A 57,671-nucleotide genomic window follows, 5' to 3' on the forward strand; every position below is an offset into this window, starting at 1 on the left:
TTTCGAAGAGTATAAATCTTCCTAGGATAAAGCAAAACGCATAGTATCAAGGGTTTTCAACACTTGATACTATGCGTTTTCTGATGTTAAAGACTTTCTACCAGGTTTTTTAAAGCATAATTGTTAGTTGTAGTCATTTATTATTCTTCAAAGAAAAATGGTGGGGCGAATTTTTTCAGTTCTTCAAAGCACTTTTGAGCAGCATCTGTATCTTCACAGATGATAAGGCAAACATCATCACCACAAAGGGTTGCGATAATATATTGGAAATCAAGAGCATCAATAATTGTAGCGAACGATTGTGCTAGACCAGGAAGAGTTTTGAGTAGGACTTGGTGCTGAATAGGTCGCAACATGATGAGGGCATCTTCCATATAGTTTTCCAAACGTTTTTCCCATTTTGAGATGGAACCATTATTAAGAACATAATAAGCGTTATCTTCTTCGCGGACTTTTGATAGGTTCATATTTTTGATGTCGCGTGAGAGGGTTGCCTGGGTCACTTGAATGTCGTTCTCAGCAAGAAGGGACTGCAATTCAGCCTGTGTATGAATCTTGTTTTTTGCGACAAGAGCGCGTATAAGTTGGTGTCGGTGTTCTGATTTATTCATAATAATTTAACTCCTTTTTTAGTAAGGTATTGTAAGTGTGGACTGAGTGAGGTCGACAGTCAAGTGGTAGTCGGTATTGTCACGGATTGTGATTTCAAAGTCAGTAGTATAGAGGACTAAACGAAGAGTATCTCCTTCTTTTAGCTTATAAATAGTTGGTTGCAGTTCAAATTGCACATCCATCCATTCATCTGCAGTAATATCCTCTACTAACAGTAGATCAGTTCTATTTTGTAAATTAAGGTAGCCTTTTGTCACGACTCGTTGTGCATCTGGCCTAAATGGTAATTCACAGAGATTTTCCAACATGTGGTAGCGTCCATTATCAATGGTTTTAGCACTTAAAATAGCTGGATAAGGTTGTAGGTATTTCTTTTGACCAAGTTCCAGTAGTTGAGCAGATAAGAACCCCTTGTTTGTGCTGGATTTGATACGAAGATTAAGCTGAGCGCGACCGTTCAGGTGGAGATCTTTAGTCACAGGCAGGTCAATAGTAATCTGATTGGCTTTCCCTTGATAGAGTTCCGTATTGAAGGTCTGGTAGGTCTTACCATAACGCTCAAAATCCTTATCTGGGTACTGGTTTTGAATAGCTTGCTCTTCTTGCCCAAGTGAGAAGGTTTCAAAGTTTTCTTGCCCACCGAAGTTATCAAGTGATAGCCAAGTCTGTGGAGCTGTATTGTCCTGCCAGATAAGAGTAGGAAGTTGGAAATCTGTATCTTGTCCCAGTAATTTTTTAGTCAATAAGGCATTCATGGCTTCACGGAAATCAATGGACTGCCAGTTATTCATATAAACATGGGCACCATTATGGAAAAAGAGGTGCTTGTTTATATGATTAGGAAGGGCATGGAACATCTGGTAAACATGAAGTGGTTTGACATTCCAATCCTGTGAACCGTGGGTAAAGACAACCTCTGCTTTTACATTATGGGCATTGAGCAGATAGTTGCGATCATGCCAAAACTGGTTATAGTCGCCGGTCTTGCGATCTAGTTGTTCCTTTACTTTTTCTAAGTCAGCTTGGTGAGCTTCATTGCCACGGATATAGTCGCCAGCCAAGAGATTACGAGAATAGGTTAACTCAGCAAGGGAGTCAAAGTCCTCACCGGGATAACCGCCTGGACTAGTTACCAGACCGTTTTCACGGTAGTAGTTGTACCATGAAGAAATGCCAGCCTCAGCAATGATTACTTCTAAACCATCGACGCCTGTAGTCGCAAGCCCATTGGACATAGTTCCAAGATAGGAAAGTCCAGTTGTGGCAACTTTTCCGTTTGACCAGTCAGCTTTGACTTGACGTTGGCGCGTGTGGTCAGTAAAGGCACGGCAACGGCCATTAAGCCAATCGATGACATTTTTATAAGCCTCGATTTGCTGGTAGTCTCCATTAGTCATGAAACCAGTAGAGTCTTTGGTACCAATACCTGACACATAGAGATTGGCAAAACCTCGTGGAAGGAAATAGTCATTAAGAGTATAGCTAGAGTTGATGTGGCTTAGCTTTTCCTCAGCTTCCGACACAAGCTCAGCTTGGCCTTGGGGTTGGACGAGATTGAGTTGAGGTTCCTCTAGTTCAATCTTATGAGCAGGCTTTACCTCAAGCTCGCCCTCCATCTTGTAGAGAGCCTTATCGCTTGCCTTGTCATTTGTTCCCTGATGATAAGGGCTGGCTGTCATGATGGCAGGGATTTTTCCATCAAAACGAGGACGAATAATGCTGACCTTGACTAAGTCTGGAAGACCTTTTTGGTCAGTATCGACACGAGACTCAACGTAAACGACTTCACGAATGACATCATGGCTGGAAAAAGTTGCTAAACTTTTGCCGTTAAAGTAGTGATAGTCATTATCCTCAGAGATAAGACCGTCGCTTACCAGTTGATGAATCAGGGTATTCCCTTTTTTGGTGCGAGTATTGAGTAACTGATAGAGATTTTCAATCAAGTCATCGTATACAATAGGAAATCCAGTCTCTTTACGAAAAGCTTCACTGTCTTCGAAGTCAACCAAATAAGAAAAGCCTAAAAGTTGAAAAGTAACAGTATAAAAAATATCTGCTGTCAAGTCTTTATCAGATTTGAAAAAAGTTAATATGTTAGTTTCTTTGTCTATAGCCAAGCAGGAGAGTGGATAGTCGGTGTTCTCATAAGTGAAAAAGAAGCGACGTAAAAAAGTTTCCAGTAATTCCTTGGGATTGGCTGTGTTTTGTAAATCAAAGCCACATTTTTTTAGTTCAGATAAGATATTTTCTTTTGGAAAAGTGATATAACTATATTGATTAAAACGCATAGAACCTCCATATAGAATGATAGTTAAGGTTATTATATCAAAAAAAAAGCAGAAAGGGAATTGTTAACTGCAAAAGGAAATAATCCAATAAAAATGAATAAAGTGCTAAATTCAATATAGAGAACAGTGTAATAATAGACGTAATGGGTATAATATAAAAATTCTAGGAGATTTATATTGTATGTTTTCTATTTTATATATAATATAGTATAAATATAAAAAATAATGACAAAAACACAAATGAATAAAAAGTAAATTAGTACGCTGATGAAATGTTTCTCAAGAGAAGCCTTTTATAGGTGAAAATGGTATAATATAGTGAGAAGGATAGAGGAGAAGTGTAAATTGATCGCACAACTAGATACAAAAACAGTCTATAGTTTTATGGAGAGTGTCATTTCAATCACCAAGTATGTGAGAGCAGCTAAAGAATTCGGCTACACTCATCTGGCTATAATGGATATTGATAATCTTTATGGTGCTTTTGACTTTCTAGAGGTTACAAAAAAATATGGCATTCATCCTTTATTAGGGCTTGAAATGACTGTATTTGTGGATGCTCAGGAAGTGAATCTGCGCTTTTTAGCTCTATCTAGTGTGGGCTATCAGCAGTTGATGAAGCTTTCAACAGCCAAGATGCAGGGGGAGAAAACTTGGTCAGTCCTGTCTCAGTACCTAGAGGATATCGCGGTAATTGTGCCTTATTTTGAAGAGCTTGAATCACTAAATCTAGGCTGTGATTACTATATAGGGGTTTATCCGGAAACACTGGTAAGCGAATTTTATCGTCCTATCTTACCCCTCTATCGGGTCAATGTCTTTGAAAGTAGGGATAGAGAAGTTCTGCAAGTCTTAACAGCAATTAAAGAAAACCTACCGCTCAGAGAAGTTCCCTTGCGTTCACGACAAGATGTCTTTATATCAGCAAATTCTTTAGAGAAATTATTCCTAGAACGATTTCCGCAAGCCTTGGAAAACTTAGAAAAGCTTATTTCAGGTATTTCTTACGATTTGGATACTAGTTTGAAACTGCCTCGTTTTAACCCAGCTAGACCAGCAGTAGAAGAGTTGAGAGAACGTGCTGAGCTTGGGCTTGCCCAGAAGGGATTGTCTAGTAAAGAATATCAAGATCGACTAGACCAAGAATTGGCTGTTATTCATGATATGGGTTTTGATGATTATTTCTTGGTTGTCTGGGATTTGCTGCGTTTTGGACGCTTGAATGGTTATTATATGGGCATGGGACGGGGTTCCGCAGTTGGTAGCTTGGTTTCCTATGCCTTGGACATTACAGGAATTGACCCAGTAGAGAAAAATCTGATTTTTGAACGTTTCCTCAATCGTGAACGCTATACCATGCCTGATATTGATATTGATATTCCTGATATTTATCGTCCAGATTTTATCAGGTATGTTGGCAATAAATACGGTAGTAAACATGCGGCGCAAATCGTTACTTTTTCTACCTTTGGCGCCAAGCAGGCCTTGCGAGATGTTTTGAAACGCTATGGTGTGCCAGAGTATGAATTATCTGCAATTACTAAGAAAATCAGTTTCCGGGACAATCTTAAGTCGGCTTATGAGGGTAACCTCCAGTTTCGTCAGCAAATCAATAGTAAGTTAGAATACCAAAAAGCCTTTGAAATTGCTTGCAAGATTGAGGGCTATCCAAGACAAACTTCTGTCCATGCGGCTGGTGTTGTGATTAGCGACCAAGATTTGACCAACTACATCCCTCTAAAGCATGGTGACGAAATTCCATTGACTCAGTATGATGCTCATGGAGTTGAAGCTAGTGGGCTTTTGAAGATGGATTTTCTGGGACTACGAAATTTGACCTTTGTCCAGAAAATGCAAGAGTTGCTTGCTGAAACAGAAGATATTCACCTTAAAATTGAAGAAATAGATTTGGAAGACAAAGAAACGTTAGCTTTATTTGCTTCTGGCAATACAAAAGGTATCTTTCAATTTGAGCAACCAGGTGCCATTCGTCTGCTTAAGCGTGTGCAACCAGTCTGTTTTGAGGATGTCGTAGCAACTACTTCTCTAAATCGACCAGGCGCTAGTGACTATATCAATAATTTTGTGGCAAGAAAGCATGGGCAGGAAGAAGTGACTGTTCTGGATCCAGTACTGGAGGATATTTTGGCTCCAACTTACGGAATTATGCTCTATCAGGAGCAGGTTATGCAGGTTGCTCAGCGTTTTGCTGGATTTAGTCTTGGGAAAGCCGATATTTTGCGCCGAGCTATGGGGAAAAAGGATGCCTCTGCCATGCATGAGATGAGGGCTTCTTTTATTCAAGGTTCATTAGAAGCTGGACATACTGCGGAAAAGGCAGAGCAGGTCTTTGATGTCATGGAGAAGTTTGCAGGTTATGGTTTTAACAGGTCACATGCCTATGCATACTCAGCCTTGGCCTTTCAGTTGGCTTATTTCAAAACGCATTATCCAGCCATTTTTTATCAGGTCATGTTGAATTCTGCCAACAGTGATTACTTAACAGATGCCTTAGAAGCAGGCTTTGAAGTGGCGCCTCTGTCCATCAACACCATTCCCTATCACGATAAAATTGCCAACAAGTCCATCTATCTAGGATTGAAATCGATTAAGGGAGTCAGCAAGGATTTGGCGCTTTGGATTATTGAAAATAGACCTTATTCTAGCATTGAAGATTTTGTAGCTAAATTACCTGAGAATTATCTGAAACTTCCTCTGCTAGAACCTTTGGTAAAAGTTGGTCTTTTTGATTCATTTGAAAGAAATCGTCAAAAAGTATTCAATAATTTAGTTAATCTATTTGAATTTGTAAAAGAGTTAGGAAGTTTGTTTGGAGATACTATTTATAGTTGGCAGGAATCGGAAGATTGGACGGAACAAGAAAAATTCTATATGGAACAAGAGCTTTTAGGGATAGGTGTCAGCAAACATCCCCTACAAGCTATTGCAAATAAGGCTATTTACCCGATTACTCCAATTGGGAATTTGTCAGAAAATAGCTACGCTATTATTTTGGTTGAAGTTCAGAAAATAAAAGTAATTCGTACCAAAAAGGGCGAAAACATGGCTTTCTTACAGGTAGATGACAGTAAGAAAAAATTGGATGTCACTCTCTTTTCAGACTTATATCGTCAGGTTGGGCAGGAAATAAAAGAGGGAGCCTTCTACTATATAAAAGGAAAAATCCAGTCACGTGATGGCCGTCTGCAAATGATTGCACAAGAAATAAGAGAAGCAGTTGCTGAACGCTTTTGGATACAGGTAAAAAATTATGATTCGGATCAAGAAATTTCACGTATTTTAGACCAGTATAAGGGCCCAATCCCAGTCATTATCAGGTATGAAGAAGAACAGAAAACAATCGTTTCCCCTCATCATTTTGTAGCTAAATCCAATGAATTAGAGGAGAAATTGAATGAAATCGCTATGAAAACGATTTATCGCTAAAAATACGGAAAATAGAAGAATTTTAAAATCAAATGTGGTATAATCAAGAAGAATGTTAAAAGAAAAAGGAGCATAAACCAATATGAAACGTATTGCTGTTTTAACTAGTGGTGGAGACGCCCCTGGTATGAACGCTGCTATCCGTGCAGTTGTTCGTCAAGCAATTTCAGAAGGAATGGAAGTGTTTGGTATCTATGACGGATATGCTGGTATGGTTGCCGGTGAAATTCATCCCTTAAATGCGGCTTCAGTAGGAAACATCATTTCTCGTGGTGGTACTTTCCTTCACTCAGCTCGTTACCCAGAGTTCGCTCAACTTGAAGGGCAACTAAAAGGGATTGAGCAATTAAAAAAACACGGCATTGAAGGTGTAGTTGTTATCGGTGGAGACGGATCTTACCACGGTGCTATGCGTTTGACTGAGCATGGTTTCCCAGCTATCGGTCTTCCAGGTACAATTGATAACGATATCGTTGGTACTGACTTCACAATCGGTTTTGACACAGCGGTTACGACTGCTATGGACGCTATCGATAAGATTCGTGATACATCATTAAGTCACCGTCGTACTTTTGTCATCGAAGTTATGGGGCGTAACGCTGGTGATATCGCTCTTTGGGCTGGTATCGCAACTGGTGCTGATGAAATTATCATCCCTGAAGAAGACTTCAAAATTGAAGATATCGTAGCAAGCATCAGAGCTGGCTATGAATGTGGTAAAAGACACAATATCATCGTTTTGGCAGAGGGTGTTATGTCAGCAGATGAATTTGCTCAAAAACTAAAAGAAGCTGGAGATACGACCGATCTTCGTGTGACAGAACTTGGACATATTCAACGTGGTGGTTCTCCAACTGCGCGTGACCGTGTATTGGCGTCACGTATGGGTGCCCATGCCGTTAAACTTCTTAAAAAAGGTATCGGTGGTGTTGCGGTAGGTATTCGTAACGAAAAAATGGTTGAAAATCCAATTCTTGGTACTGCAGAAGAAGGAGCATTGTTTAGTTTGGCAGCAGACGGTAAGATTATTGTAAATAATCCACACAAAGCTGATCTTGACCTGTCACAATTGAACAATTGCTTGTCATAATTCATAATTTAGTTAATAAGACCAAAAGGTCATATATATAAAGGAGTCACAAAAAATCATGAACAAACGTGTAAAAATCGTTGCAACTTTGGGTCCTGCGGTAGAAATCCGTGGTGGTAAAAAATTCGGTGATGACGGATACTGGGGTGAAAAACTTGATGTTGAAGCTTCAGCTAAAAACATTGCTAAATTGATTGAAGCTGGTGCTAACACATTCCGTTTCAACTTCTCACACGGTGACCACCAAGAACAAGGTGAGCGTATGGCAACTGTTAAACTTGCTGAAAAACTTGCAGGTAAAAAAGTTGGTTTCCTTCTTGATACAAAAGGACCAGAAATCCGTACAGAATTGTTCGAAGGTGAAGCTAAAGAATATTCATACAAAACTGGTGAAAAAATCCGTGTTGCAACTAAACAAGGAATCAAATCAACTCGTGAAGTGATTGCATTGAACGTTGCTGGTGCTCTTGATATTTATGATGATGTTGAAGTTGGTCGTCAAGTTTTGGTTGACGATGGTAAACTTGGTCTTCGTGTTGTTGCTAAAGATGACGCAACTCGTGAGTTTGAAGTTGAAGTTGAAAATGATGGCGTAATTGCTAAACAAAAAGGTGTGAACATCCCTAACACTAAAATTCCTTTCCCAGCTCTTGCTGAACGCGATAACGACGATATCCGTTTCGGTCTTGAACAAGGTATCAACTTCATCGCGATTTCATTCGTACGTACTGCAAAAGATGTGAACGAAGTTCGTGCAATCTGTGAAGAAACTGGAAACGGACATGTTCAATTGTTCGCTAAAATCGAAAACCAACAAGGTATCGATAACTTGGATGAAATCATCGAAGCAGCTGATGGTATCATGATCGCTCGTGGTGACATGGGTATCGAAGTACCATTCGAAATGGTTCCAGTTTACCAAAAAATGATTATCAAGAAAGTCAATGCTGCAGGTAAAGTTGTTATCACTGCAACAAACATGCTTGAAACAATGACTGAAAAACCACGTGCAACTCGTTCAGAAGTATCAGACGTATTTAATGCTGTTATCGACGGTACTGACGCTACAATGCTATCAGGCGAGTCTGCAAACGGTAAATACCCACTCGAGTCAGTAACTACAATGGCTACAATCGACAAGAATGCTCAAACTCTTCTTAATGAATACGGACGTTTGGATTCAGATTCATTCGAACGTAACTCTAAGACAGAAGTAATGGCTTCAGCTGTTAAAGATGCGACTAACTCAATGGACATTAAATTGGTTGTAACTCTTACTAAGACAGGTCACACTGCACGTTTGATTTCTAAATACCGTCCAAATGCTGACATCTTAGCATTGACATTTGACGAATTGACAGAACGTGGTTTGATGTTGAACTGGGGTGTTATCCCAATGTTAACAGATGCTCCATCTTCAACTGACGATATGTTCGAAATTGCTGAACGTAAAGCAGTTGAAGCAGGTCTTGTAGAATCTGGTGACGATATTGTTATCGTTGCTGGTGTACCAGTAGGAGAAGCTGTTCGCACAAACACAATGCGTATCCGCACAGTACGTTAAGAAAAATATAAAAACCTATCATATCCAGCTTTAGAGCTTGTGTGATAGGCTTTTTTTGTATAGAGGGTAAGAAAGAGGCAAAACTTTCATAATGGATTGATACTCTTCGAAAATCTCTTCAAACCACGTCAGCGTCGCCTTACCGTATATATGGTTACTGACTTCGTCAGTTCTATCTGCAACCTCAAAACAGTGTTTTGAGCTGACTTCGTCAGTTCTATCTACAACCTCAAAGCAGTGCTTTGAGCAACCTGCGGCTAGCTTCCTAGTTTGCTCTTTGATTTTCATTGAGTATGAAATAAGATATGCACAAAGTGCTTAGGAAATTCAAATGAATTTCTACAAATATTTTAGCAATCGGAATCTACTTGTCTAGATTCGATCTGATATATTTTCGATTTAATGATATGGTATTTAAAACCTCCAAAGCAGCTTGCTCCATTATTTTACTTACGTGAGTGTAGATGTTATTTATTGTTTTAGCGTCTTTGTGTTCCACTCTAACCATTATAGCATTCTTCTCAGCTAGTGTACTAAGGAGTGTGTGCCTGAAAATATGGGAACTAAGGGGCTGATTTATCGGTTTCGCTAGTTTAGTATTTGCCTTTTGCAAAGTGATCTTAAATCCCTTTCTCTAAATTGACATATCACTAGTGTTTAACAAAATCTAATCTGCTTTAGGTCACTTATTCTTTTTTTGAAATGTAGAATGAACTTTTTCAAAGTTTTTCGAATCCTTTAAAATCTGTTTGTTTTATATCGCCATTCTCCCCCTTTTTTAATTCTCCCTATACAGCCTGGCAATTTTTCCGATGGTACGAATATGGTTGCTTTCGTTTAGGTGGATGTCGGGATTGAGTTTTTTTGAGGTAGCCTTGGCGGAGTTTCTTGACATAGTTAGCGCCGTCTACTTGGAAGATGCCGATGGTATTATAGTCAATCTGTGGGGGATTCTTGATAAATAGGTAGTCGCCGTTTCTTATCTTTGGCTCCATGGCCCTGCTGACGACATAAGCGATTGCGTCTTAGTCGTCTGGGATTTCATCCTCATAGAATGGGAATTCCATATCTAAATCGTCGTCCTGCATCAAGCGGCTACCTGCAGAGATAAACTACCTAAAACGAGAGTAAGTAGTCTGTCTGTAGTCGTCCAGTCTGATGATTTTTACGATACTTCGTTTATCTTCGTTTTTCTGCTCATACAGTTGCCTCTCGGCATAGGTCAGGATTTTACCTTGTCTGGATGGTGTCCGTTGGTCGTAGATAGATTGGATATCGCTAGGAGAATCCTTTTGAACTGGAGGAAAGAGGCATCAATCAAGCTACTGAATACTTTAGCTAAGTCAAATATAGTATTTTTCTTAGTAGTCCTAACCCTTTTTTCATAATTTCCAATGGTGTTTTTACTTATACCTATCTTAGTACCCAATTTTTATTGAGTCCAACCATTTACTAGTCTATATTGTTTTATTTTTAGACTGTAACAATCGCAATCTCTTCTTTATCCACAAATGAAATCGCTTTCTATTTTTATAAGTAAAGCATAACACGAAATCCACGAAAATGAAAACTTTGTTGTGTTTTCATAAAAAATTTGTTGACAGAGCACGAAACGCCTACTATAATTAAATCAAGTTTAAGGAAATAACAAAAAAACAAATCAGAGAGAAAGACGATGAACACATTAAATGAGAAAGTAATCAATATCTGTAAAGCAGTAGTTAAAGAAACTTTAATCCAAGACATTTAGGAGAAAAAGATGAAGAAATCAAGAAAATTAGCTACACTAGGAATCTGTTCTGCCTTGTTTTTAGGCTTGGCTGCTTGTCAACAACAAAATACTACTTCTGATGGGACGAGTCAAAGGCAAAGTAGTTCAACGAAAGTTCCATGGAAAGCTTCATACACCAACCTAAACAATCAGGTAAGTACAGAAGAGGTCAAATCTCTCTTATCAGCTCACTTGGATCCAAATAGTGTTGATGCCTTTTTTAATCTCGTTAATGATTACAATACCATTGTCGGGTCAACTGGCTTATCAGGAGATTTCACTTCCTTTACTCATACAGAATACGATGTTGAAAAAATTAGCAACCTTTGGAATCAAAAGAAGGGCGATTTTGTTGGAACCAACTGCCGTATCAATAGTTATTGTCTTTTGAAAAATTCGGTCACCATTCCAAAACTTGATAAGAATGATCAAATGCTTTTCCTAGATAACGATGCGATTGATAAGGGAAAGGTCTTTGATTCACAAGATAAGGAAGAGTTTGATATTCTATTTTCGAGAGTTCCAACTGAAGCAACTACAGATGTCAATGTTCACGCTGAAAAGATGGAAACATTCTTCTCCCAGTTTCAATTTAACGACAAAGCTCGAATGCTGTCTGTAGTCTTGCACGACAATCTGGATGGTGAGTATCTGTTTGTAGGCCACGTTGGCGTCTTAGTGCCTGCTGATGATGGCTTCTTATTTGTAGAGAAATTGACTTTCGAAGAGCCCTACCAAGCGATTAAATTTGCCAGCAAGGAAGATTGTTACAAGTATTTAGGCACCAAGTATGCGGATTATACAGGCGAGGGACTGGCTCAGCCTTTTATCATGGATAATGATAAGTGGGTTAAACTTTAATGGTGGTATGATATGACAATAATCTTAGGATTTTTATTTCTATTTTTGATGACTTGGTGGGTTATTTCAATCGTTAATAGCCAGAAACCAAGAAAAAATGAAAAATTTAGTGGCTATATCCAAAGATACGATATTGATGGGAATGGCTATCAATCAGAAGTATGGGAAGTGACTGAGGAGGAAGATTTATAATTAAAGAACAGACTCGTCCTTACAGTATTGCACCTATTTCCAAACAGTCCATTTGTAGTTTTATCTGGATTGGTTTATAATTTAACTTAGAGAAAATAGGAGGATCAATCAGATGGAATTAAAAGATTTTACAGAAAAAGAACAGGAAATGATAAAGAATGGGCTGACTACGTCTAAGATTAGTGACAAGGAAACTGCTGAGAAGATTCTTGCTCTAGTACCACAAGACTTGATTAAGCGAATCCCATTTTTCGTCAGAAAACATGCTACAACACGCACGATTAAACGCATTTCAATCGAACACCCTGAGCTTTACGCTGCAGCTCAAACAAGTGGTGAGATTCCAGAAAAAGAACGCGAAGACTTGCGTCAGATTATCACGACTATCTTTGAACAAAAGATGAATAAGCATAGTATTAAGTAGAGAATGAAAATGTATTTGATTTGTGAATTGTTCACTAGTTATAAATTATATTAAGAATCGCAATTTATATTCTACTATACAATACTCAACAAAAAACGAACAGGCTCTTTTTCTGTTATTCAGAAGAGAACTTGTTCGTTTTTATCTTGATTTTCTTAAAAAGCTCGATAAACATAGGGATTTTCTGGTTTATCGACTTTGGTAAAGCTTTCGATTTCCAAGGTTGGGAGGTTTTGTTTGAGTTCTTTATGATAGTGATTGACCAGTTTTCCTTTGGCTGTTATCCAGGTATTGTTTTCGTACTGACGGGTATTTCCCTTGGTCAACAAACCATAGACACCAGAATCTGCGATACAGTGAATAATGCCGAAGCGGAACAGAAATTGGCTATTGGCATGACTGGGGTCATTATAGACAAAGCCTGTAAACTGGACCGTCTTGCCCTCAAACTCATCTGGATAGTCATAGATAGCTTCCATGACCTCCATATAGTTTTCATTAGTGATCTGAATACTATCTTGGGATAAGTATTTATCCGCCGCCGTTCGCATTTCCTTTTCATAGGCTGATTTTGAAAAATAAGAACTGGTATCTGGTTTCAAATATTGGCTTGTTGTCCCTTCGCTTGTCTGAATGGCCAGATCCGTTCCTTCCGATAGGGGGAAATGATAGCCTTTGGCAGAAACGGTCTGAGAATCCAAGCTAACAGTTGGGAAAGTTAAGCCGATGACAAGTGGAATAGCCAGAAGAGAAATACTCGTCATCTTGGCCAATCGGCTGTTCAGATGACTGTGGGTTTTGACTTGCTTCATCCAGATATACAGTTGAACAATTGCCAAAATAAAGGAAAGCACCATGGAGATATAGGCCAGATAGGAATAGTGCATGTTGATGTACTGGTTTAATTTGCCCGACAGATGGAGGTAAATAGTCAGTTCAAAATAGCCAGCTAAAACTAAAAATCGAATCATAGGATGACTCCAATCAAGAGAGAATAGACTAAGACGACAAGAGTCACAATAGTGATAAAGTGACTGATAAATCGTACTTTCAAGTAATTTTTCATCATGAGAATATTTTTGATATCCAGCATTGGACCAATGACGAGAAAGGCCAGAACTGGTGCCAAACCGAAACTCGAGAGAAGAGAAGCACCGATAAAGGCATCCGCCTCACTACAGAGCGAAAGAAGAAAGGCCAAAAGCATCAGGAGCAGAATGGCAAAAAGAGGGGTCGCACTGATAGAGGTCAGAATCCGAGTTGGAACGTAGACCTGTATAACAGAGGCAAAGAGACAGCCAAATACCAAATAACGCCCCGTATCAAAAAATTCATCAATGGCTTGCACAAAGACCTGAAAAACTTTTTTTGCAGGGGTCAAGTGAGAAAAATCATGTTCATGACAGGCCAACCGATTTTCTTTTTGAATCGGTTCTTGCCAGAAAAATCCTAGAACAATCCCAAGTATCACAGCCACAAGAATGGAACCCAGAGCTCGTAATAGGGCGATATGGAAGGAGTTGCCAAAGGCAGAATAGGTCGCAAAGAGAACAATGGGATTGATAACAGGTGCTGTCACAAGAAAGGGAACGGCCGTGTAACTGGGAACCTTCTTTTCCAGAAAACGATTGATAATGGGGACGATTCCACATTCGCAAGAAGGGAAAAGTATCCCAACGAAGGTCCCAAAAAAGATTCTCCCCCAACGATTTCGAGGGAGAAAATGATAAACCTTGTCAGGTGTGATATAGACCTCAATCAGCCCTGAGACAATACTTCCTATCAGAACGAAGGGTAGGGCTTCAATGATTATAGAGAGAAAAATAGCCCCAGTCTGAAGTACACTAGATGGGAGTTGTTGGAAAGCAGTCATCTAGTTTTTCTTTTCTGCTTTGGCTTTTTTCTCTTTGTCATCAGGGAAAGTGACCTGCTTCAAATCTGGGAGTTTAGCAAACTCTTCAAACATCTTGTCCAAGTCGTCTCGTTTTGTAAATTTTACAGCCATAGGTGTACCTCAATTCTAAATTCTACCTCTATTATACTATTATTTTGAGGAAAAGGGAGTTTTTTAATTTGTTTTCGATAGTTGATACTCTTCGAAAATCTCTTCAAACCACGTCAGTTTCGCCTTGCCGTATATATGTGACTGACTTCGTCAGTCTTATCTACAACCTCAAAACGGTGTTTTGAGCAACCTGTGGCTGGCTTCCTAGTTTGCTTTTTGATTTTTATTGAGTATAAAAAGGATTGGAGAAAGCCTTTCAGCTTGTGGTATAATAGATTTATGGATAAAAAATATGAAAAAATCTCTCAGGATTTGGGAGTGACGTTAAAGCAAATTGATACTGTTCTAAGTTTGACAGCTGAAGGGGCGACTATTCCCTTTATCGCGCGTTATCGCAAGGACATGACTGGTAGTTTGGATGAGGTGGCGATTAAGGCCATTATCGATTTGGATAAAAGTCTGACCAATCTCAATGACCGCAAGGAAGCTGTCTTGGCGAAGATTCAAGAACAAGGTAAGTTGACCAAGGAATTGGAAGAAGCTATCTTAGCTGCCGAAAAATTAGCGGACGTTGAAGAACTCTATCTTCCATACAAGGAAAAGCGTCGGACCAAGGCAACCATTGCCCGTGAAGCCGGACTCTTCCCACTTGCTCGCTTGATTTTGCAGAATGTAGCCGACTTAGAAAAAGAGGCTGAAAAGTTTGTCTGTGAAGGATTTGCGACTGGTAAGGAAACCTTGGCTGGTGCAGTTGATATCTTGGTCGAAGCCTTATCGGAAGATGTGGCCTTGCGTTCCATGACTTATCAGGAAGTTCTGAGACACTCTAAACTCACTTCCCAAGTCAAGGATGAAAGTCTTGATGAAAAGCAGGTTTTTCAGATTTATTATGATTTTTCAGAGACGGTTGGAAATATGCAAGGTTATCGTACCTTGGCCCTCAATCGTGGGGAGAAGCTAGGTGTCTTGAAGGTTGGTTTTGAACATGCGACGGACCGCATTCTAGCTTTCTTTGCAGCTCGTTTCAAGGTGAAAAACGCCTATATAGATGAAGTTGTTCAACAGTCAGTTAAGAAAAAAGTTTTGCCTGCTATCGAGCGACGTATTCGGACAGAATTGACTGAGAAAGCGGAAGAAGGGGCTATCCAACTCTTTTCTGACAATCTGCGCAATCTGCTCTTAGTTGCTCCGCTGAAAGGGCGCGTGGTTCTTGGGTTTGACCCAGCCTTTCGTACAGGTGCCAAGCTAGCTGTCGTGGATGCAACAGGGAAAATGCTGACAACACAGGTCATTTACCCTGTCAAACCAGCATCAGCTCGTCAAATTGAAGAAGCCAAGAAAGATTTGGCAGACTTGATTGGTCAGTATGGCGTGGAAATTATTGCTATCGGAAATGGGACGGCCAGTCGTGAAAGTGAAGCCTTTGTGGCGGAAGTTCTGAAAGATTTTCCTGAGGTTAGTTATGTCATTGTAAATGAAAGTGGTGCTTCGGTCTATTCTGCCAGCGAACTTGCTCGTCAGGAGTTTCCAGATTTGACCGTTGAAAAACGCTCTGCTATTTCTATCGCCCGTCGTTTGCAAGATCCTCTTGCCGAATTGGTCAAAATCGATCCTAAGTCAATCGGTGTCGGTCAATATCAACACGATGTCAGTCAGAAGAAACTGTCTGAAAGTCTGGATTTTGTCGTGGATACAGTGGTAAACCAAGTCGGTGTCAATGTCAATACAGCTAGTCCAGCTCTTCTTTCCCACGTTGCTGGACTCAACAAAACTATCTCTGAAAATATTGTCAAATACCGTGAGGAAGAAGGAAAAATCACTTCACGCGCTCAAATCAAGAAAGTTCCTCGTCTGGGGGCCAAGGCCTTTGAACAGGCAGCTGGTTTCCTTCGTATCCCTGAAAGTAGCAATATCCTTGATAATACAGGAGTTCACCCAGAAAATTACAGTGCTGTTAAGGAGCTCTTCAAACGCTTAGATATTAAAGACCTAAACGAAGAAGCCCAAGGCAAACTCAAGTCGCTTTCAGTCAAGGAAATGGCGCAAGAGCTAGACCTTGGACCAGAAACTCTTAAAGATATCATTGCTGACCTTCTAAAACCAGGTCGTGATTTCCGTGATTCTTTTGATGCACCTGTTCTTCGTCAAGATGTCTTGGATATTAAAGACTTAAAAGTCGGCCAGAAGCTGGAAGGTGTGGTGCGTAATGTCGTTGACTTTGGTGCCTTCGTTGATATCGGGATTCACGAGGACGGCTTGATTCATATTTCCCATATGAGTCACAAATTTATCAAACACCCAAGCCAAGTGGTGTCAGTCGGAGATTTGGTGACTGTTTGGGTCAAGAAAATTGATACTGAACGTGAAAAAGTCAATCTGTCGCTCCTAGCTCCAGATGAATCTAACTGATTACGTCAAGCAAGTTTCGCTAGAAGACTTCGGCAGACCTTTTATCCATCAAGCTCAGTGGAATTCTCGTCTACGTTCGACAGGTGGGCGATTTTTCCCCAAAGATGGGCATTTGGATTTTAATCCCAAGGTTTATCAGGAGCTGGGTTTAGACGTTTTTAGGAAAATTGTTCGCCATGAACTCTGTCACTATCACCTCTATTTTCAAGGGAAGGGCTATCAACACAAGGATAGGGATTTTAAGGAACTGTTGAAAGAAGTTGATGGACTGCGCTATGTACCACCCTTGAAAACACAATCTCAAAGTGCCTACCTAGTCTATTAGTGCCAATCTTGCCAGCAAAGTTATCAGCGTAAGAGAAGGATTGATACTCAACGCTATCGCTGTGGACTTTGTCGAGGTAAATTGCTACTAATAAATCAGCCTGAGGACTGATGAAAGTCGAGCCTACCCGTGATATACTATGTCTAACCTAGCAGAAAGAGGAAATATTATGAATAGTAAATTTTATAAAATGAGACGAAATCGCATGATTTCAGGAGTTCTAGCAGGTCTGTCAGACAAGTGGAACTTTGATGTTACCCTTGTTCGTTTTCTGTTTGCCATTTTCACAGTCGCAAATTTTGGACTTGGCGTGATTATCTATATCATCCTAGCTTCTATCATGCCTACCAAGGAAGAAATCGAAGCAGAAATGTACGGAACAGGCCCACGTAAACGAAAAGAAGCCCAAGCCATTGACGATAATGAAGGCTGGTTTTGGTGAGGTTCTACAGAAGATTTGAAATAAGCAAAAAGCTTTAAATCAATAGTCTAAACTGCTTGATTTAAAGCTTTTTTACTTTTAATAAGATTTTCCCAGCTTCTTCTACAAACTAAAAATATTATTTTAAACTCAGGTTTTCTAATCTGTTTTTTCTTGCTGAGACAATACGTTTTTTGAAAAATGGTGGATGCTGATAACAACTGATAGCCAGCAAATAGCATAAGCAGTAGCTGTAAATTCTGTACCGATAAAGTATGTTTTTTCAACTAAGAGCTGACCGATGAATGGAGAGAGGAGATAGAGAAGTCCGATGAGTATATGTTCTTTATGTTTCATTAAAGCGCACCTTCTTTCCTTATAGGTTGAACGACTTGCTAGTGTTAAATTTAATGGTATGTTATCTAGGCAAGCTTACTCAAATGTTAGTTTCCGCTTCCTCCTTTTCAAAGTAAGCCTTTTCATACTTATATTTTACAATTTTAAAAATAGGAAATCAAATTATTTTATAAGTAATTTTGCCTATATTTCCCCCAATCTTACAAAAATGTAAGATTAAAGTCTCTTTTGTAAGGTTAGGTTATGGCAAGCGGTCTTTTTTTGATGTAAACTAGACTCATAAAGAACAAAGGAGTAACATCATGAAACAAATCTTACAGAAGAAAACAAGAAAACCAAGCCATAAAGATATCGAGCGTGTTCAACTGGGATGCGCTATGATGCAAGCAACATTTCATTTGATGGGATATTAAGAAAGGAGATTCTCATGACACTTTTAGATGTAAAACACGTTCAAAAAATTTATAAAACTCGTTTTCAGGGCAACCAAGTAGAAGCCCTCAAGGATATTCACTTTACCGTCGAAAAGGGTGACTACGTTGCCATCATGGGTGAGTCTGGTTCTGGTAAATCCACTCTTCTCAATATCCTAGCTATGCTGGACAAACCAAGTCGTGGTCAGGTTTACCTGAATGGAACAGACACAGCAACTATTAAAAATTCACAGGCTTCTAGCTTCCGTCGTGAAAAGTTGGGCTTTGTCTTTCAAGACTTTAACTTGCTAGATACTCTGTCTGTTAAGGACAATATCTTGCTTCCGCTTGTCTTGTCAAGAAGACCCATTACGGAGATGATGAAGAAATTGGTGGTGACAGCTGAGAATCTAGGCATCAACCAATTGCAAGAGAAGTATCCTTACGAGATTTCTGGTGGTCAGAAACAGCGTGTAGCAGTAGCACGTGCCATCATCACAGAACCTGAAATTCTCCTTGCGGATGAGCCAACAGGTGCCCTTGATTCCAAGTCCTCTGCAGCCTTACTTGATGTCTTTGATGAAATCAATGAGCGTGGCCAAACTATTCTCATGGTAACCCACTCAACAGCAGCAGCTAGCAGAGCTAAACGTGTACTCTTTATCAAAGACGGCATTCTTTATAATCAAATCTACCGTGGAGAGAAGACAGAGCGTCAGATGTTCCAAGAAATCTCTGATACCTTGACTGTCATGGCAAGCGAGGTGAATTAGTATGTTTCGATTAACCAATAAGTTAGCGGTATCGAACTTGATTAAAAACCGCAAACTCTACTATCCCTTTGCGCTGGCTGTTCTCTTGGCAGTCACCGTCACCTATCTCTTTTACTCTCTAACTTTCAATCCTAAGATTGCGGAAATCCGTGGAGGATCAAGCATTCAAGCTACTCTAGGATTTGGTATGTTTGTCGTCACACTTGCGTCAGCCATTATCGTCCTCTATGCCAATAGTTTTGTCATGAAGAACCGTTCCAAGGAACTGGGAATTTATGGCATGCTGGGCTTGGAGAAACGCCACCTGATCAGTATGACCTTTAAGGAGTTAGTGGTGTTTGGGATTCTAACTGTTGGAGCAGGTATCGGTATTGGAGCCTTGTTTGACAAGTTGATTTTCGCTTTCTTGCTCAAACTGATGAAATTGAAGGTGGAGCTGGTCGCTACCTTCCAGATGAAAGTTGTCATTACAGTACTTCTTGTCTTCGGTTTGATTTTCCTAGGCCTCATGTTCCTGAATGCCCTTCGAATCGCCCGTATGAATGCCCTCCAGCTTTCTCGTGAAAAAGCTAGTGGTGAGAAAAAAGGTCGTTTCCTACCTCTCCAAACGATTCTTGGTTCGATTAGCTTAGGGATTGGCTATTATCTTGCCCTTACGGTAAAAGATCCTCTTACAGCCTTAACAACCTTCTTCATAGCTGTTTTACTGGTTATTTTTGGTACTTATCTTTTGTTCAATGCAGGGATTACCGTTTTCCTCCAAATCTTAAAGAAAAATAAGAAATACTATTACCAACCTAATAACCTCATCTCTGTTTCCAACTTGATTTTTCGTATGAAGAAAAATGCAGTTGGACTAGCAACCATCGCTATCTTGTCAACAATGGTTTTGGTAACCATGTCAGCAGCGACAAGCATTTTCAATTCCGCAGAAAGCTTTAAAAAAGTTCTAAATCCTCATGATTTTGGAGTTTCAGGGCAAAATGTTGAAAAAGAAGACTTGGACAAACTCTTGAGCCAGTTTGCAAGTGACAAAGGTTATAAGATTAAAGAAAAAGAAGTGTTTCGTTACACTTACTTCGGTGTTGCGAACCAAGAAGGAAATAAGTTAACCCTTTTTGAAAAAGGACAAAATCGTGTCCAACCCACAACAGTTTTCATGGTATTTGACCAAAAAGATTATGAAAATATGACTGGTCAAAAACTGTCTCTATCAGGAAATGAGGTCGGACTCTTTGCAAAGAATGAGGGAGTTAAAGAACAGAAAACTCTAACTCTGAATGATCATCAATTTTCTGTCAAAGAAGAATTTACTAAAGATTTTATTGTCAACCATGTCCCAAATCAGTTTAATATTTTGACTGCTGATTACAATTACCTTGTTGTACCTGATTTACAAGCCTTTTTGGATCAATTCCCAGATTCGGCTATCTATAATCAGTTTTACGGTGGCATGAATGTAAATGCCAGCGAAGAAGAACAACTCAAGGTCGCTGACGAGTATGATAAATACCTCGATCAGTTTAATGCTCAATTAAATACGGAAGGTAGCTATGTGTATGGTAGTAATTTATCAGATGCTAGTGCTCAGATGAGTGCCCTCTTTGGAGGTGTCTTCTTTATCGGTATTTTCCTATCCATTATCTTTATGGTCGGAACCGTTCTGGTCATCTACTACAAACAAATTTCTGAAGGCTATGAAGACCGTGAGCGCTTTATTATCTTGCAGAAAGTTGGTTTAGATCAAAAGCAAATCAAGCAAACCATCAACAAACAGGTTTTAACTGTTTTCTTCCTTCCTTTACTCTTTGCCTTCCTACATCTAGCCTTTGCCTACCATATGCTTAGTCTGATTTTAAAAGTGATTGGTGTACTGGATACGACTATGATGTTGATTGTGACCTTGTCTATCTGTGCTATCTTCCTCATCGCCTATGTGCTGATTTTCATGATTACTTCAAGAAGCTATCGCAAGATTGTCCAAATGTAAAAAAAAGATACCTCGACTTCAAAATCGAGGTATTTCTTGTATTTTATACTCAATGAAAATCAAAAAGCAAACTAGAAAGCTAGCCGCAGGTTGCTCNNTAAGACTGACGAAGTCAGTGACCATATCTACGGCAAGGCAACGCTGACGTGGTTTGAAGAGATTTTCGAAGAGTATTAAATGCTGAAAAGTTGTCCGAGCAGGAAGGTAACGCCCATGGTCAAGAGACCAATAGCTAGGTTCCGAATCATAGCTGTTCTAGTCGGAGCCTTTCCAAGTTTGGCACTAGTGTAACCAGTGAGAAGAAGAGCCACACCGACGATAAGGACAGTAACAGGGATGCGGTATTCACTTGGGAAAATAGTTACTGACAGCATTGGTGGTAAGCTACCAAGGAAAAAAGAAATAAAGCTAGAGATAGCAGCATGCCAAGGATTGGTAAATTCTTCATACTCAATACCGTATTTTTCCTCTACCAAAGCCTTGAGCGGATTATTTAAAAAGGCTTTGTTGGTCAAGAGTTGAGCAGAGGTTTCACATTCTCCATTTTGGATATAGGCAGCATAGAGGGACTTTTTGGCTAGTTCCATATCTTGGTCTAGCAAGAGCTGCTCACGCGCAACGGCTGCTTCCTCGGTATCTTTTTGAGTTGAAACGGACACATATTCTCCACCAGCCATTGAAAAGGCACCTGCCAAAATAGCTGCAAATCCTGATAAAAAGATAATCCAGATATTGCTCGTAGCACTAGCAACCCCAATAACCACACCAGCAATGGAAATAATCCCATCGTTAGCACCAAGAACACCCGCACGCAGAATATTTAAACGACCTGCAAAATTTGAATCGATTTCGTGATTTGTTTCTGACATACTATTCTCCTTTTTATCCAGTATAAAGGAAACATATAGGGAAATCAATCTTTTAAAAGTATCTGAAAAAAGTTGCACGATTTTAATGATATAAAAATGTCGACATCTTCTCTGATAGATCAAACACCGAAGGTAAAGAGTGTAGAATAGCATAAAAAATTTTAAATTAAATACGATAATCATTTTGTTCACTTTATAATCGATTACAAGAAAATAATTAGTGTGAAATCAAATAAAATCCAAATATTTTACGAACTTTTTTATATTTTTTTCGTAAAACGCTTTACAAGTTCTTAAAAACATGATATAGTAATAAAGCTTAGAAAATGAGATGATGTTTTCTAGCAAATATAAACCCGAGTAAAAAATGCCTACGGACAGGCAGGGTTGAATGCCGAAGCGTGGTTGAAAAACCACATTATTGATAGGGTTAAAAGCCTACTTTTATAAGTTGATGTTAGGACGTTTGTCCTAATTCATAAATTTTTAGTGTGGTGAAAGCACACGTCATCTTGTGAAACGATCAATAAAGTACGTAATATTTGCTACTAGAGAGTTAGGAAACATCGGGAACAGACATACTCAACAGAAACAAACATAAAAACGTCAGAAGATTGCAGAGCAGGTGAAATCCTGCTCTTTTTTCATGAGTCAACCTTTAGTCGCCTTCGTCTTCTTGAAGCGCTAAAAATACGGTAAAGGAGTATGTCTTGAAAGAGTTAGATCAGAACCAAGCCCCTATTTATGAGGCCTTGGTGAAGTTACGCAAGAAAAGGATTGTTCCCTTTGATGTTCCAGGTCACAAGCGTGGACGGGGAAATCCAGAACTTGTCGAACTGTTAGGTGAAAAATGTGTTGGCATTGATGTCAATTCGATGAAACCCTTGGATAATCTTGGTCACCCCATTTCGATTATTCGGGATGCAGAGGAGCTGGCAGCTGATGCTTTTGGAGCAGCCCATGCCTTTCTCATGATTGGTGGAACAACTTCATCGGTGCAGACTATGATTCTGTCAACCTGCAAGGCAGGAGATAAGATTATTCTGCCACGAAATGTCCACAAATCTGCTATCAATGCGCTGGTTCTATGTGGTGCCATTCCCATCTATATCGAGATGAGTGTGGATCCTAAGATTGGTATCGCTTTAGGTCTTGAAAATGACCGAGTAGCCCAGGCCATAAAGAACCATCCAGATGCCAAGGCCATTTTGATTAACAATCCTACTTACTACGGCATCTGTTCAGACCTAAGGGGATTGACAGAAATGGCCCATGAAGCTGGTATGATGGTTTTGGTAGATGAGGCCCACGGAGCGCATTTGCATTTTACAGATAAACTTCCAATTTCTGCTATGGATGCAGGAGCTGATATGGCAGCAGTTTCCATGCATAAGTCTGGTGGGAGTTTGACCCAAAGTTCGCTTCTTTTAATCGGGAATCAGATGAATCCCGAATACGTACGTCAGATTATCAACCTGACCCAGTCAACATCCGCCTCTTATTTGTTGATGGCTAGTTTGGATATTTCGCGTCGCAACTTGGTCTTTCGTGGTAAAGAGTCGTTTGAGAAGGTCATTGAGCTATCCGAGTATGCTCGCCGTGAAATCAATGCTATCGGTGGCTACTATGCCTACTCAAAAGAGTTAATAGATGGTGTCTCGGTATGTGATTTTGATGTAACCAAGTTGTCAGTTTACACTCAGGGTATTGGCTTAACAGGTATAGAGGTTTATGACCTCCTACGAGACGAATACGACATTCAGATCGAGTTTGGAGATATTGGTAATATCTTGGCCTATATTTCGATTGGTGACCGTATCCAAGACATCGAGCGTTTGGTCGGTGCTTTGGCTGATATAAAGAGACTATACTCACGAGATGGGAAGGACTTGATAGCTGGAGAATATATCCAGCCTGAGTTGGTGTTATCTCCTCAGGAAGCCTTCTATTCAGAGAGAAGAAGTTTGACCTTGGACGAATCTGTCGATCAAGTCTGTGGAGAATTTGTCATGTGTTATCCTCCAGGGATTCCTATCTTGGCTCCTGGAGAACGCATTACACGAGAAATTGTAGACTATATTCAATTTGCCAAAGAACGTGGTTGCTCCCTCCAAGGGACGGAAGATCCCGAGGTCAATCACATCAACGTCATTAAGAGAAAGGAGAACTAGATGGATTTATGGTTTTCTGAAGTTCATACTCCAGATGTGAAATTATCCCTGAGAACTGCCAAACAACTCTACGCTGGAAAAAGTGAATGGCAGGATATCGAAGTCTTGGATACGCCAGCTTTTGGGAAAATACTGATTTTAAATGGGCACGTCTTGTTTTCAGATGCGGATGATTTTGTCTACAATGAAATGACCGTCCACGTTCCCATGGCTGTCCACCCAAATCCCAAGAAAGTCTTGGTTATTGGGGGTGGTGACGGTGGTGTTGCTCAAGTTTTGACACTGTATCCTGAACTGGAGCAAATCGATATTGTGGAACCAGATGAGATGTTGGTTGAGGTCTGTCGTGAGTATTTCCCAGACTTTGCTGCGGGGCTAGATGATCCTCGTGTTACCATTTACTATCAAAACGGGCTACGCTTTTTGCGAAACTGTGAAGATGACTACGATATTATCATCAACGATGCGACAGATCCATTTGGACATACGGAAGGGCTCTTTACCAAGGAATTTTACGGTAACAGTTATCGGGCTCTTAAAGAAGACGGTATCATGATCTATCAGCATGGGAGTCCCTTCTTTGACGAGGATGAGTCAGCTTGCCGAAGCATGCACCGCAAGGTCAATCAAGCCTTTCCAATCAGCCGAGTCTATCAGGCCCATATTCCAACTAGCCCAGCTGGCTATTGGTTGTTTGGATTTGCATCGAAAAAATACCACCCTGTCAAAGATTTTGACAAGGAAGGCTGGAAAGAACGCCAGCTTTTCACAGAATACTACACTGCAAACTTACACGTGGGAGCCTTTATGTTGCCCAAGTATGTTGAAGACATTTTAGAAGAAGAGGAAGGAAAAAAATGAGTCGTTTACTAGTTATTGGATGTGGGGGCGTTGCCCAAGTTGCTATTTCAAAGATTTGTCAAGATAGCGAAACGTTTAAAGAAATTATGATTGCTAGCCGTACTAAGTCAAAATGTGATGACTTGAAGGCTAAACTGGAGGGCAAAACAAGTACAAAGATTGAGACAGCTGCTCTTGATGCTGACAAGGTAGAAGAAGTGATTGCCCTGATTGAAAGCTACAAACCAGAAGCTGTTTTGAACGTAGCTTTACCATATCAAGATTTAACCATTATGGACGCTTGTTTGGCAACAGGTGTCCACTATATCGACACAGCCAACTACGAGGCAGAGGATACAGAAGATCCTGAGTGGCGTGCCATCTATGAGAAACGTTGCAAGGAACTTGGTTTTACAGCCTACTTTGACTACTCATGGCAGTGGGCTTATCAGGAGAAATTCAAAGAAGCAGGTTTGACTGCTCTGCTTGGATCTGGCTTTGACCCAGGTGTGACTAGTGTCTTTTCTGCCTATGCTCTCAAACATTATTTTGATGAAATCCACTATATCGACATTTTAGACTGTAATGGTGGTGACCACGGTTATCCATTTGCGACCAACTTCAACCCAGAAATCAATCTACGCGAGGTTTCTGCGCCAGGTTCTTACTGGGAAGATGGAAAATGGGTCGAAGTCGAAGCCATGTCTATCAAGCGTGAGTATGATTTTCCACAGGTTGGACAAAAAGATATGTATCTCCTTCACCACGAAGAAATTGAATCATTGGCCAAAAACATTCCAGGTGTCAAACGTATTCGTTTCTTTATGACTTTTGGTCAATCTTATCTAACACATATGAAATGCTTGGAAAATGTAGGGCTCCTTCGTACGGATACCATTAACTTTAACGGCCAAGAAATCGTTCCAATCCAATTCTTAAAAGCCTTGCTTCCAGATCCAGCCAGCCTTGGACCACGTACTGTAGGTAAAACCAATATTGGATGTATCTTTACAGGTGTAAAAGATGGCGTTGAAAAGACCATCTACATTTACAATGTTTGCGACCATCAGGAATGTTACGCAGAAGTTGGTTCACAAGCCATTTCTTACACGACAGGCGTTCCAGCCATGATTGGGACAAAATTGGTTATGAACGGTACTTGGAAACAAGCTGGAGTGTATAACCTTGAGGAGTTAGATCCAGATCCATTCATGGAAGCTTTGAATGAGTATGGTTTGCCATGGGTTGTGGTTGAAAATCCACAAATGGTGGACTAATGAAGTTAGAACAAGTACCAACACCAGCTTACGTCATTGACTTGACAAAGTTAGAAGCAAACTGCCGCATTCTACAATATGTACAAGAAGAAGCTGGTTGCAAGGTTTTGCTTGCCCAGAAGGCATATTCCCTCTACAAAACCTATCCCCTAATTAGCCAATATCTCTCTGGTACAACGGCTAGTGGACTCTATGAGGCCAAATTGGCAAGGGAAGAATTTCCTGGTGAAGTCCATGTATTTGCGCCTGCTTTCAAGGATGCAGACTTGGAGGAATTGCTTGAGATAACAGACCATATCGTTTTTAATTCTGAGAGACAGTTGCGTAAGCATGGTTCGCGTTGTCGTGAGGCTGGTATCAGTGTTGGTTTACGTCTCAATCCTCAATGTTCAACACAGGGTGACCATGCGCTCTATGACCCTTGTGCACCTGGTTCTCGTTTTGGCGTAACTTCAGACAAGATACCGAGTGATTTGCTGGATTTGGTGGATGGTCTTCATTTTCACACCCTTTGTGAGCAGGGAGCAGATGATTTACAGACAACTTTGAAAGCAGTAGAAGCGCAGTTTGGTTCTTATTTACATGAAGTAAAATGGCTCAACATGGGTGGTGGTCATCACATCACAAGAGAAGACTATGATGTGAATTTGCTGATTTCTGAAATCAAACGTATTCGAGAAACTTACAATCTTGAAGTTTATATCGAGCCGGGTGAAGCCATTGCGCTCAATGCAGGTTATCTAGCAACTGAAGTATTGGATATTGTAGAAAACGGTATGGAAATCTTGATTTTAGACGCCTCTGCGACCTGCCATATGCCTGACGTACTTGAGATGCCCTATCGTCCACCTTTGAGAAATGGTTTTGAGGCACAGGATAAAGCCCATACCTATAGACTTTCTTCCAATACTTGTCTGACGGGTGATGTAATTGGTGATTATAGCTTTGAAAATCCAGTCCAAATTGGAGACAGACTTTATTTCGAAGACATGGCCATTTATTCTTTTGTCAAAAATAATACCTTTAATGGTATTGGATTGCCAAGTCTCTATCTCATGGACGAACAGGGAGACTGTAGCTTAGTCAAAGCATTTGGCTATCAAGATTTTAAAGGGAGATTATCATGATGGAAAGTCCAAAAAAATTAGGCTATCGTATGCCAGCAGAGTACGAATCACATCATGGTACCCTCATGATATGGCCTACTCGACCAGGTTCATGGCCCTTTCAAGGAAAGGCTGCTAAAGCAGCTTTTAGTCAGATTATTAAGACCATAGCAGAAGGGGAAAGAGTCTATCTTTTGGTGGAGCAAGACTACTTAGCTGAAGCCCAAGACTATCTTGGAGATAGCGTTGTTTATTTAGACATTCCCACCAATGATGCTTGGGCTCGAGATACTGGACCAATCATTCTTCTCAATGACAAAAGAGAAAAGATGGCCGTTGATTGGTCTTTCAATGCTTGGGGTGGTGCTGTTGATGGTCTTTATCAAGATTATGAAGATGATGACCAAGTGGCCAGTCGTTTTGCTGAGTCCTTGGAAATGCCTGTTTATGATGCCAAACCTTTTGTCCTAGAAGGCGGAGCGATACATAGCGATGGTCAAGGAACCATTATCGTAACTGAAAGTTGCCTTCTCAGTCTTGGTCGCAATCCTCATCTGACTAAAGAGGAAATCGAGAGTACCTTATTAGAGTACCTTGGAGCTGAAAAAGTCATTTGGCTTCCTTATGGTATTTATCAGGACGAAACCAATGAACACGTTGACAATGTTTCTGCCTTTGTTGGTCCTGCAGAGCTTGTCTTGGCTTGGACGGACGACGAAAGTGATCCTCAATATGCCATGTCAAAAGCAGATCTCGAACTCTTAGAGCAAGAAACAGATGCAAAAGGTCGTCCCTTCACCATTCATAAACTTCCAATTCCAGCTCTTCATCAAATTGTAACCAAAGAGGATTTGCCAGGCTACATCTATGAAGAAGGAGAAGAAGAACGCTACGCAGGTGAACGACTAGCAGCTTCCTACGTAAACTTTTATATCGCCAACAAGGCTGTCTTGGTTCCACAGTTTGAGGATGTAAACGACCAAGTGGCCCTAGATATTCTCAGCAAGTGTTTCCCAGACCGTAAAGTTGTCGGAATACCAGCCAGAGATATTCTTTTAGGTGGTGGCAATATCCACTGTATCACCCAACAAATCCCAGAATAGGAGAAAAAGATGAGAAATGTAAAAGTTGCAGCCATTCAAATGCAATGCGCTAAGGATGTGGCAACAAATATCCAAACCGCAGAGCGTTTAGTACATCAGGCTGCAGAACAAGGCGCACAAATTATTCTTTTACCCGAGTTGTTTGAACGTCCCTATTTCTGTCAGGAACGCCAGTATGACTACTACCAGCATGCCCAGTCGGTGACAGACAATACAGCTATTCAACATTTTAAAACCATTGCCAAGGAGCTAAAGGTCGTTTTACCAATCAGTTTCTATGAAAAAGATGGCAATATCTTGTATAACTCTATTGCCGTTATTGATGCTGATGGGGAAGTGCTAGGCGTTTATCGGAAGACCCATATACCAGATGATCATTATTATCAAGAAAAGTTTTATTTCACACCCGGTAACACAGGTTTCAAGGTCTGGGATACTCGCTATGCCAAGATTGGTATCGGTATCTGTTGGGATCAATGGTTCCCTGAAACAGCGCGCTGTCTTGCATTGAATGGTGCTGAATTGCTCTTTTATCCAACAGCCATCGGTTCAGAGCCGATTTTGGATACAGATAGTTGTGGCCATTGGCAACGTACCATGCAAGGACACGCAGCAGCAAATATTGTTCCAGTTATTGCAGCCAATCGCTATGGCTTGGAAGAGGTCACGCCTAGTGAGGAAAATGGCGGACAGAGTTCCAGTCTTGACTTCTACGGTTCCTCCTTTATGACGGATGAAACAGGAGCTATTCTAGAGCAAGCTGAAAGACAAGCTGAAGCTGTTCTGTTAGCAACTTATGACCTAGATAAGGGAGCAAGCGAACGCTTAAACTGGGGACTGTTTCGAGATAGAAGACCAGAAATGTATCAACGTATTACGGACTAGTAGGGGAGAAATGAGAGATTCATTCTGCTAGACTAACTTCTTATTAGCAACTATAAGGATACTAGGTCATCTAGCAAGTGGATTTTATATTTTAACCCTCTAAGGCTTTCTCGCGCTTTTATGCGAGGAGCTTTTCTGTTTAAGCTTTATCAATAAAACATGCTATAATAGTTGCAGAAAGGTTGGTATTTATGGCTAGGATATTGGTTATTGAAGACAATAGTGACATTCAAGAGATTTTACGAACACTTCTTACTGAGGAGCATGAGGTGATTCAAGCCTTTTCTGGTACAGAAGGAATCATGCGTTTTGACCAAGGTGAGATTGACCTCGTTTTGCTAGATATCATGCTTCCTGGGAAAAATGGGGATCAGGTTTTAAAAGCCATCAGGGAACAAAGTCAAACTCCAGTCATTATGCTAACAGCTTTGAGCGATAAGAAGTTAATCAGTCAATACCTCTTAGAGGGGGCCAATGATTACATAGTGAAACCCTTTGATTTGGACGAAGTCTTTGCCAGAATTACTGTTCAGTTACGTCAAAGCGTAGAAAAACAGTCTATGGAAATAGGAAAAACTGAACATCTGCCACAAAACTTGAAAAATATCCAGTTTGATGCAGAAAGTTTTGAAATCAAAAATAGTCAGGAAACCATTCGCCTTGCCAAGAAAGAATGCTTGATTCTCCAAACTCTCCTCAAACACCCTAAGAAAATATTTACCAAGGAAGAACTTTATGAACTGGTCTGGGAGGATAGCTATCTACCTGGAGATAATACCCTCAATACGCATTTGAGTAATCTTCGTAAAAAATTAAACCAGCTTGACCCAAATCAAGAATATATTGAAACCATTTGGGGTGTTGGGATAAGATTAAAAGGAGACAAGCAATGACCTACATGATGATCTTTGTTCTACTGATACTCCTAACTATTTTATCGATTGTATTAATTCGCTACCATCTAGCACTTAAAAACTTGAGTCAACAGATTGAGGACAAGATTCTCACAGGTAGTATGAAAAGAGTCGGAGTCAGCATTTTTTCCAAACATTTTTTACAACTCTACCAGCAAATTGAAAATCTATTTCTGGAAGTAGAACAGTCTCGGTTGGTTATGAAAAGGGAAAAGCAGACTCTGGATATGGCCATCAGCAATATTGCCCATGATATTCGGACACCTTTGACTATCGCGTCAGGCTACACGCAACAATTGATAAAAACTCCTGAAGACAAATCAGAAACCTTACAAAAAATAGCCCAACATCTTGATTTAGTTTCCAAACGTTTGGAGGCTCTCCTAGAATATCGTCGTTTGATGGAAGGGGCTGTCAAACCGAAACTGGAAGAAGTGGATCTTTCAGCTTTTATCACCAAGAAGACTCTGGCTTATTATGATGTTTTTCAGGCGGCAAATATCACGCTTGATTTTAAGGTTGAAGCTGGTCTGAAAATAAGGACTGATGAAGACTTGCTGGATCGAATTTTACAAAATCTGCTTGGAAATGTCCTAAAACATGGCAAGGAAGAAGCGCGTCTATCTTTGAGAAAGGAAAAGGGACAGCTTGTCTTAGAGATTGCAAACCTTGTCAAACAGCCCATCAAAAAAATAGAAAATCTCAGCAACCGTTTTTATTCTGAAAATCTATCAGACACCGAAGAATCCTCTGGTTTAGGACTTTATATTACTGAGGAATTATGTCATCTTCTCGGTGCAGATATGAAACTAAGCACAGATGGGCAATGGTTGTCGGTTTTCATTTACTTTTAACGAAAGAAACCTCCTCTGTAGGCTAGAGGAGGTCATTTTTTATAGACTTTTCTTTTTGAAAACTGTCAATCCACCTATATTAAAGATTACAATAACAGCTAAGCTAACTATAAGCGTGTAGAGAATTGACTCACTATTAGCAGTCATAGCATAGGAAAATTGCAAGGACAAATAGGGTAAAAATTTGATATTTGGAAAAATGATCATTGGCATAGAAAGTAAGGTAGAGCTGACCAAGTAACCAATAAATACTGCAAGATAAGAATGACTAACATAGAGGATGAAGGAAACAATAGAAAGCCAAGCAAGGAGGCAAAGGAATTGAAGGGAAATGGTTATCAGTAGATTTCCAATAAAGCCATCAGGCATAGTCCCAAATCCATTTAAGATAGTTGCTGGAATAAAGGCAATCACGAGACCGATGATGAGTTGAGAAAGTCCAATGCAAGCCAATACAAAGGCTTTGGCAAGGAAAAACTCGGTACGAGAAACACCCACTGTTAAATTATTTTTATAGAGTTTACCGATTAAATCAACTCCAAGCACGAGGCAGGCTAGGACGATGCAGAGAAAAACGAGGTTTGAACCTTGACTAGATGCGTTGATCAGGGCTTGTATACCATTCCAACCTTGGATTGGTATATCTGGTTCTTCTGTCTGGATTGCCATTAGTTGACCCGTAGCCCCAAAAACAGCCCCCATTAACATGAGTAAAAAGAGAATGAACTCTGTAATCCAGAATCCTTTGGAACGGAAAAGACGGTAAAAGTCTGCTTGAATGGTATGTATCATGATTTTTCTCCTATTGGACCAATTGAGTGAAGTATTCTTCTAGGTTTTGACGGGCATAGTAAATCTCGTCAATGGCAACATCTGCCAAGGTTAATTCTTTGAGAATCTGTTTGACATCTTGTTCCTGACCAAAGATGTGGATTTCGTTTTCAGGATTAACAACCTTGAACTGGAGCTGGATTTGTTCTTTCAATACTTGACAAGCTTTCTCTTTATCAGCTGTCTTAAGAACAATGTAATCCTCACTTAGTGTTTCAAATTCAGCTTTGCTGATTTCACGGATAACCTTGCCTTGATCTAAAATACCAAAGCGATTAGCTAGGAGATAGAGTTCTGACAAGATATGGCTAGAGATGAGAATGGTGATCCCTTTTTCTTGATTGAGCCGTTGAATCATGAGTCGAAATTCTTTGATACCGATTGGGTCGAGACCGTTGATAGGTTCATCTAAAATCAGGAAGTCTGGTTTAGATAGAAGGGCAATGGCGATACCAAGTCTTTGTTTCATTCCAAGAGAGAAATCACGAAAGAATTTTTTACCTGTATCTGCCAAACCTACATAGTCCAGCGTTTCTCGAATGACTTGATCAGCATTTGGAATATGGCGAATCATACAGTAATATTTCAGATTTTGGTAGGCTGTTAAGTGATTATGGGCCACAGGTGATTCGATCACTGAACCTACTCGAGATAGAGCCTTGCTCCACTCATTTTCCGTTTGGCTAGAGAAGAGGGAAACAGTCCCTTTATCCGCAAACAGTAGTTGCGTAATAATTTTGATTAAGGTGGTTTTCCCAGCTCCGTTCTTCCCGATAAGTCCATAAATATCTCCCTCTCTTATCGTTAGATGAAGATCCTGAAGGATAGCTTGTTTGTCAAAGTTTTTGGACAATCCATGAATATCAAGTACTGTTTTCATGATTCTCTCCTTTTGATTTATTTTGATAACTTTAGTATAAAGCATAGAAATCAAAGAAAGCTCAAGCATTTCTAAAGAGTTTCTAAAGTTTTAGGAATTCTTAAATATCAAAACCCAGTTGACACGAACTGGGCTTCTTAATTATAGAATATATTTCTCAATGGCACGCGCAACGCCGTCTTCTTCGTTGCTTGCTGTAACGGAATCCGCAAGAGATTTGACATAATCGCTGGCATTTCCCATAGCAATGCCAAGCCCTGCAAACTGGAGCATTTCGATATCGTTATTGGCATCGCCCATAGCCATGATTTCTGAGGAATCAAGCTTCAAAATCTCTGCTAGTCGAGAAAGAGCAGTAGCCTTTGTCGTACCAAGTGGCATGGCTTCATAAATGACAGGCTGTGAACGAACTCCACTAAATCGTTGACAGAGTTCCCCAGCAAAACGCTTCTCAAAATCGTCCGTTTGGCTCTCTGTCCCCAAAAACATCCCTTGGAACATACGGTACTTGCCACTAGTCGCTTCCTCAAGAGAAATTTCAGTCAGGTCTGAAAAGACCAGCTTGGCATCATTTTCAATGACTTGATTAGGTTTGCCACCGAGGACGAAATAATGTTCCTCATCAAAAAGAGTCAACTGAACATCACTTTTTTCAGCTAGGTCATAGAGGTACTCGATGTCTGCTGGACTAAGTTCTTGCCAGTCAACTAGCTCCCAATCACTGGTCTGGTGAGTTGAACAACCGTTGTTAACAATGACATATTCATTCTGGAGGTCTAGCCCCAGTTTTTTGTAGTAGGGGAGAACACCGAAAAGCGGGCGACCTGTACAAAGTACCAGTTTGACACCTTTTTCAATAGCTTGGTGAATGGCAGTGATGTGAGCTTGTGGGATTTCCTTGGCTTCATTTAGGAGGGTTCCATCCATATCCAAGGCTAGTAGTTTAATCATAAGTCTTCCTTCTTTATCTTTTGGTATTATTATAGCATATTTGGGAGAAGAAATTGATAGAAAGCTTGGGGCTAATTGATTTTACAGTTTAGGATGTTTTGATGACAATTCATGATTTGAAGAGGATATTTGGCCAAGATATGCTATACTAAAATTGTCAATGTTGCAACTAGACAAATTAAAAAACCAACTTAATATAATATTTTTTTTTGTAAGTAGGTATGAGTATCAGATTACTCAACTAATCTAAACAATAACGGAGGAAATATATCATGATTTTAATGACAAAAAATATAAATCTAACAAATGAAGAATTAGAGATGATCCAAGGTGGAGCAGATCCCTATGGTAAAGAACCTAATGGTTATTATGCTTGGCAAATGGAACCAGTATTAACTATGCCGGTTCATGGATTTTGTCCCAGAGGAACCTATGATTTAGGATATATTGGAGGAGGTAACCATCTTTGCAAAGGAAGTGCCGCGAGATTTTAAGTAAAATTTAGTAGGAATATGAAGAAACAAGGGGAGAAAACAGAGGATTTAATATGAAAAAACGGATTATTCAGATTTTACTAGCATTATCCTTAATTTTTTACAAATCAACTTGGTTTTGGGGAATTTTCAATCACCTCGCAAAGCCCTATCTACCAGCAAGTCGTGAGTTTTTTCAGATTCTACTTTTGCTGGAAAGTGGTGTTCTTTTGTCAGCAGTCATCTATCTACTAGTTTTTGCAGGAAAGAAAACTTTTCATTTCAAGTGGCAGCTGAGGTATTTTATCTACCTTTTACTGGGTTACATCACTTTGTATATGTCGGACTTCTTCTTGTCTTATTTCATACCCTCGTCTTCAAATCAAATCTCTTTGAATGAAACGATAGAAATGATGGGGAGACAGGAATTACCCTATTTCTTGCTCATGGCTTGCTTCATCGGCCCTATTGCTGAGGAATTGATTTATCGCGGTGTGCTTATGACAACCTTTTTCAAAAACTCGCCTTGGTACGGAGATGTCTTGCTTTCTGCTATTATTTTCGGTTATATTCATATCAATTTTGCTTTAACTCCTCTTGCTTTTTTCATTTATGCTAGTGGAGGTCTCATTTTAGCTCTACTGTATCGCATGACAAAAAATCTCTACTATCCAATACTAGTTCATATTTTCATCAATATCACTGCCTTCTGGAATGTGTGGTTACTCCTATTTTCAGGAAGTTAGCTTACCAAAATAATGTCGGAACTTTCCGGCATTTTCTTTTTTTCACAAATAGTCATCGTTTTTCTTTCCGATACTGAAGTGGTGTGTATCCAGTTATTTTTTGAATTGATTTTGAAAATAAGGTTGGCTTGAGAAAGGCAGATAGTGAAGATAGTTAAGAAGAATAGGATGTTCTTTTTTCCTTTTTGGAAAACTTCTAAAATATGGTATAATGAAAAGATAAAGAAGTTGGAGGTAGAAGATGAACATTCAACAATTACGCTATGTTGTGGCTATTGCGAATAGCGGTACTTTCCGTGAAGCTGCTGAAAAGATGTATGTTAGTCAGCCGAGTTTGTCTATTTCTGTGCGCGATTTGGAAAAAGAATTGGGCTTTAAGATTTTCCGTCGGACCAGCTCAGGGACTTTCTTGACCCGTCGTGGGATGGAATTTTATGAAAAAGCGCAAGAATTGGTTAAAGGATTTGATATTTTTCAAAATCAGTATGCCAATCCTGAGGAAGAAAAGGATGAATTTTCCATTGCTAGCCAGCACTATGACTTCTTGCCACCAACCATTACGGCTTTCTCAGAGCGCTATCCTGACTATAAGAACTTCCGTATTTTTGAATCAACTACTGTTCAAATTTTAGACGAAGTGGCGCAAGGGCACAGTGAGATTGGGATTATCTACCTCAACAATCAAAATAAAAAGGGTATTATGCAACGGGTTGAAAAGCTAGGCCTTGAAGTCATTGAATTGATTCCCTTCCATACTCACATTTATCTCCGTGAGGGGCATCCTTTAGCCCAGAAAGAGGAATTGGTCATGGAGGATTTAGCGGATCTACCGACAGTTCGTTTCACTCAAGAGAAAGATGAGTACCTTTATTATTCAGAGAACTTTGTTGATACTAGTGCGAGCTCGCAGATGTTCAATGTGACAGACCGTGCTACCTTGAATGGTATTTTGGAGCGGACGGACGCTTATGCGACAGGTTCTGGATTTTTGGATAGTGACAGTGTGAATGGCATTACAGTTATTCGTCTCAAGGATAATCTAGATAATCGCATGGTCTATGTTAAACGTGAAGAGGTGGAGCTTAGTCAAGCTGGGACTCTCTTTGTAGAAGTTATGCAAGAATATTTTAATCAGAAGAGGAAATCATGAAAAAAAGAGGAATAGTGGCAGTCGTTGTACTGCTTTTGATTGGGCTGGATCAGTTGGTTAAATCCTATATCGTCCAACAGATTCCACTGGGTGAAGTTCGTTCTTGGATTCCCAATTTCGTTAGCTTGACCTACCTGCAAAATCGAGGGGCAGCCTTTTCTATCTTACAAGATCAGCAGTTGTTATTCGCTGTCATTACTCTGGTTGTCGTGGTAGGTGCCATTTGGTATCTACATAAACACATGGAGGACTCATTCTGGATGGTCTTGGGTTTGACCTTGATTATTGCAGGTGGTCTTGGGAACTTTATTGACAGGATAAGTCAGGGCTTTGTTGTGGATATGTTTCACTTGGACTTTATCAATTTTGCAATTTTCAATGTGGCAGATAGCTATCTGACGGTTGGAGTGATTATTTTATTGATTGCAATGCTAAAAGAGGAAATAAATGGAAATTAAAATTGAAACTGGTGGCCTGCGTTTAGATAAGGCTTTGTCAGATTTGACAGAATTATCACGCAGTCTCGCGAATGAACAAATCAAATCAGGACAGGTCTTGGTTAATGGCCAAGTCAAGAAAGCTAAATACACAGTCCAAGAGGGCGATGTTGTAACCTATCATGTGCCAGAACCAGAGGTTTTAGAGTATGTAGCTGAGAATCTTCCGCTAGAAATCATCTACCAAGATGAGGATGTAGCTGTCGTTAATAAGCCTCAGGGGATGGTTGTGCATCCGAGTGCTGGTCATACTAGTGGAACTCTGGTAAATGCCCTTATGTATCATATTAAGGACTTGTCGGGTATCAATGGGGTTCTGCGTCCGGGAATTGTTCACCGTATTGATAAGGATACGTCAGGTCTTCTTATGATTGCTAAAAACGATGAGGCGCATCTAGCACTTGCCCAAGAACTCAAGGATAAAAAGTCTCTCCGCAAATATTGGGCGATTGTTCATGGAAATCTGCCTAATGATCGTGGTGTGATTGAAGCCCCGATTGGCCGTAGTGAAAAAGACCGTAAGAAACAGGCTGTGACGGCTAAAGGGAAGCCTGCAGTGACTCGTTTCCACGTTTTGGAACGCTTTGGCGATTATAGCTTAGTGGAGTTACAACTGGAGACAGGGCGTACCCATCAAATCCGTGTTCACATGGCTTATATTGGCCATCCAGTCGCTGGCGATGAAGTCTATGGTCCTCGTAAGACACTTAAGGGGCATGGACAATTTCTTCATGCCAAGACTCTAGGTTTTACTCATCCGAGAACAGGTGAGACCTTAGAATTTACAGCAGATATCCCAGAGATTTTTAAGGAAACTTTGGAGAGGTTAAGGAAGTAAGAATGAAAAAGAAATTGATTAGTTTAGCACTTGTAGGCGCTTTTTTAGGTTTGTCATGGTATGGGAATGTTCAAGCTCAAGAAAGTTCAGGAAATAAAATCCACTTTATCAATGTTCAAGAAGGTGGCAGTGATGCGATTATTCTTGAAAGCAATGGACATTTTGCCATGGTGGATACAGGAGAAGATTATGATTTCCCAGATGGAAGTGATTCTCGTTATCCATGGAGAGAAGGAATTGAAACGTCTTATAAGCATGTTCTAACAGACCGTGTCTTTCGTCGTTTGAAGGAATTGGGTGTTCAAAAACTTGATTTTATTTTGGTGACCCATACCCACAGTGATCATATTGGAAATGTTGATGAATTACTGTCTACCTATCCAGTTGACCGAGTCTATCTTAAAAAATATAGTGATAGTCGTATTACTAATTCTGAACGTCTATGGGATAATCTGTACGGTTATGATAAGGTTTTACAGACTGCTTCAGAAAAAGGTGTTTCAGTTATTCAAAACATCACACAGGAAGATGCTCATTTTCAGTTTGGGGACATGGATATTCAACTCTATAACTATGAAAATGAAACTGATTCATCAGGTGAATTAAAGAAAATTTGGGATGACAATTCCAATTCCCTGATTAGTGTAGTGAAAGTCAATGGCAAGAAAATTTACCTTGGGGGCGACTTAGATAATGTGCATGGAGCGGAAGATAAGTATGGACCTCTTATTGGAAAAGTTGATTTGATGAAGTTTAATCATCACCATGATACAAACAAATCAAATACCAAGAATTTCATTAAAAATTTGAGTCCGAGTTTGATTGTTCAAACTTCGGATAGTCTACCTTGGAAAAATGGTGTTGATAGTGAGTATGTTAATTGGCTCAAAGAACGAGGAATTGAGAGGATCAACGCAGCCAGCAAAGACTATGATGCAACAGTTTTTGATATTCGAAAAGACGGTTTAGTAAACATTTCAACTTCCTACAAGCCGATTCCAAGTTTTCAAGCTGGCTGGCATAAGAGTGCGTATGGGAATTGGTGGTATCAAGCACCTGATTCTACAGGAGAGTATACTGTCGGTTGGAATGAAATTGAAGGTGAATGGTATTACTTTAACCAAACGGGTATCTTGTTACAGAATCAATGGAAAAAATGGAACAATCATTGGTTCTATTTGACAGACTCTGGTGCTTCTGCTAAAAATTGGAAGAAAATTGATGGAATCTGGTATTATTTCAACAAAGAAAATCAGATGGAAATTGGTTGGGTAAATACTGGAGGTCAGTCCTATTATTTATCAAACGATGGCTCTATGAAGACAGGTTGGCTTCAATATAAGGGGCAATGGTATTACTTTGCTCAATCAGGAGAAATGAAAACGGGTTGGGTAAAAGATAAAGAAACCTGGTACTATATGGATTCTACTGGTATCATGAAGACAGGCGAGATAGAAGTTGCTGGTCATCATTACTATCTAGAAAATTCAGGAGCTATGAAGCAAGGTTGGCTTAAAAAGGCAAATGATTGGTATTTCTACAAGGAAGATGGTTCACGAGCTGTGGGTTGGATCAAAGACAAGGATAAATGGTACTTCTTGAAAGAAAATGGTCAATTACTTGTGAATGGTAAGACACCAGAAGGCTATACTGTTGATTCAAGTGGTGCCTGGCTAGTGGATGTTCCGGTAGAGAAATCTGCTACAACTAGAACGACAAGTAATTCAGAAATAAAAGAATCGAAAGATGTAGTGAAAAAGGATCTTGAAAATAAAGAAACGAGTCAACACGAAAGTATTACAAGTTCTTCAACTAGGCAAGATTTGACTTCTTCAACCTCAAAAAGCTCTGAGACGAGTACAAATAAATCGGAATCAGAACAGTAGTAAAAAAGAAGGTTTTAGGGCCTTCTTTTTCCTATCAACTCTTTTCTATTTCCTGTTATTCATGTTATAATGGATAAATATGAAGAATCGGAGTGAGACTATGAAATACAAACGGATTGTCTTTAAGGTGGGGACTTCTTCTCTGACGAATGAGGATGGAAGTTTATCACGTAGTAAGGTAAAGGCTATCACCCAGCAGTTGGCTATGCTGCACGAGGCTGGTCATGAGTTGATTTTAGTGTCGTCGGGTGCCATTGCGGCTGGTTTTGGAGCTTTAGGATTTAAAAAGCGTCCGACTAAGATTGCTGATAAACAGGCTTCAGCAGCGGTAGGGCAAGGGCTTTTGTTGGAAGAATACACGACCAATCTTCTCTTGCGCCAAATCGTTTCTGCCCAAATCTTGCTAACCCAGGATGACTTTGTAGATAAGCGTCGTTATAAAAATGCCCATCAGGCTTTGTCGGTTTTACTTAGCCGTGGGGCGATTCCTATTATTAACGAGAATGACAGTGTCGTCATTGATGAGCTCAAGGTCGGGGACAATGACACTCTAAGTGCCCAGGTGGCAGCTATGGTCCAAGCAGATCTTTTGGTCCTCTTGACAGACGTAGATGGTCTCTATACTGGAAATCCTAATTCCGACCCAAGAGCCAAACGCTTGGAGAAAATCGAGACTATCAATCGTGAGATTATTGATATGGCCGGTGGAGCAGGTTCGTCTAATGGTACAGGTGGCATGTTAACTAAAATCAAAGCTGCAACTATCGCGACAGAATCAGGAGTTCCTGTTTATATCTGTTCATCCTTGAAGGCAGATGCCATGATTGAGGCGGCTGAGGAGACCAAGGATGGTTCCTACTTTGTTGCTCAAGAGAAGGGACTGCGTACCCAGAAACAATGGCTGGCCTTCTATGCTCAGAGCCAAGGTTCTATTTGGGTTGATAAAGGGGCTGAGGAAGCTCTCTCTCAACATGGAAAGAGTCTCCTTTTATCTGGTATTGTTGAAGCAGAAGGAGCCTTTTCTTACGGTGATATCGTGACAGTATTTGACAAGGAAAGTGGAAAATCACTTGGAAAAGGGCGTGTGCAATTTGGTGCATCTGCTTTGGAGGATATGTTGCGTTCTCAAAAAGCCAAGGGGGTCTTGATTCACCGTGATGACTGGATTTCCATTACTCCTGAAATCCAACTACTCTTTACAGAATTTTAGAGGTAAACTATGGTAAGTACACAAGAACAATTTGAACAGGTACAGGCTGTAAAAAAATCGATCAATACAGCTAGTGAAGAGGTGAAAAACCAAGCCTTGCTAGCCATGGCTAATCACTTAGTGGCTGCTACAGAGGAAATTTTAGCAGCCAATGCCCTCGATATGGAAGCGGCTAAGGGTAAAATCTCAGATGTGATGCTGGATCGTCTTTATTTGGATGCAAGTCGTATAGAAACGATGGCAAGAGGGATTCGTGAAGTGGTTGCTTTACCAGATCCAATAGGTGAAGTCTTAGAAACCAATCAGCTTGAAAATGGCTTGGTTATCACCAAGAAACGGGTGGCTATGGGGGTTATTGGTATTATCTATGAAAGCCGTCCAAATGTGACGTCTGACGCGGCTGCTCTGGCTCTCAAGAGTGGAAATGCAGTTGTTCTTCGTAGTGGGAAGGATGCCTATCAAACAGCTCATGCTATTGTCACAGCCTTGAAAAAGGGCTTGGAGACGACTACTATTCATCCAGATGTGATTCAACTGGTGGAAGATACTAGCCGAGAAAGCAGCTATGCTATGATGAAGGCAAAGGGCTATCTAGATCTTCTCATTCCTCGTGGGGGAGCTGGTTTGATCAATGCAGTGGTTGAGAATGCTATCGTACCTGTTATCGAGACCGGGACTGGGATTGTCCATATCTATGTGGACAAGGATACAGACGAAGATAAGGCTCTGTCTATCATCAACAATGCCAAAACTAGTCGTCCTTCTGTCTGCAATGCCATGGAGGTTTTACTTGTTCATGAAGACAAGGCAGCAAGCTTCCTTCCTCGCTTGGAGCAAGTTCTAGTTGCAGAGCGTAAAGAAGCTGGGTTGGGACCAATTGAATTTCGACTTGATAGCAAAGCAAGCCAGTTTGTTTCAGGTCACGCAGCTGAAGCACAAGACTTTGACACCGAGTTTTTAGACTATGTATTAGCTGTTAAGGTTGTGAGCAGTTTAGAAGAAGCTGTTGCCCATATTGAGGCTCACAGTACCCATCATTCGGATGCAATTGTAACTGAAAATGCTGAAGCTGCAGCTTACTTTACAGATCAAGTGGACTCTGCAGCTGTCTATGTCAATGCCTCAACTCGTTTCACAGATGGAGGCCAATTTGGTCTTGGATGTGAAATGGGGATTTCAACTCAGAAACTGCACGCGCGTGGTCCAATGGGATTAAAAGAGTTGACTAGCTACAAGTATGTGGTTATGGGTGATGGTCAGATAAGGGAGTAAGAGATGAAAATTGGATTTATCGGTTTGGGGAATATGGGAGCTAGCTTGGCTAAGGCTGTTTTGCAGGCCAAGACGGGCGATGACATTCTTCTTGCCAATCGTAGCCAAGCCAAGGTGGATGCTTTCATTGCAGACTTTGGTGGTCAGGCTTCCAGCAATGAAAAAATATTCGCAGAAGCAGATGTGATTTTTCTAGGAGTTAAGCCTGCTCAGTTTTCTGAACTGCTTTCTCAATATCAGACCATCCTTGAAAAACGAGAAAGTCTTCTTTTGATTTCGATGGCAGCTGGATTAACTTTAGAAAAACTAGCAAGTCTTATACCAAGTCACCACAGAATTATTCGTATGATGCCAAATACCCCTGCTTCTATCGGACAAGGAGTGATTAGTTATGCCTTGTCTTCTAATTGCAGGACTGAGGACAGTGAGCTCTTTTGTCAGCTGTTAACCAAGGCTGGCCTCTTGGTTGAACTGGGAGAAGGCTTAATCGACGCGGCGACAGGTCTTGCAGGCTGTGGGCCGGCCTTTGTCTATCTCTTTATTGAGGCCTTGGCAGATGCAGGTGTTCAGACTGGATTGCCACGAGAAACAGCATTGAAAATGGCGGCTCAAACTGTGGTAGGAGCTGGGCAATTGGTCCTAGAAAGCCAAGAGCATCCTGGAGTATTGAAAGACCAAGTCTGTAGCCCAGGCGGTTCGACTATCGCTGGTGTAGCAAGCCTAGAAGCGCATGCTTTTCGAGGAACAGTCATGGATGCAGTTCATCAAGCCTACAAACGAACACAAGAACTAGGTAAATAAGAGGTGGATTTGTCTGCCTCTTTTATGGTGGTTGATACTCTTCGAAACTCTCTTCAAACTGCGTCAGCTTTCATCTGCAACCTCAAAANNCTAGTTTGCTCTTTGATTTTTATTGAGTATGAAATGAGAAGACAAAAAGATTGTCACAAACCCCTATTTTTTTGATAGAATAGAAGTAGTAAAAAAGAAATGAGTTAGACATGTCAAAAGGATTTTTAGTCTCTCTTGAGGGACCAGAGGGAGCAGGAAAGACCAGTGTTTTAGAGGCTCTGCTCCCAATTTTAGAGGAAAAAGGAGTAGAGGTGCTGACGACCCGTGAGCCAGGCGGAGTCTTGATTGGGGAGAAGATTCGGGAAGTAATTTTGGATCCAAGTCATACTCAAATGGATGCCAAGACAGAACTTCTTCTCTATATTGCCAGTCGCAGACAGCACTTGGTGGAAAAAGTTCTTCCAGCACTTGAAGCTGGTAAGTTGGTCATTATGGATCGTTTCATCGATAGTTCTCTTGCCTATCAGGGATTTGGTCGTGGTTTGGACATTGAAGCCATTGACTGGCTTAACCAGTTTGCGACAGATGGCCTTAAACCTGATTTGACACTCTATTTTGACATCGAGGTGGAAGAAGGGCTGGCTCGTATTGCTGCTAATAGTGACCGCGAGGTCAATCGTTTGGACTTGGAAGGGTTGGACTTGCATAAAAAAGTTCGTCAAGGCTACCATTCTCTTCTGGACAAAGAAGGAAATCGCATTGTCAAGATTGATGCTAGTCTCCCTTTGGAGCAGGTTGTGGAAACTACCAAGGCTGTCTTGTTTGACAGAATGGGCTTGACAAGATGAAACAAGACCACCTAAAGGCTTGGCAACCAGACCAGTTTGACCGCTTTGTTCGTATCCTAGAACAAGATCAGCTCAATCACGCCTATCTCTTTTCAGGTTTCTTTGGAAGCTTGGAAATGGCTCAATTTCTAGCTAAGAGCCTCTTTTGTACAGATAAAGTAGGCGTTTTACCATGTGAAAACTGCCGAAATTGTAAGCTGATTGAACAGGGAGAATTTCCCGATGTCACCTTGATTAAGCCAGTCAATCAGGTCATTAAGACAGAACGCATTCGAGAATTGGTGGGCCAGTTTTCTCAAGCAGGGATTGAAAGCCAGCAGCAGGTCTTTATTATCGAACAAGCTGAGAAAATGCATCCTAACGCAGCCAATTCTCTGCTCAAGGTCATCGAAGAACCCCAGAGTGAGGTTTATATTTTCTTCTTGACTAGCGATGAGGAAAAGATGTTACCTACAATCCGCAGTCGAACCCAGATTTTCCACTTTAAAAAGCAAGAAGAGCAACTCATCTTACTCTTAGAACAAATGGGACTGGTTAAGAAAAAAGCGACTCTCCTAGCTCAGTTTAGTCAATCACGAGCTGAAGCAGAAAAGTTAGCCAATCAGGCAAGTTTTTGGACCTTGGTCGATGAAAGTGAACGCCTGCTGACTTGGTTAGTAGCTAAGAAAAAAGAAAGTTATCTGCAAGTTGCCAAACTAGCTAGCTTGGCAGATGACAAGGAAAAACAAGATCAGGTTTTACGGATTCTTGAAGTCCTCTGTGGGCAGGACCTCCTGCAAGCAAGAGTAAGAGTGATTCTACAAGATTTGCTAGAAGCTAGAAAAATGTGGCAAGCTAATGTCAGCTTTCAAAATGCCATGGAATATCTGGTCTTGAAAGAAATATAAACTCAAAAATGAACGATAAAGAAAGGAAAGGGCTGGTTTATGGATAAAAAAGAATTATTTGACGCGCTGGATGATTTTTCCCAACAGTTATTGGTAACCTTGGCCGATGTGGAAGCCATCAAGAAAAATCTCAAGAGCCTGGTAGAGGAAAATACAGCTCTTCGTTTGGAAAATAGTAAGTTGCGCGAACGCTTGGGTGAGGTGGAAGCAGATGCTCCTGTCAAGGCTAAGCATGTTCGTGAAAGTGTCCGTCGCATTTACCGTGATGGATTTCACGTATGTAATGATTTTTATGGACAACGTCGAGAGCAGGACGAGGAATGTATGTTCTGTGACGAGTTGTTATACAGGGAGTAGGCATGCAGATTCAAAAAAGTTTTAAGGGGCAGTCTCCCTATGGCAAGCTGTATCTAGTGGCAACGCCGATTGGCAATCTAGATGATATAACATTTCGAGCTATACAGACCTTGAAAGAAGTGAACTGGATTGCTGCTGAGGATACGCGCAATACTGGACTTTTGCTCAAACATTTTGACATTTCTACCAAGCAGATTAGTTTTCATGAGCATAATGCCAAGGAAAAGATTCCTGATTTGATTGGTTTCCTGAAAGCAGGACAAAGTATTGCTCAGGTATCCGATGCAGGTCTGCCTAGCATCTCAGACCCTGGTCATGATTTGGTTAAGGCAGCTATTGAGGAAGAAATTGCAGTTGTCACCGTTCCGGGTGCCTCTGCAGGGATTTCTGCCTTGATTGCCAGTGGTTTAGCGCCACAGCCACATATCTTTTACGGCTTTTTACCGAGAAAATCAGGCCAGCAAAAGCAATTTTTCGACTCGAAAAAAGACTATCAAGAAACCCAGATTTTCTATGAATCTCCTCATCGTGTGGCAGATACGTTGGAAAATATGCTAGAAGTCTACGGCGACCGATCGGTCGTCTTGGTCAGAGAATTGACCAAAATCTATGAAGAATACCAAAGAGGTACCATTTCTGAATTGCTGGAAAGCATTGCTGAAACGCCACTCAAGGGAGAATGCCTTATCATTGTTGAAGGTGCCAGTCAGGATGTGGAAGAAAAAGACGAGGAGGACTTGTTCTTAGAAATCCAAGCCCGTATCCAGCAAGGTATGAAGAAAAATCAAGCTATTAAGGAAGTAGCTAAGTTTTACCAGTGGAATAAAAGTCAGCTCTACGCTGCCTATCACGATTGGGAAGAAAATCAAGAAAATGACTAAACAGGGAAGTTTGCCTTCTTCCCTTTTTTTGTTATACTAGTAGAAGAAAAAAATTAGAAAGATTTGTGGGAGTGAAAAAGTCCTGTGGACTTTTTCAGCCTGAGCCAGGAAATTCGAAAGCGAAGTAAGTCCTGTGGACTTTTTCAGCCTGAGCCAGGAAATTCGAAAGCGAAGTAAGTCCTGTGGACTTTTTCAGCCTGAGCCAAGAAACTTGAAAGCGAAGTAAGTCCTGTGGACTTTTTCAGCCTGAGCCAAGAAAGTCGAAAGCGAGTAAGTCCGATTGGCTTTTTCAATGTGAAACTTGTCTTCACACTCCCAAAGAGGTATTAGTGTCGTGTCTCAATCTTATATCAATGTTATCGGTGCTGGTTTGGCAGGTTCTGAAGCTGCCTACCAAATTGCAGAACGTGGTATTCCAGTTAAACTTTATGAAATGCGTGGTGTCAAGTCAACACCTCAACACAAAACAGACAATTTTGCTGAGTTAGTTTGTTCTAATTCCCTTCGTGGGGATGCTTTGACAAATGCAGTGGGTCTCCTCAAGGAAGAAATGCGTTGCTTGGGTTCTGTTATTTTGGAATCTGCTGAGGCTACACGTGTTCCCGCTGGAGGAGCCCTTGCGGTGGACCGTGATGGTTTCTCCCAAATGGTGACCGAAACAGTGGCTAATCATCCCTTGATTGAAGTGGCGCGTGATGAAATTACAGAATTGCCAACGGATGTTATCACAGTTGTGGCGACTGGTCCCTTGACTAGTGATGCCCTAGCTGAGAAAATTCATGCCCTTAATGACGGTGATGGTTTCTATTTCTACGATGCGGCAGCGCCTATTATCGACGTCAACACCATCGATATGAGCAAGGTTTATCTCAAGTCTCGTTATGATAAGGGAGAAGCTGCCTACCTCAATGCTCCAATGACCAAGCAAGAGTTCATGGATTTCCATGAAGCCTTGGTCAATGCGGAAGAAGCTCCGCTTAATTCTTTCGAAAAAGAAAAGTATTTTGAAGGTTGTATGCCTATCGAAGTCATGGCCAAGCGTGGCATTAAAACTATGCTTTATGGACCTATGAAACCAGTGGGTCTTGAGTATCCGGACGACTACACAGGACCTCGTGATGGCGAATTTAAAACACCTTATGCGGTTGTGCAACTTCGTCAGGATAATGCAGCTGGTAGCCTATACAATATTGTTGGTTTCCAGACCCACCTTAAATGGGGAGAACAAAAGAGAGTCTTTCAAATGATTCCAGGTCTTGAAAATGCTGAGTTTGTTCGTTATGGTGTCATGCACCGCAATTCTTATATGGATTCACCAAATCTTCTTGAGCAGACTTACCGTTCTAAGAAACAACCAAATCTCTTCTTTGCTGGTCAGATGACGGGTGTAGAAGGCTATGTTGAGTCAGCAGCTTCAGGCTTAGTTGCGGGTATTAACGCTGCTCGTCTTTTCAAGGGAGAAAGTGAGGCTATTTTCCCAGAGACGACGGCTATCGGAAGCTTAGCTCATTACATAACCCATGCTGACAGCAAACATTTCCAACCGATGAATGTCAATTTTGGAATCATCAAGGAGTTGGAAGGCGAACGTATCCGTGATAAGAAGGCTCGTTATGAAAAAATTGCAGAGCGTGCCCTTGCCGACTTAGAGGAATTTTTGACTGTCTAATTTTTTTGAAAGAATTGCTCATGATACTATAAAAATCTTAGAAATTGTGATAAAATAGGTAGGATAAAAAAAGGAGAGTGAAAATGGCGAATCCCAAGTATAAACGTATTTTAATCAAGTTATCAGGTGAAGCCCTTGCCGGTGAACGTGGCGTAGGGATTGATATCCAAACAGTTCAAACAATCGCAAAAGAGATTCAAGAAGTTCATAGCTTAGGTATCGAAATTGCCCTTGTTATCGGTGGAGGAAATCTCTGGCGTGGTGAACCTGCTGCAGAAGCAGGAATGGACCGCGTTCAGGCAGATTACACAGGAATGCTTGGGACTGTTATGAATGCTCTTGTGATGGCAGATTCATTGCAACAAGTTGGGGTTGATACACGTGTGCAAACAGCTATTGCTATGCAACAAGTGGCAGAGCCTTATGTCCGTGGACGTGCCCTTCGTCACCTTGAAAAAGGCCGTATCGTTATCTTTGGTGCCGGAATTGGTTCACCTTACTTCTCAACCGATACAACAGCGGCCCTTCGTGCAGCTGAAATCGAAGCGGATGCTATCCTTATGGCTAAAAATGGTGTCGACGGTGTTTACAATGCCGATCCTAAGAAGGACAAGACGGCCGTTAAGTTTGAAGAATTGACCCATCGTGACGTTATCAATAAAGGTCTTCGTATCATGGACTCAACAGCTTCAACCCTCTCAATGGATAACGACATTGACTTGGTTGTCTTCAACATGAACCAACCAGGCAACATCAAACGTGTCGTATTTGGTGAAAATATCGGAACAACAGTTTCAAATAATATCGAAGAAAAGGAATAAGAAAGATTATGGCTAACGCAATTATTGAAAAAGCTAAAGAGAGAATGACCCAGTCTCACCAATCACTTGCTCGTGAATTTGGTGGTATCCGTGCAGGTCGTGCCAACGCAAGTTTGCTCGACCGTGTACATGTAGAATACTATGGAGTAGAAACTCCTCTTAACCAAATCGCTTCAATTACCATTCCAGAAGCGCGTGTTTTGTTGGTAACACCATTTGACAAGTCTTCATTGAAAGACATCGAACGTGCCTTGAACGCTTCTGATCTTGGTATCACACCAGCTAACGACGGTTCAGTCATTCGTTTGGTTATCCCTGCTCTCACAGAAGAAACTCGTCGTGACCTTGCTAAAGAAGTGAAGAAGGTCGGCGAAAATGCTAAAGTGGCTGTCCGCAATATCCGTCGTGATGCTATGGATGAAGCCAAGAAACAAGAAAAAGCAAAAGAAATCACTGAAGACGAATTGAAGACTCTTGAAAAAGATATTCAAAAAGTAACAGACGATGCTGTCAAACACATCGACGACATGACTGCCAACAAAGAGAAAGAACTTTTGGAAGTCTAAAAATAAACAGAAAAACTCAGTTGGCATTGCTGGCTGAGTTTTATTCGAAAGAAGGAAATATGAATACAAATCTTGCAAGTTTTATCGTTGGACTCATCATCGATGAAAATGACCGTTTCTACTTTGTGCAAAAGGATGGTCAGACCTATGCACTTTCCAAGGAAGAAGGTCAACATACAGTAGGGGATACGGTCAAAGGTTTTGCTTATACGGATATGAAGCAAAAACTACGCTTGACCACTCTAGAAGTGACTGCTACTCAGGATCAATTTGGTTGGGGTCGTGTCACAGAAGTTCGTAAGGACTTGGGTGTCTTTGTAGATACAGGTCTGCCCGATAAGGAAATTGTTGTTTCGCTTGATATTCTCCCTGAACTCAAGGAACTCTGGCCTAAGAAGGGAGACCAACTCTATATCCGTCTTGAAGTGGACAAGAAAGACCGTATCTGGGGTCTCTTGGCCTATCAAGAAGACTTTCAACGTCTGGCTCGTCCTGCCTACAACAACATGCAGAACCAAAACTGGCCAGCCATTGTTTACCGACTCAAGCTGTCAGGAACCTTTGTCTACCTACCAGAAAATAACATGCTTGGCTTTATCCATCCTAGCGAGCGCTACGCAGAGCCACGTTTGGGGCAAGTATTAGATGCGCGCGTTATTGGTTTCCGTGAAGTGGACCGCACGTTGAACCTCTCCCTCAAACCACGTTCTTTTGAAATGTTGGAAAATGATGCCCAGATGATTTTGACTTATTTGGAAAGCAATGGCGGTTTTATGACCTTGAATGATAAGTCATCCCCTGAGGATATCAAGGCAACCTTTGGTATTTCTAAAGGTCAGTTCAAGAAAGCACTTGGTGGCTTGATGAAGGCTGGTAAAATCAAGCAAGACCAGTTTGGGACAGAGTTGATCTTGGGTGACTTATGAGAAAATCATTTTACACTTGGCTCATGACCGAGCGCAATCCTAAAAGTAACAGTCCCAAGGCTATCTTGGCAGACCTCGCTTTTGAAGAGTCTTCCTTCCCAAAACACACAGATGATTTTGATGAGGTGAGTCGCTTTCTGGAAGAACATGCCAGTTTCTCTTTCAATCTAGGAGACTTTGACGCTATCTGGCAAGAATACTTAGAACACTAGCATGATTCATTGGGTTTGGGCTAGTAATTTCTCCACCCCTTTGCTATAATAAAAAGAAATAAAAGGATTAGAGAGGTTCTTTATTTGAAGGAACATTCAATAGACATTCAACTGAGTCATCCAGATGACCTGTTTCATCTTTTTGGTTCCAATGAACGCCATCTTCGTTTGATGGAAGAAGAGCTGGATGTGGTGATTCATGCTCGTACGGAGATTGTGCAGGTTTTGGGAGAAGAGACTGCCTGTGAGGAAGCCCGTCAGGTTATTCAAGCTCTCATGGTCTTGGTAAATCGTGGGATGACCGTTGGTACGCCAGATGTGGTGACTGCGATTAGCATGGTCAAAAACGATGAAATTGATAAATTTGTCGCCCTTTACGAAGAAGAAATCATCAAAGACAATACTGGGAAGCCTATCCGTGTCAAAACCTTGGGTCAAAAACTTTATGTGGATAGTGTTAAACAGCACGATGTGACCTTTGGAATTGGGCCAGCAGGGACAGGGAAGACCTTTCTTGCAGTGACCTTGGCAGTGACAGCTCTTAAACGTGGGCAGGTCAAGCGAATTATCCTAACTCGTCCAGCAGTAGAAGCTGGAGAGAGTCTTGGATTTCTTCCGGGAGACCTTAAGGAGAAGGTAGATCCTTACCTTAGACCTGTTTATGATGCTTTGTATCAGATTCTGGGAAAAGATCAAACGACTCGTCTCATGGAACGTGAAATTATCGAGATTGCACCTCTTGCCTACATGCGTGGACGAACCTTGGATGATGCCTTTGTCATTCTCGATGAGGCGCAAAATACGACTATCATGCAGATGAAGATGTTTTTGACGCGTTTAGGCTTTCATTCTAAGATGATTGTCAATGGAGATATCAGTCAGATTGACCTGCCACGCAATGTCAAGTCAGGTTTGATTGATGCCCAAGAGAAACTAAAGAACATCCATCAGATTGACTTTGTTCATTTTTCAGCTAAGGATGTGGTTCGCCATCCTGTTGTCGCTCAGATTATCCGAGCTTATGAACCAGCTCCAGTTAAAAAAGAAGAGCGTGAAGAATTAGATCCTCAACCTCTATCTGAAGGATAGTTCTTTTGTACTTAAAGTTATCTCAATACCAAATATAAATTTGCGTTTTAAATATTTCATTCAATATCCTTATCTTAGTTAGAAACTTTTCAAGTGGAGGAAACGTATGGAATCAATTTTTGTAAAACTTGCCCAGTATCCGTCTATAGAAACGGAGCGTTTATTGCTTAGACCTGTAACTTTGGATGATGCGGAAGAAATGTTTGAGTATGCCTCGGATAAGGATAATACACGTTACACTTTTCTAACCAATCAAAGCTTGGAAGAAACCAAAAATAATATTGCCCAGTTCTACTTGGCCAATCCCTTGGGACGTTGGGGAATAGAACTAAAAAGCAATGGCAAATTTATCGGAACAATTGATTTGCACAAGATTGATCCTGTTCTTAATAAGGCAGCTATTGGCTACATTATCAATAAAAAGTATTGGAATCAAGGATTGACGACAGAAGCCAATCGTGCTGTGATTGAGTTAGCTTTTGAGAAGATAGGGATGAATAAGTTGGTTGCTTTACACGATAAGGACAATCCTGCATCTGGAAAGGTCATGGAGAAATCAGGTATGCGTTTTTCCCACGAAGAAGCTTATGCTTGTATGGACCAGCATGAAGAAGGACGAATCGTGACAAGAGTTCACTATGTATTGACCAAGGAAGACTATTTTGCAAATAAATAAGCAGTTGAGAAGACATTTTCAACTGTTTTTTCTTCCTCTTACGAATAATTTAAGAGAGGAGAAAATATGGAAGCAATTATCGAGAAAATCAAAGAGTATAAAATCATCGTCATCTGTACTGGTCTAGGCTTGCTTGTAGGAGGATTTTTCCTGCTAAAGCCAGCTCCACACACACCTGTCAAGGAAACGAATTTGCAGGCAGAAGTTGCAGCAGTTTCCAAGGATTCATCGACCGAAAAGGATGTGAAGAAGGAAGAAAAGGAAGAACCCCTTGAACAAGATCTAATCACAGTAGATGTAAAAGGCGCTGTTAAATCGCCGGGTATTTATGACTTGCCGGTAGGTAGTCGAGTCAATGATGCTGTTCAGAAGGCTGGTGGATTGACAGAACAAGCAGATAGCAAGTCGCTCAATCTAGCTCAGAAAGTTAGTGATGAGGCTCTGGTTTACGTCCCAACTAAGGGAGAAGAATCATCTAGTCAACAGGCGGGTTCTGGAACGCCTTCTTCAACAAGCAAGGACAAGAAGGTCAATCTCAACAAGGCCAGTATGGAAGAACTTAAGCAGGTCAAGGGACTGGGAGGAAAACGAGCTCAGGACATTATCGATCATCGTGAGGCAAATGGCAAGTTCAAGTCAGTAGACGAACTCAAGAAAGTTTCTGGTATTGGTGCCAAGACTATAGAAAAGTTAAAAGACTATGTTACAGTGGATTAAGAATTTCCCTATTCCCCTAATCTATTTGAGTTTTCTATTGCTCTGGCTTTATTACGCTATTTTCTCAGCGTCCTATCTAGCGCTGTTGGGTTTCGTTTTTCTGCTAGTCTGTCTCTTTATCCAATTTCCTTGGAAATTAGCAAGTAAAATTCTAGTGATTTGTGGAATCTTTGGTTTCTGGTTTCTCTTTCAAAATTGGCAACAGAGTCAAGCGAGTCAAAATTTGGCGGATTCTGTTGAAAGGGTGCGGATTTTACCCGATACTATCAAAGTCAATGGAGATAGTCTGTCCTTTCGGGGCAAGGCTGACAGCCGTACCTTCCAAGTTTACTATAAGCTTCAGTCCGAGAATGAAAAAGAACAATTTCAAGTCTTAACAGATCTTCATGAGATAGAACTTGAAGGAAAACTTTCAGAACCAGAAGGGCAGAGAAATTTTGGTGGTTTTGACTACCAAGCTTATCTGAAAACTCAGGGAATTTACCAGACTCTCAATATCAAAAAAATCCAGTCACTTCAAAAGGTTAGCAGTTGGGATATAGGTGAAAACTTGTCTAGTTTACGTCGAAAGGCTGTGGTTTGGATTAAGACGCACTTTCCAGACCCTATGCGCAATTATATGACAGGGCTCTTACTAGGACATCTGGATACGGACTTCGAGGAGATGAATGAGCTTTATTCCAGTTTAGGAATTATTCATCTTTTTGCCTTGTCGGGCATGCAGGTAGGATTTTTCATGGATGGCTTTAAGAAACTACTCTTACGATTGGGCTTTACCCAAGAAAAGTTGAAATGGCTGACCTATCCCTTTTCCTTTATCTATGCAGGTCTGACAGGATTTTCAGCATCAGTTATTCGCAGTCTTTTGCAAAAGTTACTGGCTCAACATGGTGTTAAGGGTTTGGACAATTTTGCCCTGACGGTGCTTATACTCTTTATCATCATGCCCAACTTTTTCCTGACCGCAGGAGGAGTTTTGTCATGTGCTTATGCTTTTATCTTGACTATGACCAGCAAAGAAGAGGAGGGACTTAAGGCTATTGCCAGAGAAAGTCTGGTTATTTCTTTGGGAATATTACCCATTCTATCCTTCTATTTTGCGGAATTTCAACCTTGGTCCATCCTTTTGACCTTTGTCTTTTCCTTTCTATTTGACTTAGTCTTCTTACCGCTCTTGTCTATCTTATTTGCCCTTTCCTTTCTCTATCCAGTCATTCAGCTGAATTTTATTTTTGAATGGTTGGAAGGCATTATTCGCTTGGTATCACAGGTGGCAAGTAGACCGCTTGTCTTTGGACAACCTAATGCATGGATTTTAATCTTATTGTTAATTTCCTTGGCTTTGGTCTATGATTTGAGGAAAAACATTAAAAGGCTAGTAGTGTTGAGCTTATTGATTACAGGTCTCTTTTTCTTGACCAAGCATCCACTGGAAAATGAAATTACCATGCTGGATGTGGGGCAAGGGGAAAGTATTTTCCTAAGGGATGTAACTGGTAAGACCATTCTTATAGATGTAGGTGGCAAGGCAGAATCTAATAAGAAAATCGAAAAATGGCAAGAAAAGACGACGACCAGCAATGCTCAGCGAAGCTTGATACCCTATCTTAAAAGTCGAGGAGTGAGCAAGATTGACCAGCTGATTTTGACAAATACGGACAAGGAACGTGTTGGAGATTTGTTGGAGGTGACCAAGGTTTTCCATGTAGGGGAGATCTTAGTATCAAAAGGCAGTCTGAAACAGAAGGAATTTGTGGTAGAACTACAGGCGACTCAAACCAAGGTGCGCAGTGTGACAGCAGGAGAGAACTTGCCCATTTTCGGAAGTCAGATAGAAGTCTTATCTCCAAGGAAAATTGGAGATGGAGGTCATGAAGATTCCCTGGTTCTTTATGGGAAACTCTTGGATAAGCACTTTCTCTTCACTGGAAATTTGGAGGAGAAAGGAGAGAAGGACTTGCTGAATCAATATTCTGACCTAGAGGTGGATGTTTTGAAAGCTAGCCAACATGGCTCTAAAAAATCATTAAGTTCAGCCTTTCTAGAAAAACTCAAACCAGAGCTTACTCTTATCTCAGTTGGAAAGAACAATCGAGCGAAACTCCCCCATCAGGAACCCCTGACCCGACTGGAAACTATAAATAGCAAAGTTTACCGAACTGACCAGCAAGGAGCTATACGGTTTAAAGGATGGAATAGATGGAAGATCCAAACAGTTGGTTAACGAGCAGAAACTTTAAAAAAAAATAACTTTTTATCTTGACAGGAGCTAGAAAACTTGGTATCATATAAAAGTTGAGAAAAGCAGAAGTGAGAGCTTCTCGCCTTGTGACATTAAGTTGCCTGGCCCTACGGATGAAAAGTTTCTAAGAAACGCTATCATAACGTGCGGGCTTGTATATTTACGAGTCCGCTATTGTTTTTCTCTAATAAAACAAAAGAGGTGAAAACCATAGCAAAGCAAGACTTATTCATCAATGATGAGATTCGTGTACGTGAAGTTCGCTTGATTGGTCTTGAAGGAGAACAGCTAGGCATCAAGCCACTCAGTGAAGCGCAAGCTTTGGCTGATAACGCTAATGTTGACCTAGTATTGATTCAACCCCAAGCCAAACCGCCTGTTGCAAAAATTATGGACTACGGTAAGTTCAAATTTGAGTACCAGAAGAAGCAAAAAGAACAACGTAAAAAACAAAGTGTTGTTACTGTGAAAGAAGTTCGTCTAAGTCCAACTATTGACAAGGGTGACTTTGATACAAAACTTCGCAATGCACGCAAATTCCTTGAAAAAGGAAATAAAGTTAAGGTATCTATTCGCTTTAAGGGTCGTATGATTACCCATAAAGAGATTGGTGCAAAAGTTTTAGCCGAGTTTGCTGAAGCAACTCAAGATATTGCCATCATCGAACAACGTGCTAAAATGGATGGACGTCAAATGTTCATGCAATTGGCGCCAGCGACTGACAAAAAATAATTGTCAGAAAGTTAAATAAAGGAGAAAAAATCATGCCAAAACAAAAAACACACCGCGCATCAGCTAAACGTTTCAAACGTACAGGTTCTGGTGGACTTAAACGTTTCCGTGCTTACACTTCTCACCGTTTCCACGGAAAAACTAAGAAACAACGTCGTCATCTTCGTAAAGCATCTATGGTGCATTCAGGAGATTACAAACGTATCAAAGCAATGCTTACTCGCTTGAAATAATAGCCTAACAGTAAGTAAACAATTCTAGGAAATATTTGGAGGAAATAAAACATGGCACGTGTTAAAGGTGGCGTTGTATCACGCAAACGTCGTAAACGTATTCTTAAATTAGCAAAAGGTTACTATGGAGCTAAACACATCTTGTTCCGTACTGCAAAAGAACAAGTAATGAACTCTTACTACTATGCATACCGTGACCGTCGTCAGAAAAAACGTGACTTCCGCAAATTGTGGATCACTCGTATCAACGCGGCAGCTCGTATGAACGGACTTTCATACTCACAATTGATGCATGGTTTGAAATTGGCTGAGATTGAAGTTAACCGTAAAATGCTTGCTGACTTGGCTGTTAACGATGCAGCAGCTTTCACAGCTCTTGCAGATGCAGCTAAAGCAAAACTTGGTAAATAATAACTGATAAGACTGGAACAGGATTGTCCCAGTCTTTTTAAAAATAAAGGAGAAAATATGGCTTCAAAAATGCTACACACTTGCTTACGAGTAGAAAATCTTGAAAAATCAATTGCATTCTATCAAGATGCTTTTGGATTTAAAGAATTGCGTCGCAGAGATTTTCCAGACCATGCCTTCACGATCGTCTATCTAGGTCTTGAGGGTGACGACTATGAGTTGGAATTGACCTATAACTACGATCATGGTCCTTATGTGGTTGGAGATGGATTTGCCCATATCGCCCTCAGTACACCTGATCTTGAGGCACTTCATCAAGAGCACAGTGCAAAAGGATATGAAGTGACTGAGCCAAATGGTCTACCAGGAACTTCACCAAACTATTACTTTGTCAAAGATCCTGATGGCTACAAGGTTGAAGTCATTCGTGAAAAATAATCTCGTGAGGTCAAGTAGAATGTTCGTTTTCTACTTGACTTTTTTTAGCTGAAAGAGTATACTAGTAAAAATTTAACCTTTAAGGGGAGTCCAGAGAGACTCACAAGGTGTCAGATAAAAGAATAGTACAATTTTCTAGAAGAGACTTTTTGAGTGTGCTCTCTTGTGTTGTACGATTTTAACTGAGGCCTTGCACTAGCAAGGTCTTTTCTTTGTCTGGTCCCCTTAAAATTTAAGGAGGAAAAGTCATGAATCCCACATGTAAGAAACGTTTGGGTGCAATTCGTTTGGAAACCATGAAGGTGGTTGCACAGGAGGAAATCGCGCCAGCAATCTTTGAACTAGTCCTAGAAGGAGAAATGGTTGAAGCCATGCGAGCAGGCCAATTTCTTCATCTGCGTGTGCCTGATGATGCCCATCTTTTGCGTCGTCCTATTTCAATTTCGTCTATCGATAAGGTTAAGAAGCAGTGTCATCTCATTTATCGAATTGAGGGAGCTGGGACAGCTATTTTTTCAACCTTAAGTCAGGGAGATACTCTTGATGTGATGGGTCCTCAGGGAAATGGTTTTGACTTGTCTGACCTTGATGAGCAGAGCCAGGTTCTCCTTGTTGGTGGGGGGATTGGTGTACCTCCTCTGCTTGAGGTGGCCAAGGAATTGCATGCGCGTGGTGTGAAAGTAGTGACAGTTCTCGGTTTTGCGAACAAGGCTGCTGTTATTTTAGAGACGGAATTAGCTCAATATGGTCAAGTCTTTGTAACGACAGATGATGGTTCTTATGGTATCAAGGGCAATGTTTCCGTCGTCATTAATGATTTAGACAGTCAGTTTGATGCTGTTTACTCATGTGGGGCGCCTGGAATGATGAAGTATATCAATCAAACCTTTTATGACCACCCTAGAGCCTATCTATCTCTGGAATCTCGTATGGCTTGTGGGATGGGGGCTTGCTATGCCTGCGTCCTAAAAGTGCCAGAAAGCGAGACGGTCAGCCAACGCGTCTGTGAAGATGGCCCTGTTTTCCGCACAGGAACAGTTGTATTATAAGGAGAAAATTATGACTACAAATCGTTTACAAGTTTCTCTACCAGGCTTGGATTTGAAAAATCCGATTATTCCAGCATCAGGCTGTTTTGGTTTTGGTCAAGAGTATGCCAAGTACTATGATTTAGACCTTTTGGGTTCTATTATGATCAAGGCGACAACTCTTGAACCCCGTTTTGGCAATCCAACTCCAAGGGTGGCAGAGACGCCTGCTGGTATGCTCAATGCAATTGGCTTGCAAAATCCTGGTTTAGAAGCTGTTTTAGCTGAAAAACTGCCTTGGTTGGAAAGAGAATATCCAAATCTTCCTATTATCGCCAATGTAGCTGGTTTTTCAAAACAAGAGTATGCAGCTGTTTCTCGTGGTATTTCCAAGGCAACTAATGTAAAGGCCATCGAGCTCAATATTTCTTGTCCCAATGTTGACCAC

Annotated in this window: 57 protein-coding genes, 2 pseudogenes and 1 other annotated feature (1 of these 60 running past the window's edge); of the genes and pseudogenes, 47 read left to right on the plus strand and 12 right to left on the minus strand. The window is 40.7% G+C overall.

Going from position 1 to position 57,671, the window contains the following annotated elements; genetic code table 11:
* Positions 1–140: 140 nt before the first annotated feature.
* Both HT721_RS04315 and HT721_RS04320 read right to left on the minus strand, forming a co-directional pair.
* Entirely contained in the window at positions 141–611 is a 471-nt protein-coding gene (locus tag HT721_RS04315; RefSeq protein WP_001043011.1) for an arginine repressor, read from the minus strand.
* A gap of 18 nt (positions 612–629) precedes the next feature.
* On the minus strand, positions 630–2,903 hold the full coding sequence (locus HT721_RS04320) for a Xaa-Pro dipeptidyl-peptidase (RefSeq protein ID WP_173212264.1): 2,274 nt from the start codon (positions 2,901–2,903) through the stop codon (positions 630–632).
* A gap of 345 nt (positions 2,904–3,248) precedes the next feature.
* On the opposite strand from HT721_RS04320, the gene HT721_RS04325 reads away from it, so the two are divergent.
* From HT721_RS04325 to pyk, 3 genes are all read left to right on the plus strand, one after another.
* Positions 3,249–6,350 (plus strand): DNA polymerase III subunit alpha, encoded by a 3,102-nt coding sequence (locus HT721_RS04325; RefSeq protein ID WP_173212266.1) that lies wholly within the window; start codon positions 3,249–3,251, stop codon positions 6,348–6,350.
* An 82-nt stretch (positions 6,351–6,432) separates the two neighbouring features.
* Entirely contained in the window at positions 6,433–7,440 is a 1,008-nt protein-coding gene (gene pfkA, locus HT721_RS04330; RefSeq protein WP_173212268.1) for a 6-phosphofructokinase, read from the plus strand.
* A gap of 58 nt (positions 7,441–7,498) precedes the next feature.
* Complete coding sequence (gene pyk, locus HT721_RS04335) at positions 7,499–9,004, plus strand: pyruvate kinase (protein ID WP_050224194.1); 1,506 nt, start codon at positions 7,499–7,501, stop codon at positions 9,002–9,004.
* 788 nt (positions 9,005–9,792) lie between these two features.
* Here pyk and HT721_RS04340 read toward each other — a convergent pair.
* Positions 9,793–9,999 (minus strand): S24 family peptidase, encoded by a 207-nt coding sequence (locus tag HT721_RS04340; protein ID WP_173212270.1) that lies wholly within the window; start codon positions 9,997–9,999, stop codon positions 9,793–9,795.
* Positions 10,000–10,763: 764 nt separating this feature from the next.
* On the opposite strand from HT721_RS04340, the gene HT721_RS04345 reads away from it, so the two are divergent.
* From HT721_RS04345 to HT721_RS04355, 3 genes are all read left to right on the plus strand, one after another.
* Positions 10,764–11,636 (plus strand): DUF4300 family protein, encoded by an 873-nt coding sequence (locus HT721_RS04345; protein ID WP_173212272.1) that lies wholly within the window; start codon positions 10,764–10,766, stop codon positions 11,634–11,636.
* A 12-nt stretch (positions 11,637–11,648) separates the two neighbouring features.
* Positions 11,649–11,828, plus strand: a complete 180-nt coding sequence (locus HT721_RS04350; RefSeq protein WP_173212274.1) for a hypothetical protein — start codon at positions 11,649–11,651, stop codon at positions 11,826–11,828.
* A 112-nt stretch (positions 11,829–11,940) separates the two neighbouring features.
* Positions 11,941–12,252, plus strand: coding sequence for a hypothetical protein (locus HT721_RS04355; RefSeq protein ID WP_173212277.1), 312 nt, complete (start codon positions 11,941–11,943; stop codon positions 12,250–12,252).
* Positions 12,253–12,407: 155 nt separating this feature from the next.
* Here HT721_RS04355 and HT721_RS04360 read toward each other — a convergent pair whose 3' ends face one another.
* From HT721_RS04360 to HT721_RS11260, 3 genes are read right to left on the minus strand one after another with little or no spacing between them, the layout of a single operon-like run.
* Positions 12,408–13,223 (minus strand): TIGR03943 family protein, encoded by an 816-nt coding sequence (locus tag HT721_RS04360; protein WP_173212279.1) that lies wholly within the window; start codon positions 13,221–13,223, stop codon positions 12,408–12,410.
* On the minus strand, positions 13,220–14,125 hold the full coding sequence (locus HT721_RS04365; RefSeq protein WP_023941381.1) for a permease: 906 nt from the start codon (positions 14,123–14,125) through the stop codon (positions 13,220–13,222). The genes HT721_RS04360 and HT721_RS04365 overlap by 4 nt, the downstream gene beginning before the upstream one ends.
* On the minus strand, positions 14,126–14,257 hold the full coding sequence (locus tag HT721_RS11260; protein WP_000268685.1) for an SPJ_0845 family protein: 132 nt from the start codon (positions 14,255–14,257) through the stop codon (positions 14,126–14,128).
* Positions 14,258–14,536: 279 nt separating this feature from the next.
* On the opposite strand from HT721_RS11260, the gene HT721_RS04370 reads away from it, so the two are divergent.
* From HT721_RS04370 to HT721_RS04380, 3 genes and pseudogenes are all read left to right on the plus strand, one after another.
* The gene (locus HT721_RS04370) at positions 14,537–16,666 is read left to right on the plus strand and encodes a Tex family protein (RefSeq protein WP_173212281.1); all 2,130 of its coding nucleotides are present in this window, start codon (positions 14,537–14,539) and stop codon (positions 16,664–16,666) included.
* Positions 16,653–17,102 (plus strand): annotated as a pseudogene (locus HT721_RS04375) (SprT family protein). The gene HT721_RS04370 and the pseudogene HT721_RS04375 overlap by 14 nt, the downstream one beginning before the upstream one ends.
* 58 nt (positions 17,103–17,160) lie before the next feature.
* On the plus strand, positions 17,161–17,433 hold the full coding sequence (locus HT721_RS04380; RefSeq protein WP_001085044.1) for a PspC domain-containing protein: 273 nt from the start codon (positions 17,161–17,163) through the stop codon (positions 17,431–17,433).
* A 138-nt stretch (positions 17,434–17,571) separates the two neighbouring features.
* On the opposite strand, the gene HT721_RS04385 is transcribed toward HT721_RS04380, so the two are convergent.
* Positions 17,572–17,769, minus strand: coding sequence for a hypothetical protein (locus tag HT721_RS04385; protein WP_050223462.1), 198 nt, complete (start codon positions 17,767–17,769; stop codon positions 17,572–17,574).
* A gap of 427 nt (positions 17,770–18,196) precedes the next feature.
* Between HT721_RS04385 and HT721_RS04390 the strand changes: the two genes are divergently transcribed.
* Both HT721_RS04390 and HT721_RS04395 read left to right on the plus strand, forming a co-directional pair.
* Entirely contained in the window at positions 18,197–18,955 is a 759-nt protein-coding gene (locus tag HT721_RS04390; protein WP_000173358.1) for an ABC transporter ATP-binding protein, read from the plus strand.
* A gap of 1 nt (position 18,956) precedes the next feature.
* Positions 18,957–20,945, plus strand: coding sequence for an ABC transporter permease (locus HT721_RS04395; protein ID WP_000489375.1), 1,989 nt, complete (start codon positions 18,957–18,959; stop codon positions 20,943–20,945).
* 173 nt (positions 20,946–21,118) lie between these two features.
* Here the strand turns inward: HT721_RS04395 and HT721_RS04400 are convergent, their stop codons facing one another.
* A complete protein-coding gene (locus tag HT721_RS04400; protein ID WP_173212283.1) occupies positions 21,119–21,814 on the minus strand; it encodes a VIT family protein in 696 nt (231 codons plus the stop codon).
* A gap of 710 nt (positions 21,815–22,524) precedes the next feature.
* On the opposite strand from HT721_RS04400, the gene HT721_RS04405 reads away from it, so the two are divergent.
* The 8 genes from HT721_RS04405 to HT721_RS04440 all read left to right on the plus strand — a co-directional run bounded on the left by HT721_RS04405 (position 22,525) and on the right by HT721_RS04440 (position 30,964).
* Positions 22,525–23,985, plus strand: coding sequence for an aminotransferase class I/II-fold pyridoxal phosphate-dependent enzyme (locus tag HT721_RS04405; RefSeq protein ID WP_173212285.1), 1,461 nt, complete (start codon positions 22,525–22,527; stop codon positions 23,983–23,985).
* Positions 23,986–24,846: a polyamine aminopropyltransferase gene (speE, locus tag HT721_RS04410; protein WP_000366711.1), complete on the plus strand. Its 861-nt coding sequence runs from the start codon at positions 23,986–23,988 to the stop codon at positions 24,844–24,846.
* On the plus strand, positions 24,843–26,102 hold the full coding sequence (locus HT721_RS04415) for a saccharopine dehydrogenase family protein (protein ID WP_000088751.1): 1,260 nt from the start codon (positions 24,843–24,845) through the stop codon (positions 26,100–26,102). The genes speE and HT721_RS04415 overlap by 4 nt, the downstream gene beginning before the upstream one ends.
* Positions 26,102–27,229 carry a carboxynorspermidine decarboxylase gene (gene nspC / locus HT721_RS04420; RefSeq protein ID WP_173212287.1) on the plus strand — a complete coding sequence of 376 codons (1,128 nt, stop codon included), beginning with the start codon at positions 26,102–26,104 and terminating at the stop codon, positions 27,227–27,229. Before HT721_RS04415 ends, nspC begins: the two co-directional genes overlap by 1 nt.
* Positions 27,226–28,311 carry an agmatine deiminase gene (gene aguA / locus HT721_RS04425; RefSeq protein ID WP_173212289.1) on the plus strand — a complete coding sequence of 362 codons (1,086 nt, stop codon included), beginning with the start codon at positions 27,226–27,228 and terminating at the stop codon, positions 28,309–28,311. The genes nspC and aguA overlap by 4 nt, the downstream gene beginning before the upstream one ends.
* A 9-nt stretch (positions 28,312–28,320) precedes the next feature.
* A complete protein-coding gene (gene aguB, locus HT721_RS04430) occupies positions 28,321–29,196 on the plus strand; it encodes an N-carbamoylputrescine amidase (RefSeq protein WP_173212291.1) in 876 nt (291 codons plus the stop codon).
* Positions 29,197–29,387: 191 nt separating this feature from the next.
* Complete coding sequence (locus tag HT721_RS04435) at positions 29,388–30,089, plus strand: response regulator transcription factor (protein ID WP_173229064.1); 702 nt, start codon at positions 29,388–29,390, stop codon at positions 30,087–30,089.
* Positions 30,086–30,964 carry a HAMP domain-containing sensor histidine kinase gene (locus HT721_RS04440; protein ID WP_173212295.1) on the plus strand — a complete coding sequence of 293 codons (879 nt, stop codon included), beginning with the start codon at positions 30,086–30,088 and terminating at the stop codon, positions 30,962–30,964. The genes HT721_RS04435 and HT721_RS04440 overlap by 4 nt, the downstream gene beginning before the upstream one ends.
* A 39-nt stretch (positions 30,965–31,003) precedes the next feature.
* Here the strand turns inward: HT721_RS04440 and HT721_RS04445 are convergent, their stop codons facing one another.
* From HT721_RS04445 to HT721_RS04455, 3 genes are all read right to left on the minus strand, one after another.
* A complete protein-coding gene (locus HT721_RS04445) occupies positions 31,004–31,756 on the minus strand; it encodes an ABC transporter permease (RefSeq protein WP_173212297.1) in 753 nt (250 codons plus the stop codon).
* 10 nt (positions 31,757–31,766) lie between these two features.
* Positions 31,767–32,675 carry an ABC transporter ATP-binding protein gene (locus HT721_RS04450; protein WP_173212299.1) on the minus strand — a complete coding sequence of 303 codons (909 nt, stop codon included), beginning with the start codon at positions 32,673–32,675 and terminating at the stop codon, positions 31,767–31,769.
* Between the two features lie 141 nt (positions 32,676–32,816).
* A complete protein-coding gene (locus tag HT721_RS04455) occupies positions 32,817–33,626 on the minus strand; it encodes a Cof-type HAD-IIB family hydrolase (RefSeq protein WP_173212301.1) in 810 nt (269 codons plus the stop codon).
* A 272-nt stretch (positions 33,627–33,898) separates the two neighbouring features.
* On the opposite strand from HT721_RS04455, the gene HT721_RS04460 reads away from it, so the two are divergent.
* Positions 33,899–34,120 carry an SP_0924 family bacteriocin-like peptide gene (locus HT721_RS04460; RefSeq protein WP_033683595.1) on the plus strand — a complete coding sequence of 74 codons (222 nt, stop codon included), beginning with the start codon at positions 33,899–33,901 and terminating at the stop codon, positions 34,118–34,120.
* 53 nt (positions 34,121–34,173) lie between these two features.
* Positions 34,174–34,845 (plus strand): CPBP family intramembrane glutamic endopeptidase, encoded by a 672-nt coding sequence (locus HT721_RS04465; protein WP_173229066.1) that lies wholly within the window; start codon positions 34,174–34,176, stop codon positions 34,843–34,845.
* A gap of 52 nt (positions 34,846–34,897) precedes the next feature.
* Here the strand turns inward: HT721_RS04465 and HT721_RS04470 are convergent.
* Positions 34,898–35,094: pseudogene (locus tag HT721_RS04470) on the minus strand (AraC family transcriptional regulator).
* Between HT721_RS04470 and HT721_RS04475 the strand changes: the two are divergent.
* From HT721_RS04475 to HT721_RS04600, 26 genes are all read left to right on the plus strand, one after another.
* Positions 35,087–35,995, plus strand: a complete 909-nt coding sequence (locus tag HT721_RS04475; RefSeq protein ID WP_001025694.1) for a LysR family transcriptional regulator — start codon at positions 35,087–35,089, stop codon at positions 35,993–35,995. The pseudogene HT721_RS04470 and the gene HT721_RS04475 sit on opposite strands and share 8 nt — an antisense overlap.
* Positions 35,992–36,453, plus strand: coding sequence for a signal peptidase II (lspA, locus tag HT721_RS04480; protein WP_101782183.1), 462 nt, complete (start codon positions 35,992–35,994; stop codon positions 36,451–36,453). Before HT721_RS04475 ends, lspA begins: the two co-directional genes overlap by 4 nt.
* On the plus strand, positions 36,443–37,330 hold the full coding sequence (locus HT721_RS04485; protein WP_173229070.1) for an RluA family pseudouridine synthase: 888 nt from the start codon (positions 36,443–36,445) through the stop codon (positions 37,328–37,330). The genes lspA and HT721_RS04485 overlap by 11 nt, the downstream gene beginning before the upstream one ends.
* A gap of 2 nt (positions 37,331–37,332) precedes the next feature.
* The gene (gene cbpE / locus HT721_RS04490; RefSeq protein WP_173229072.1) at positions 37,333–39,216 is read left to right on the plus strand and encodes a phosphorylcholine esterase CbpE; all 1,884 of its coding nucleotides are present in this window, start codon (positions 37,333–37,335) and stop codon (positions 39,214–39,216) included.
* A 100-nt stretch (positions 39,217–39,316) separates the two neighbouring features.
* A complete protein-coding gene (proB, locus tag HT721_RS04495) occupies positions 39,317–40,426 on the plus strand; it encodes a glutamate 5-kinase (protein ID WP_240149960.1) in 1,110 nt (369 codons plus the stop codon).
* Between the two features lie 9 nt (positions 40,427–40,435).
* Positions 40,436–41,698 carry a glutamate-5-semialdehyde dehydrogenase gene (locus tag HT721_RS04500; protein WP_173229076.1) on the plus strand — a complete coding sequence of 421 codons (1,263 nt, stop codon included), beginning with the start codon at positions 40,436–40,438 and terminating at the stop codon, positions 41,696–41,698.
* Positions 41,699–41,701: 3 nt separating this feature from the next.
* Positions 41,702–42,499 (plus strand): pyrroline-5-carboxylate reductase, encoded by a 798-nt coding sequence (proC, locus tag HT721_RS04505; RefSeq protein WP_173229078.1) that lies wholly within the window; start codon positions 41,702–41,704, stop codon positions 42,497–42,499.
* A gap of 200 nt (positions 42,500–42,699) precedes the next feature.
* Positions 42,700–43,338, plus strand: coding sequence for a dTMP kinase (tmk, locus tag HT721_RS04510; RefSeq protein WP_173229080.1), 639 nt, complete (start codon positions 42,700–42,702; stop codon positions 43,336–43,338).
* Positions 43,335–44,225, plus strand: coding sequence for a DNA polymerase III subunit delta' (locus HT721_RS04515; RefSeq protein WP_173229082.1), 891 nt, complete (start codon positions 43,335–43,337; stop codon positions 44,223–44,225). Before tmk ends, HT721_RS04515 begins: the two co-directional genes overlap by 4 nt.
* 39 nt (positions 44,226–44,264) lie before the next feature.
* Positions 44,265–44,582 carry a DNA replication initiation control protein YabA gene (gene yabA, locus HT721_RS04520; RefSeq protein ID WP_000358228.1) on the plus strand — a complete coding sequence of 106 codons (318 nt, stop codon included), beginning with the start codon at positions 44,265–44,267 and terminating at the stop codon, positions 44,580–44,582.
* Positions 44,583–44,584: 2 nt separating this feature from the next.
* Positions 44,585–45,463 (plus strand): 16S rRNA (cytidine(1402)-2'-O)-methyltransferase, encoded by an 879-nt coding sequence (gene rsmI, locus HT721_RS04525; RefSeq protein WP_173229085.1) that lies wholly within the window; start codon positions 44,585–44,587, stop codon positions 45,461–45,463.
* 334 nt (positions 45,464–45,797) lie between these two features.
* Entirely contained in the window at positions 45,798–47,132 is a 1,335-nt protein-coding gene (gene trmFO / locus HT721_RS04530) for a methylenetetrahydrofolate--tRNA-(uracil(54)-C(5))-methyltransferase (FADH(2)-oxidizing) TrmFO (RefSeq protein WP_173229087.1), read from the plus strand.
* Positions 47,133–47,215: 83 nt separating this feature from the next.
* Positions 47,216–47,953 (plus strand): UMP kinase, encoded by a 738-nt coding sequence (gene pyrH, locus HT721_RS04535; RefSeq protein WP_000002996.1) that lies wholly within the window; start codon positions 47,216–47,218, stop codon positions 47,951–47,953.
* An 8-nt stretch (positions 47,954–47,961) separates the two neighbouring features.
* Positions 47,962–48,519, plus strand: a complete 558-nt coding sequence (frr, locus tag HT721_RS04540; RefSeq protein WP_001262225.1) for a ribosome recycling factor — start codon at positions 47,962–47,964, stop codon at positions 48,517–48,519.
* Positions 48,520–48,578: 59 nt separating this feature from the next.
* Positions 48,579–49,445: an RNA-binding virulence regulatory protein CvfB gene (cvfB, locus tag HT721_RS04545; RefSeq protein WP_173229089.1), complete on the plus strand. Its 867-nt coding sequence runs from the start codon at positions 48,579–48,581 to the stop codon at positions 49,443–49,445.
* A complete protein-coding gene (locus HT721_RS04550; RefSeq protein WP_001232089.1) occupies positions 49,442–49,657 on the plus strand; it encodes a YozE family protein in 216 nt (71 codons plus the stop codon). Before cvfB ends, HT721_RS04550 begins: the two co-directional genes overlap by 4 nt.
* Positions 49,658–49,741: 84 nt before the next feature.
* Entirely contained in the window at positions 49,742–50,746 is a 1,005-nt protein-coding gene (locus HT721_RS04555) for a PhoH family protein (RefSeq protein WP_173229091.1), read from the plus strand.
* Positions 50,747–50,852: 106 nt separating this feature from the next.
* A complete protein-coding gene (locus tag HT721_RS04560; protein ID WP_173229093.1) occupies positions 50,853–51,422 on the plus strand; it encodes a GNAT family N-acetyltransferase in 570 nt (189 codons plus the stop codon).
* Positions 51,423–51,488: 66 nt separating this feature from the next.
* The gene (locus tag HT721_RS04565; protein ID WP_173229095.1) at positions 51,489–52,139 is read left to right on the plus strand and encodes a helix-hairpin-helix domain-containing protein; all 651 of its coding nucleotides are present in this window, start codon (positions 51,489–51,491) and stop codon (positions 52,137–52,139) included.
* Positions 52,123–54,363: a DNA internalization-related competence protein ComEC/Rec2 gene (locus HT721_RS04570; RefSeq protein ID WP_173229097.1), complete on the plus strand. Its 2,241-nt coding sequence runs from the start codon at positions 52,123–52,125 to the stop codon at positions 54,361–54,363. The genes HT721_RS04565 and HT721_RS04570 overlap by 17 nt, the downstream gene beginning before the upstream one ends.
* 72 nt (positions 54,364–54,435) lie before the next feature.
* Positions 54,436–54,567: a sequence feature (ribosomal protein L20 leader region), on the plus strand.
* Positions 54,568–54,582: 15 nt separating this feature from the next.
* The gene (infC, locus tag HT721_RS04575) at positions 54,583–55,113 is read left to right on the plus strand and encodes a translation initiation factor IF-3 (protein WP_000848180.1); all 531 of its coding nucleotides are present in this window, start codon (positions 54,583–54,585) and stop codon (positions 55,111–55,113) included.
* A gap of 32 nt (positions 55,114–55,145) precedes the next feature.
* On the plus strand, positions 55,146–55,346 hold the full coding sequence (gene rpmI / locus HT721_RS04580) for a 50S ribosomal protein L35 (protein ID WP_001125943.1): 201 nt from the start codon (positions 55,146–55,148) through the stop codon (positions 55,344–55,346).
* A 51-nt stretch (positions 55,347–55,397) separates the two neighbouring features.
* Positions 55,398–55,757: a 50S ribosomal protein L20 gene (gene rplT / locus HT721_RS04585; protein WP_000124834.1), complete on the plus strand. Its 360-nt coding sequence runs from the start codon at positions 55,398–55,400 to the stop codon at positions 55,755–55,757.
* Positions 55,758–55,814: 57 nt separating this feature from the next.
* Positions 55,815–56,195: a VOC family protein gene (locus HT721_RS04590; RefSeq protein WP_173229099.1), complete on the plus strand. Its 381-nt coding sequence runs from the start codon at positions 55,815–55,817 to the stop codon at positions 56,193–56,195.
* Positions 56,196–56,443: 248 nt separating this feature from the next.
* Positions 56,444–57,244, plus strand: coding sequence for a dihydroorotate dehydrogenase electron transfer subunit (locus HT721_RS04595; RefSeq protein WP_173229101.1), 801 nt, complete (start codon positions 56,444–56,446; stop codon positions 57,242–57,244).
* Positions 57,207–57,671: the 5' portion of a dihydroorotate dehydrogenase gene (locus HT721_RS04600; protein WP_173229103.1), read on the plus strand. Its footprint extends 522 nt past the window's final position; the window shows 465 of its 987 coding nt (coding positions 1–465); it begins with the start codon at positions 57,207–57,209; its stop codon lies beyond the right edge, outside the window. The genes HT721_RS04595 and HT721_RS04600 overlap by 38 nt, the downstream gene beginning before the upstream one ends.

It is taken from the genome of Streptococcus sp. 4094 (assembly GCF_013277125.1).
In the GTDB taxonomy this organism is placed as follows: Bacteria; Bacillota; Bacilli; order Lactobacillales; family Streptococcaceae; genus Streptococcus.

Excerpts from the sequence above, each read along its gene's own strand:
- cvfB (WP_173229089.1), top strand. The coding sequence starts at position 48,579 with ATGAATACAAATCTTGCAAGTTTTATCGTTGGACTCATCATCGATGAA.
- HT721_RS04595 (WP_173229101.1), top strand. The coding sequence starts at position 56,444 with ATGAATCCCACATGTAAGAAACGTTTGGGTGCAATTCGTTTGGAAACC.
- rplT (WP_000124834.1), top strand. The coding sequence starts at position 55,398 with ATGGCACGTGTTAAAGGTGGCGTTGTATCACGCAAACGTCGTAAACGT.
- HT721_RS04570 (WP_173229097.1), top strand. The coding sequence starts at position 52,123 with ATGTTACAGTGGATTAAGAATTTCCCTATTCCCCTAATCTATTTGAGT.
- HT721_RS04415 (WP_000088751.1), top strand. The coding sequence starts at position 24,843 with ATGAGTCGTTTACTAGTTATTGGATGTGGGGGCGTTGCCCAAGTTGCT.
- HT721_RS04350 (WP_173212274.1), top strand. The coding sequence starts at position 11,649 with ATGACAATAATCTTAGGATTTTTATTTCTATTTTTGATGACTTGGTGG.
- HT721_RS04590 (WP_173229099.1), top strand. The coding sequence starts at position 55,815 with ATGGCTTCAAAAATGCTACACACTTGCTTACGAGTAGAAAATCTTGAA.
- pfkA (WP_173212268.1), top strand. The coding sequence starts at position 6,433 with ATGAAACGTATTGCTGTTTTAACTAGTGGTGGAGACGCCCCTGGTATG.
- HT721_RS04500 (WP_173229076.1), top strand. The coding sequence starts at position 40,436 with ATGGTAAGTACACAAGAACAATTTGAACAGGTACAGGCTGTAAAAAAA.
- HT721_RS04385 (WP_050223462.1), bottom strand. The coding sequence starts at position 17,769 with ATGAAACATAAAGAACATATACTCATCGGACTTCTCTATCTCCTCTCT.
- HT721_RS04445 (WP_173212297.1), bottom strand. The coding sequence starts at position 31,756 with ATGATACATACCATTCAAGCAGACTTTTACCGTCTTTTCCGTTCCAAA.
- HT721_RS04565 (WP_173229095.1), top strand. The coding sequence starts at position 51,489 with ATGGAAGCAATTATCGAGAAAATCAAAGAGTATAAAATCATCGTCATC.
- speE (WP_000366711.1), top strand. The coding sequence starts at position 23,986 with ATGGATTTATGGTTTTCTGAAGTTCATACTCCAGATGTGAAATTATCC.
- HT721_RS04395 (WP_000489375.1), top strand. The coding sequence starts at position 18,957 with ATGTTTCGATTAACCAATAAGTTAGCGGTATCGAACTTGATTAAAAAC.
- HT721_RS04380 (WP_001085044.1), top strand. The coding sequence starts at position 17,161 with ATGAATAGTAAATTTTATAAAATGAGACGAAATCGCATGATTTCAGGA.
- HT721_RS04485 (WP_173229070.1), top strand. The coding sequence starts at position 36,443 with ATGGAAATTAAAATTGAAACTGGTGGCCTGCGTTTAGATAAGGCTTTG.
- frr (WP_001262225.1), top strand. The coding sequence starts at position 47,962 with ATGGCTAACGCAATTATTGAAAAAGCTAAAGAGAGAATGACCCAGTCT.
- rsmI (WP_173229085.1), top strand. The coding sequence starts at position 44,585 with ATGCAGATTCAAAAAAGTTTTAAGGGGCAGTCTCCCTATGGCAAGCTG.
- HT721_RS04465 (WP_173229066.1), top strand. The coding sequence starts at position 34,174 with ATGAAAAAACGGATTATTCAGATTTTACTAGCATTATCCTTAATTTTT.
- proB (WP_240149960.1), top strand. The coding sequence starts at position 39,317 with ATGAAATACAAACGGATTGTCTTTAAGGTGGGGACTTCTTCTCTGACG.
- HT721_RS04435 (WP_173229064.1), top strand. The coding sequence starts at position 29,388 with ATGGCTAGGATATTGGTTATTGAAGACAATAGTGACATTCAAGAGATT.
- HT721_RS04315 (WP_001043011.1), bottom strand. The coding sequence starts at position 611 with ATGAATAAATCAGAACACCGACACCAACTTATACGCGCTCTTGTCGCA.
- pyk (WP_050224194.1), top strand. The coding sequence starts at position 7,499 with ATGAACAAACGTGTAAAAATCGTTGCAACTTTGGGTCCTGCGGTAGAA.
- HT721_RS04355 (WP_173212277.1), top strand. The coding sequence starts at position 11,941 with ATGGAATTAAAAGATTTTACAGAAAAAGAACAGGAAATGATAAAGAAT.
- proC (WP_173229078.1), top strand. The coding sequence starts at position 41,702 with ATGAAAATTGGATTTATCGGTTTGGGGAATATGGGAGCTAGCTTGGCT.
- tmk (WP_173229080.1), top strand. The coding sequence starts at position 42,700 with ATGTCAAAAGGATTTTTAGTCTCTCTTGAGGGACCAGAGGGAGCAGGA.
- HT721_RS04345 (WP_173212272.1), top strand. The coding sequence starts at position 10,764 with ATGAAGAAATCAAGAAAATTAGCTACACTAGGAATCTGTTCTGCCTTG.
- cbpE (WP_173229072.1), top strand. The coding sequence starts at position 37,333 with ATGAAAAAGAAATTGATTAGTTTAGCACTTGTAGGCGCTTTTTTAGGT.
- HT721_RS04560 (WP_173229093.1), top strand. The coding sequence starts at position 50,853 with ATGGAATCAATTTTTGTAAAACTTGCCCAGTATCCGTCTATAGAAACG.
- nspC (WP_173212287.1), top strand. The coding sequence starts at position 26,102 with ATGAAGTTAGAACAAGTACCAACACCAGCTTACGTCATTGACTTGACA.
- HT721_RS04365 (WP_023941381.1), bottom strand. The coding sequence starts at position 14,125 with ATGACTGCTTTCCAACAACTCCCATCTAGTGTACTTCAGACTGGGGCT.
- HT721_RS04400 (WP_173212283.1), bottom strand. The coding sequence starts at position 21,814 with ATGTCAGAAACAAATCACGAAATCGATTCAAATTTTGCAGGTCGTTTA.
- aguA (WP_173212289.1), top strand. The coding sequence starts at position 27,226 with ATGATGGAAAGTCCAAAAAAATTAGGCTATCGTATGCCAGCAGAGTAC.
- HT721_RS04450 (WP_173212299.1), bottom strand. The coding sequence starts at position 32,675 with ATGAAAACAGTACTTGATATTCATGGATTGTCCAAAAACTTTGACAAA.
- HT721_RS04340 (WP_173212270.1), bottom strand. The coding sequence starts at position 9,999 with ATGGAGCCAAAGATAAGAAACGGCGACTACCTATTTATCAAGAATCCC.
- HT721_RS04360 (WP_173212279.1), bottom strand. The coding sequence starts at position 13,223 with ATGATTCGATTTTTAGTTTTAGCTGGCTATTTTGAACTGACTATTTAC.
- rpmI (WP_001125943.1), top strand. The coding sequence starts at position 55,146 with ATGCCAAAACAAAAAACACACCGCGCATCAGCTAAACGTTTCAAACGT.
- HT721_RS04550 (WP_001232089.1), top strand. The coding sequence starts at position 49,442 with ATGAGAAAATCATTTTACACTTGGCTCATGACCGAGCGCAATCCTAAA.
- HT721_RS04460 (WP_033683595.1), top strand. The coding sequence starts at position 33,899 with ATGATTTTAATGACAAAAAATATAAATCTAACAAATGAAGAATTAGAG.
- HT721_RS04475 (WP_001025694.1), top strand. The coding sequence starts at position 35,087 with ATGAACATTCAACAATTACGCTATGTTGTGGCTATTGCGAATAGCGGT.
- HT721_RS04390 (WP_000173358.1), top strand. The coding sequence starts at position 18,197 with ATGACACTTTTAGATGTAAAACACGTTCAAAAAATTTATAAAACTCGT.
- HT721_RS04515 (WP_173229082.1), top strand. The coding sequence starts at position 43,335 with ATGAAACAAGACCACCTAAAGGCTTGGCAACCAGACCAGTTTGACCGC.
- lspA (WP_101782183.1), top strand. The coding sequence starts at position 35,992 with ATGAAAAAAAGAGGAATAGTGGCAGTCGTTGTACTGCTTTTGATTGGG.
- HT721_RS04455 (WP_173212301.1), bottom strand. The coding sequence starts at position 33,626 with ATGATTAAACTACTAGCCTTGGATATGGATGGAACCCTCCTAAATGAA.
- HT721_RS04320 (WP_173212264.1), bottom strand. The coding sequence starts at position 2,903 with ATGCGTTTTAATCAATATAGTTATATCACTTTTCCAAAAGAAAATATC.
- aguB (WP_173212291.1), top strand. The coding sequence starts at position 28,321 with ATGAGAAATGTAAAAGTTGCAGCCATTCAAATGCAATGCGCTAAGGAT.
- HT721_RS04440 (WP_173212295.1), top strand. The coding sequence starts at position 30,086 with ATGACCTACATGATGATCTTTGTTCTACTGATACTCCTAACTATTTTA.
- HT721_RS04370 (WP_173212281.1), top strand. The coding sequence starts at position 14,537 with ATGGATAAAAAATATGAAAAAATCTCTCAGGATTTGGGAGTGACGTTA.
- yabA (WP_000358228.1), top strand. The coding sequence starts at position 44,265 with ATGGATAAAAAAGAATTATTTGACGCGCTGGATGATTTTTCCCAACAG.
- pyrH (WP_000002996.1), top strand. The coding sequence starts at position 47,216 with ATGGCGAATCCCAAGTATAAACGTATTTTAATCAAGTTATCAGGTGAA.
- HT721_RS11260 (WP_000268685.1), bottom strand. The coding sequence starts at position 14,257 with ATGGCTGTAAAATTTACAAAACGAGACGACTTGGACAAGATGTTTGAA.